Origin of the sequence: Mesorhizobium sp. B3-1-6 (genome assembly GCF_006439555.1) — a bacterium.
Lineage (GTDB): Bacteria > Pseudomonadota > Alphaproteobacteria > Rhizobiales > Rhizobiaceae > Mesorhizobium.
This window is the reverse complement of record NZ_VFTM01000011.1, coordinates 55831-111540: the sequence shown is the minus strand read 5'-3', so window position 1 is coordinate 111540 and position 55710 is coordinate 55831. Positions and strand designations below refer to the sequence as shown.

Genomic DNA, 55710 nt, shown 5'->3' with positions numbered 1-55710 from the left:
GATCACCGAGGACAGCGCCAGCACTGGCGGCAGGGCATTGGGCAGCACCTCGCGAAAGGCGATTTCGAGCGGATGCATGCCGATGACGCGGGCGCCGGCGACATAGTCGCGCTCGCGAATCGACAGGACTTCCGCGCGTGCCACCCGCGCCGGTCCGGTCCAGGCGCCGAGCGCGATCGCCGCGACGACGACGCCGAGCGAGGGGCCGACAATGCTGACGAAGGCGAGCGCCAGCAGGAAGCTCGGCACTGTCTGGAAGGCGTCGGTGACGCGCATCAGCATTTCGTCGACGAGCCCTCCGGCAAAGCCGGCCAAAGTGCCGATCACCGCGCCGATCAGGAGCGCCGCGGCGGCCGCCGCCAGGCCGACCGCCAGCGAGGTGCGGGCGCCATGGAACAGCTCGGCCAGCACGTCGCGACCGAGCCGGTCGGTGCCGAGCGGCAGCGACCAGTCCTGGAACGGCGGCAGCAGTCCCGGCCCGGCGATCGCCTGCGGGTCGCCGGGAAACAGCAGCGGCGCCGCCAACGCCATCACGATGAGCAGGGCCAGGATGATTGCGCCGGCGAATGCTTCCGGCGTGCGCAAGAAACGACGCAGGCGGTTCATGCGCCGGCCTCGCCGGCGCCGACGCGCGGATCGAGGAAAGCGTAGGCGAGGTCGACCAGGAGATTGATGACGACGACGAGGACGGCGCTGACCAAGATGATACCAAGCAGCAGCGGCGTGTCGCGCCCGGCGACGGCTTCCTGCGCCAGGCGGCCGAGGCCCGGCACGGCAAAGACGCTTTCGATGACGACGCTGCCGCCGAGCATCTGTGCCGATTGCAGGCCGAGCATGGTGACCACGGGCAGCAATGCGTTGCGGGCGACATGGGCAAGCACAATGCGGCGGCGCGACAGGCCTCGCGCACGAGCGGCAAGCACGAAATCCTGCCGCCAGGCCTCGGCCATGCCGGCGCGCATCATGCGCAGATAGAGCGCCAGATAGATGAAGCCGAGCGCTGACACCGGCAGCACGAGATGGGTGGCGATGTCGGAGGCCCGCGCCAGCCCGGTCTTGCCGGAGGCGATGGTCTCGATGCCGCCGATCGGCAACCAGCGCAGGTCGACGGCAAAGACGACGATGAGCACAAGGCCGAGCCAGAAGCCGGGCACGGCATAGAGCGCCAGCGAGCCGATCGACAGGAAGCGGTCGCGAAAGCTGCCGGGTCGGGCACCGGCATAGATGCCAAGCGCCGAGCCCAGGCCGAAGGAAAGCGCGGTGGCGCTGCCCATCAGGACCAGCGTGGTCGGCAGGCGCTCGAAGATGACATCGCGGATCGGCCGCGAGAAGGTGACCGACTGGCCGAGATCGAAATGCAGCAGCGCCCAGAGGTAGTTGGCTAGCCGCGTCAGTTCCGACTGGTCCAGGCCCCAGCGGTGCCGCAGCAATTCGATCATGCCGGCATCGCCACCGGTCGAGACGATATAGGCGTCGACCGCGTCGCCGGGGGCGGCTTCGAGCAGCAGGAAGCTGCCGATGACGACGATCAGCAGCACGAAGACGCTGCCGACGAGACGGCGGCGGAGAAGCGTGAGAGCGCGCGTCATGCGCGCCTCGAAGGTTTGGAGAAAGGCTCGCTATAAGAAATGCCGAGCCCAGGCACCCCCCTCTGTCCTGCCGGACATCTCCCCCGCAAGGGGGGAGATTGGCTGTCATCGACGGCTTCGCCAATCTCCAACTTTGCAGAACTGGCGGGACGGACAAGCTGCTGATCTCCCCCCTTGCGGGGGAGATGTCCGGCAGGACAGAGGGGGGTTGGCGGGAACTCGGTCTTTGCCCAAGTTCCCATTCTCTCGCGAATTCTCATCCGCGCGAGTGTGTCACGATTCCAAATAAGTGTCCGCCCAGTTCGACACCGCCCAGCGCGGGTTGTTGGCGATGTTGCCGACCGTATCGCGCGCGACGGAGATGAAGCTCCATTCGGCGACGTTGATCAGCGGCAGATCGGCCGCCACCTTCTTCTGGAACTCCTTGTAGAGCTCGGTGCGGGCCGCTGTATCCAGCGTCTCCGATGCTTTCGCGATCAGCGCGTCGAGGTCGGCATTCTTGTAGCCGCCCTGGTTGGAGAAGGGCACGCCGTCCGGAATGCCGCTCTGCACCAGGATGGTGGTGGAAATCGCCGGGTCGCCGCGGAACACCGGCGGACCGACGGCAAGGTCGAAGGCATGGTCGGTATAGACCGCCTTGATATGGGCCGCCGAGTCGTTGTTGACGATCTCGGCGTCGATGCCGATTGCCGCGAGCGCCTGACGCAGATAGTCGCCGAACTGCTTCGTCTCGTTGAAGTAGGGCGCCGGCAGCAGCTTCAGCGCAAAGCGCTTGCCGTCGTCGGCGCGCCTGTAGCCGGCCTCGTCCAGCAGCGCATTGGCCTTGGCGACGTCGAAAGCATAGGTCTGCACGTCGGCGGTGTAGAATTGCGGATCGTTTTTCGGCACCGGGCCGGTGGCGGTCGCGGCGTAGCCGAGGAAGATCGTCTTGACGACGAAATCCTTGTCGATGGCATGCGCGATCGCCTGCCGCACTTTCAGGTCGGCCAGTTCCTTGCGGCGGTGGTTGATCTCGACGACGAGCTGGTAGGTCAGCCCCTCATAGCCCTTGGTGATGACCTTGAGACCCGGCACCTTGGAAATGCGGTCGAGGTCGGCGAGCGGCACGGCGGAGAAGGCGGCAAGCTGGATCTCTTCCGCCTCGAGCGCAGCGGCGGCCGAGGTGCGATCGGGGAGCACCTGGTAGACGATCTCGTCGAGATAGGGTTCGTCCTTGCCCCAATAGGCGTCGTTCCTGGCCAGACGGTAATATTGCCCGGCCTTGTATTCGGCGAACTTGAACGGGCCGGTGCCGACCGGCGCGTTGTTGGCCGGATTGTCCTCGATCTTGCCCACCTCATAAAGGTGCTTTGGCACGACGCTCGACAGCGCCGGCAGCGCGTTACGGATCAGCTGGAACGGCGTCGGCTTGGCGAATTTGAAGACCGCCGTCAGCGCGTCCGGCGTGTCGACGGCCTCCAGGTCCTTGAACAGCGTGCGGCCGAGATTTTGCAGCGGCTTCCAGATCTGCAGCGCCGAGAAGGCGACGTCGGCGGAGGTGAACGGCTTGCCGTCATGCCATTTGACGCCATCGCGCAACTTGAAGGTCACCGACAGGCCGTCGGCCGCACCTTCCCAGGAAAGCGCCAGGCGCGGTTCGAGCCCGTCCTTGCCGTCGAAGGAGGCTTCGGCCAGGGTCTCGACGATCTTGCTCGAGATGAAGAAGACACCGTTGGAGGCGACGATCGCGGGATTGAGGTTGCGCGGCTCGGAATCGGCGGCGAGGATCAGCCGGCCGCCCTTCTTTGGCGTCTGCGCGAAGCCGATCGTCGGCAATGCGGTCGAGGCCAGAAGCAGCGCCGAGCCGGCCAGCAGGCCGCGGCGTGAAATCGTCAATTCGGACATCGCTCAAACTCCCCTCTTCGCGCCGTGGCAGGCGCGGCAATCCGGTGATTATGGCCCTTGGCAAAGGTTTCGCCAGAGACGGATTTGGCGCATCATGGCTTGGCTTTGAAATTTCCGTCCGCTGGACCAGCCGGCCGAAAGAGGCTCTCATCCCTATCTGGTAGGACCACATTATAGAGAAGGAGGATCAAGATTCGGGCAGAAACCGCCCTTGGCGCTAAAGTGATCAATTCTGGCTGGACCAGAGTGGTCAAAATGATGCAGATTTGGCCGACAGCCATAAATCATGACGTTCGGCGCTCCTGCGGCCGATGAAAAACAGGGAGAGGCAGATGAACATCGCTCCGGGCAAAACCGAGGTCAGCAGCGTTCCGTTCGACCAGGCGCGGGTGGACCGGCTGATGGACGAGGCCGGCATCGACGTGCTCTTCGCCACCTCCAAGCACAACACCCAATATCTGCTCGGCGGCTACAAGTTCATCTTCTTCGCGGCGATGGATGCGATCGGCCACAGCCGCTATTTGCCGATCGTCCTTTACGAGAAGGGCGGGCCGGAACATGCGGCCTATATCGGCAACAAGATGGAAGGCGGCGAGCACCAGAACCATCCGTTCTGGACGCCGACCTTGCACGCGGCCTGCTGGGGCACGCTCGATGCTGCCAATCTGGCGGTGGAGCATCTGCGCCAGATCGGCAGGTCGGCGGTCCGCATCGGCATCGAACCGGGTTTCCTGCCCTCCGACGCCTATATGCTGATCCGCAAGGCGTTGCCGGATGCCAAGCTGGTCGATGCGACCGACATGCTGGAACGCATGCGCGCCATCAAGACCGAGGCGGAGCTGGAGCAACTTCGCATCGCCTCCGAGCTGATCACCGATTCCATGCTGGCGACGATTGCCTGGGCGCGGGAAGGCACGAGCAAGACCGACATCATCGAGCAGCTCAGGCGCGAGGAAACCAATCGCGGCGCGCATTTCGAATATTGCCTGCTGACGCTGGGCTCCAGCCACAACCGCGCCGCGTCCAGCCAAGCGTGGAAGAAGGGTGAGGTGATGTCGATCGATTCCGGCGGCAACTATCACGGCTATATCGGCGACCTGTGCCGCATGGGCGTGCTCGGCGAGCCGGATGCCGAGCTGGAGGATCTTCTGGCCGAAGTCGAAGCGGTGCAGCAGGCGGCCTTTTTCAAGGTCAAGGCGGGTATACTGGGCGGCGACATGATCGCGCATGCGGAGAGCGTGCTGAAGGCCTCCAAGGTCGCGGCCTACACGGATTTCTTCGCCCACGGCATGGGGCTGATCACGCATGAGGCGCCGTTCCTGATGACCAATCACCCGGTCGCTTATGAAGGCACCTATGCGGCGAAGCCGCTGGAAAGGAACATGGTGCTGTCGGTCGAGACCACCATGCTCCATCCGTCGCGGGGCTTCATCAAGCTGGAGGATACGGTTGCGGTGACCGACGCCGGCTATGTGATGTTCGGCGACCGCGGGCGCGGATGGAACCGGGGCGGGGCTTCGTAGCCAAAGATCGGCGCTGCCCCTCATCCGCCCTTCGGGCACCTTCTCCCCGTGGAACGGGGAGAAGGAAAGTTCGTCACTCCCCCGCCGGCAGCAGCCTGAAATCAGGCAGGTCGCGCAGCGCCAGCTCAGGCCCCGCGGGCGAATAGACGACGAAGAGCTGCATCGGCTGGTCGCCGGTGTTGAGTGTCGAGTGGAAGCGGCTTTCCGGCACGTAGATGGTGCAGCCGGGGCCGACCTTGGCCACCACCGGATTGCCGTTCTCGTCCTCGACCATCTGCTCGCCATTGCCGGAGATGACGAAGATGATTTCTTCGGCGCCTGGATGGTTGTGGCGGGTGTGACCCTTGCCCGGCGGCAGGTCGACGACGCCGCCGGAAAAGCGGGCGGCGCCGTTCACTTCCGGCGCCACGGTCAGCGACAGCTTGCCCCAGTCGAAGCCGAAGGCGCTGACATCCTTCGGGTAGACGAACACCTTGCTCTTGTCGGCCATTGCCTCATCCCTTCCTTTTCGTTTTTGTCGGGGCATCGGATTTCCCCAAAACCGGCTTCCACTTTTGGGTCCGATGCCCCAGCGCGACCGCCTTGAAGTCCGCCGTCTGCCTGGCGATTGCTGCCTCGGCCGGCAGCCGCTCCATCGAGCTCGCGCCATAGAAGCCGTGCAGCCCCTCGCAGCGCTCGAGGATATAGCGCGCGTCGTCGGGCATCGAGATCGGCCCGCCATGGCAAAGCAGGATGACGTCCTCGCGCACCGAGCGCGCGGCGTCGGCGATGGCGTCGATCTCCTTGACGCAGGCGTCGAGCGTTTTCGCCGAGGTGGCGCCGATCGAGCCGCCGGTCGTGACGCCCATATGGGCGACGACGATGTCGGCGCCGGCTCGCGTCATGGCGCGCGCTTCGTCCGGATTGAAGACGTAGGGCGTGGTCAGGAGATCGAGCTTGTGCGCCTCGGCGATCATGTCGACCTCGAGGCCGAAGCCCATGCCGGTCTCCTCGAAGCTTTGGCGCATGGTGCCGTCGAACAGGCCTACGGTCGGAAAATTCTGCACGCCGGAAAAACCCATCGTCTTCAGTTCGGCCAAAAGCAGCGGCATGATGACGAAGGGGTCGGTGCCGTTGACTCCGGCCAGCACCGGCGTCTTCTTCACCACCGGCAGCACTTCATAGGCCATCTCCTTGACGATCTCGTTGGCGTTGCCATAGGCGAGCAGGCCGGCGGCCGAGCCGCGCCCGGCCATGCGGTAGCGACCGGAATTGTAGATGATGATGAGGTCGATGCCGCCGGCTTCCTCGGCCTTGGCCGACAGGCCGGTGCCGGCGCCGCCTCCGACGATCGGCACGCCGTCGGCGATCATGTTGCGGAATTTTTCCAGGATCGTTTTGCGGGGAATGGCGGCCATGCTTGTCGTCTCTCAGTTTTGAGCTATGTCGAGGAACGCCTCGGCGGCGGCCTTGGCGAATGCGGGGTCATTGATGTGCAGCGGCAGGCGTGTCACGGTGCGGTCCGTGGTCGGTCGGATCGTATGCTCGATGGCGTCGAACAGTGCCGCGTCGGCGTCCGGATCGAAGAAGGCGCCGCCTTCTATATCCAGCGCCGACACGCCCTTTTCCGGGATCAGGAAACGGACCGGGCCGTCGCACCGGGCGAGGCGGCCGCCGATCCATTCACCGATCCTGCGGCATTCCTCGGCCGTGGTGCGCATCAGCGTGACGTTGGGGTTGTGCTCGTAGAACAAGCGTCCGCGATAACGATCGGGGATCGTGGCCGGCGCCCAGAAATTCACCATGTCGAGGGCGCCGACCGAGCCGACATAGGGCAGCTTCGCGCGGGCAATCGCGCCGAAGCGATCCTCGGTTGCGGGCAGCACGCCGCCGAACAGGAAGTCGCAGACTTCGGTCGTGGTGATGTCGAGGACGCCGGCCAGCAGACCGCTGTCGGCGAGCTTTTCCATCGAGCGGCCGCCGGTGCCGGTAGCGTGGAAGACCATGCAGTCATAGTCGGCGCGCAATCGGTCGACGATCGCGGTCACGCAGGGCGTGGTGACGCCGAACATGGTGAGCCCCAGCGCCGGCTTGCCGGCGGCAGCCGGGGCGGGCTTCGCGGCCATGCCGGCGATAGCCTGGGCGGCATTGTGCAGTACCGTGCGGGAGAGCCTGTTCAGTCCCGCCATGTCGGTCACCGACGGCATCATGACGATGTCGGAGACGTCGACGTAAGGGGCGGTATCGCCGGAGGCCAGCGTCGAAACCATGAGCTTCGGCAGGCCGAGCGGCAGCGCGCGCATGCCGGCGGTGACGATCGACGTGCCGCCGCCGCCGCCGATGCCGATGATGCCGGCTATGTCGTTGCGCGACCGGATGAAATTGACGAAGGCGGCGCCCATGCCGGCGACCGCGGCGCCGCGGTCATCGAGGCCGAGAACCGCGCCGGCTCCCTTGGCATGATGCGCGGCGACCTCGCTTGCGGGGATGTCGACCGGGACAGTCGCGCCGCGCGTGCCGATATCGACACGCATGACCGCGCCGCCGGCCTTGGCGACGGCATCGGCCAGGAAGGCGAGTTCCTCACCCTTGGTGTCGGCGGTGCCGACCACATAGATGCGCCCCATCGGTGGTTCCCCGTCATCCGGCATGTCCGGCATCGCCGTCCGCCTTTTTTTGCCCCACCCTTAAGCTCCTCGGCACAAGCCTCGTCGCTGGTGGGACCCCATTATCGCCTGGCGTTGCCATTGCAAATTTTTGAGACGCGCGTATCGTATTGATATGGATGTCTCACGTCAACAAGCCGCCGCCAACGATGATGCCGCCCAGGCGCCGGCCATCGAGAAGGGGCCGCGCGCCCGCACAAGGCGACTGATGCTGGAGACGGCGACGAGGCTGATGCAGTCCGGCATGACCCCGTCGGTCAGCGAGGTCGCGGAGGCGGCGGAGGTGTCGCGCGCGACCGCCTACCGTTATTTCCCGAGCCAGGCGGCGCTGGTGCAGGCCGTGGTCGACGAAGGGCTCGGCCCGATCCTGACCTGGAAGTCGGCGTCCGACGATGCCGAGCGGCGCGTGGCGGATCTCTTCGCCACCGCGATGCCGCGCATCGAAGCCTTCGAGGCGACCTTCAAGGCGGCGCTGAAACTGTCCCTCGATCAATGGGCGCGGCGCGAGGCGGGGACGCTCGGATCGGAACCGGCCTTAAAGCGCGGCCATCGCGTCGACTTGCTGAAGGATGCGATCGCGCCGCTCAAGGGGCGCTTGAAGCCGCGCCAGCTCAAGCGCCTTGCCCAGGCGCTGTCGCTGGTGTTCGGCGTCGAGGTGGTCACGGTGTTGAAGGATATATGGGGGCTGGACAGCGCCGAGATGATGTCGGTCGCGCAATGGGCGGCGGGCGCGCTGGTGCGTGCCGCGATGGCGGAATCGGAGGCGGAATCGGCGATGTCCAAGGCAACAACGGCCTAAATCTGGTTCGACCAGATTAAGGGGACAGTTTGGAATGTTAATTGTGATGGGCAGCCTGTGGCAAGGGCCCTGCATATCAAGGAGTAGGAAAAGCAAAGGAAAACAGGCGGATATCGTAATGTTTCGCTTTTTCGGCTACTGCTGGCCGCTCAAGAAAGCGCTTGACGCCAAGCCGGAATTGGTAATACCAGATCAAGACAGATAAAGCGGATCAAAAGTGAAGGCTGCGATCCATTTCCGGCAGGGCGACGAGGCCTGGAACCGGAGAGGCGCCATCACAGGAGGAACTACCAGGGCCGGCTTTCGCTGCCAGCCCGCATGAGACGGTAGAATGCGCACAAGGGAGGAAAACTATGCGCAAGTTAGTGACCAGCGTGCTTGCTGGTGTCGGCCTGGCGCTTGCCTGCGGGACATCCGTGCACGCGCAGGAAAAGTCGCTCACCATCTTCTGGGCGGAATGGGATCCGGCCAACTACCTGCAGGAACTCGGCAACGAGTATGAGAAGGAAACCGGCGTCAAGATCACGGTTGAAACCACGCCGTGGTCCGACTTCCAGACCAAGGCATTCACCGAGTTCAACGCCCATGGCGACGCCTATGACCTCGTGGTGGGCGACTCGCAGTGGCTCGGCGCGGGCTCGACCGGCGGCCACTATGTCGACCTGACCGACTTCTTCAACAAGTACAACCTCAAAGAAGTCATGGCGCCGGCGACGGTCAAATACTACGCTGAATATCCCGGCAACAGCGGCAAGTACTGGGCAATCCCGCTCGAGGGCGACGCCGTCGGCTGGTCCTATCGCAAGGACTGGTTCGAGGACCCGAAGGAAAAGGAAGCCTTCAAGGCCAAGTATGGCTACGACCTCGACGTGCCGAAGGATTTCAAGGCGCTGCGCGACATCGCTGAATTCTTCTACCGGCCGGACCAGAAGAAATACGGCATCGCCATCTACACCGACAATTCCTATGACGCGATGGCGATGGGCTTCGAGAACGCCCTGTTCTCCTACGGCGGCGAGCTCGGCGACTACTCCACGTACAAGGTCGACGGTATCGTCAACTCCGACAAGGCCGTCGCGGCACTGGACGCCTACAAGGAACTCTACAAGTTCACGCCTCCGGGCTGGGCCAAGTCGTTCTTCGTCGAGGACAACCAGGCGATCACCGAGAACCTCGCGGCGATGAGCATGAACTACTTCGCCTTCTTCCCCTCGCTGATCAACGAGTCGTCAAACCCGAACGCCAAGAACACCGGTTTCTTCGCCAATCCTCCGGGACCGAATGGCGACCAGTTCGCGGCTCTCGGCGGCCAGGGCATCTCCATCGTCTCCTATTCGCAGAAGCAGGACGAGGCGATGAAGTTCCTGGAATGGTTCATCAAGGACGACACCCAGAAGAAATGGGCGGCTCTCGGCGGCTATACCTGCAGCGCCGCTGTGCTGAAATCGCCGGAATTCCAGAGTGCAACGCCGTACAACAAGGCCTTCTATGAGACCATGTTCAAGGTGAAGGACTTCTGGGCTGTGCCGGAATATGCCGAACTGCTGCAGCAGCTCAACCAGCGCGTCTATCCCTACATGATCGGCGGCTCGGGCACCGCCAAGGAAACGCTGGACGCGCTTGCCGCCGACTGGAACGCGACCTTCAAGAAATACGGCCGCGTGAAGTAACCGACATGCCTCACGGAGGAGGCTTCTCATGCCTCCTCCGTTTGCTTTTTTGAGAATCCGGAGCAGGGTTTTGGCGAGCACGATGATCACTACGCTGGACAGGTCCTCGCGGGCCGCAGCGCGCGGCCTCAGCGACATTTCGATCCGCAATCTCTTCATTATCCCGACGATCCTGTTCCTGATCGTCTTCAACATCTTTCCGTTGATCTATTCGCTCGGCTATTCCTTCACCGATTTCCGCGCGTCGACCAACGCGCCGGCTAATTTCGTCGGATTGCAGAACTATCGCGATCTGCTCAACGACCCCTATGTCTGGTCGAACTTCGCCATCACCGCGAAATACGTGATTGTCTCGGTCGTCGGACAACTGCTTGTCGGCTTTGGCGTGGCGATGCTGCTCAACCGGGATATTCCGCTCAAGGGCCTTATCACTACGCTGCTGTTACTGCCGATGATGCTGTCGATGGCCGTCGTCGGCCTGTTCTGGAAACTGCTTTACGACCCTTCATGGGGCGTCATCAACTATGCGCTCGGGCTCGGCAATTTCGAGTGGCTGGCAGACCCGAAGATGGCACTCTATGCAGTCGCCTTGACCGATATTTGGATGTGGTCGCCCTTCGTCATGCTGCTGTCGCTGGCCGGCCTCTCGGCGGTGCCGAAACATCTCTACGAGGCCGCGGCGATCGACCGCGCCGGCCCGTTCTACACCTTCTTCCGCATCACCCTGCCGCTGGTCGCGCCGATCCTGATGATCGCGGTCATTTTCCGCACCATGGAAGCGTTCAAGACCTTCGATCTCGCCTACATCCTGACCAGCCAGCCGACGGCCGAACTCATCTCGATCCGGCTCTACAAGATGGCTTTCCAGGAATGGCAGACGGGGCGCTCCTGCGCCATGGCCTACATCGTGCTGATCATGGTGCTGGCGATCACCAACATCTACGTCAAATACCTCAACAAAGTGAAGGAGCGCTGACAGATGGCCGCCGTCCGCACTTCTTCAGAAATCACCTTCAACCGCATCGCCATCGTCATCGTTCTGCTGGTGACGATCATTTTCCTGGCGCCAATCTACTGGATCGCCTCGACGGCATTCAAGCCGCGCGCCCTCGCCACCACCATCCCGCCGACGGTCATCTTCCAGCCGGAGATATCGCCGTTCGTGAAGCTGTTCACCAAGCGATCCCAGATGCGCAATCCGCCGACGCCGGAAGAATATGCGGCCGCCCCATGGTGGGAGCGCGTCGTCTTCGACGGCGGCGAAAAGATCGTGCGCGACGGCAAGGGTGAGGTGCAGTGGTCGGGCTATCCGAGCCGCTTCCTGAACTCGCTGATCGTGGCGATCACCTCGACTGTGCTTGCAGTCGGCATGGGCACGTTCACAGCCTACGGCTTCTCGCGCTTCAAGGTGAAGGGAGAGGCGGACCTGCTCTTCTTCATCTTGTCGACGCGCATGCTGCCGCCGGTGGTGGTCGCGATCCCGATGTTCCTGATGTACCGGGCCGTGGGGCTGAACGATTCCCATCTCGGCCTGATCATCCTCTACACCGCCTTCAACCTTTCCTTCTCGGTCTGGTTGATGAAAGGGTTCATCGACGAGATCCCGAAGGAATATGAGGAGGCGGCACTCGTCGACGGCTACACGCGCATGGAAGCCTTCTTCAAGATCGTGCTGCCGGAGGCCGCCACCGGCATCGCCGCCACCGCCGTGTTCTGCTTCATCACGGCGTGGAACGAATATGCCTTCGCGCTGATCATGACCAACCGCCGCGCCCAGACCGCGCCGCCCTTCATCCCGAGCCAGGTCGGCTCCGGCCTGCCCGACTGGACGGTGATCGCCGCCGGCACGTTCCTGTTCCTGCTGCCGGTCGCGATCTTCACCTTCCTGCTCCGCAACCATCTGTTGCGCGGCATGTCCTTCGGAGCGATCCGCAAATGAGCTTTCGCGCGATCAACGAGAAGTATCTGGAGCCTGGATCGCAGATCCTGATGGTGCTGGGCATCGTCGCGCTCTGCCAGCCCTGGAACATGCCGCTCCACACTTACGGCGTGACGATCATCCTGATCGGCCTTATAGGCTTCAACGTCACCTCCAAGATCCCGCGCGAGGAGCAGGCCGGCACCGGACACGGAGCCGACCAGCAGGCGCGCAACGCGGGGGCACAGCATTGACCCAGATCGAGCTTCGCGGCGTCCAGAAATTCTTCGGCGCCGTCCAGGTCATCAAGGACCTGAACCTCAAGATCGACGACAACGAGTTCATCGTGCTGCTCGGACAGTCGGGCTGCGGCAAGACGACGACGCTGCGCGCCATTGCCGGGCTGGAGACCATCGACCAGGGCGACATATTGATCGACGGCAAACCGGTGCAGCACCTCAAAGCTGCCGACCGCGACATCGCCATGGTGTTCCAGTCGTTCTCGCTCTATCCGCATATGAACGTCTACGAGAACATCGCCTTTCCGCTGCGCGCGACGCGCAAGAGCAGGAGCGAGATCGACACCGAGGTGCGCTCGGTGGCCAAGACGCTGCAGATCAGCGATCTTCTCAACAAGAAGCCCTCGGCGCTGTCGGGCGGCGACATGCAGCGCGTGGCCATCGGCCGGGCGCTGGTGCGGCGCCCGAAGGCGATGCTGATGGACGAGCCGATCGGCGCGCTCGATGCCAAGCTGCGCGAGGAAATGCGCGCCGAGATCAAGCGGCTGCATATCAAGCAAGGCTCGACCAGCATCTATGTCACGCACGACCAGATCGAGGCGATGAGCCTCGCCGACCGCATCGTTATCATGCATGAGGGCGTGCTGCAGCAGGTCGGCACGCCGGACGAGGTCTATTCGCATCCGGCCAATCTGTTCGTCGCGCAGTTCGTCGGCAGCCCGGTGATGAATGTGGCTGAGGCGACGGTCGCCGAGAATGCGTCGGCTGCTTCCGTCTCCGTCGGCGGCGCGGCCACCGGCTTCGAATTTCCGCGCGCGCTGCTTTCCAAGCTCAACGGCCATGCCGGCGGCCAGCTGACGCTCGGCATCCGGCCGGAAGGCGTGCTGGTGCGCCGCGAGGCGACGGACGGCTTCCTGCCAGTCGAAACGCAGATCGTCGAGCCGCTGGGATCCTTCGATATCGTCGATCTCAAGGTCGGCTCCAAGATGCTGCGCGCCCGCACCAAGAGCGGCTTCATCGGCGGTGCGGGCGAAAAGGTCTATGCGCGGATCGATCCTTCGCAGGCGCATTTCTTCGACGCCGCGAGCGGCAAGTCGCTCGGAGTGAGATTGTAATGGCCCATATCCAGTTGAAGAACATCTCCAAGACGTTCGGCACCCACACGGCTCTGTCCAATCTCGATCTCGACATCGCCGACGGCGAATTCTTCGTGCTGCTCGGCGAGACGGGCGCCGGCAAGACGACGACGCTGAGGATGGTCGCGGGCCTTGAGAAGCCGACCGAGGGCCAGGTCTTCATCGACGGCGTCGACGTCGCCGACTGGGGCGCCGCCGAACGCGACGTGGCGCTGGTGCTGCAGCAATATTCGCTCTATCCGCGCTACACGGTGCGGCAGAACCTCGAATTTCCGCTAAAGCCGAAGATCCGCCGGCTGCCGGATGCCGAGATCAAGGACCGCGTGGCGCGCGCGGCCCGCACGCTCAGGATCGAGCATCTTCTCGACCGCAAGACGGACCGGCTTTCCGGCGGCGAGATGCAGCGCGTGTCGATCGGCCGGGCGATCGTGCGCAAGCCGCGCGTGTTCCTGATGGACGAGCCGCTGTCGGCGCTCGACGCCAAGCTGCGCGAGGCGCTGCGCACGGAATTGAAGAACCTGCAAATGCAGCTCGGCGCCACATTCCTGTTCGTCACGCATGACCAGATCGAAGCCATGTCGATGGGCGACAAGGTCGGCGTGCTCAACCATGGCCGCATCGTCCAGACGGGCACGCCGCATGAGATCTACAACAATCCGCGCGACACCTATGTCGCGAGCTTCGTCGGTTCGCCGCCGATGAACCTCATCGACGGCAGACTGGTCAACGACCGCGCGGTGATGGCGCCGATGAATTTCGAGCTGCCGCTGACGGTTGGGGCCAAGACTTTTGGCGGGGGCAGGACGAGTGGCGCGACCGACGGTCGGCCACTCGTCTTCGGCATCCGTCCGGAGGACGTCTACCTGGAGAGCGGCGCGCCGGTCGAGGCGCACGTCCACGACGTCGAGAACCACGGTGTGGAGAAGATCCTGACGCTCAGGGTCGGCGAAACGATGCTGCGGGCAACCGTGCCGGCCAGGACCGATGTCGCGATCGAACAGCCGGTGCGCTTTGCCTGGAACCCGGACAAGGTGGTGCTGTTCGACAAGGGCAGCGGCGTCAGCCTGCGGCACGCCGGATAGCGGTCAGCAGGATCACGCGTTCGGTGTCCGACAGGCAGGCATCGTCATGCATTTCGTCGGCCTTCTGGGGTCCAGTAGGAGCCGGCGGCAACTCGACCCTGTTGGCTTCGCCGCCCTGCATCTGCCAATGCGCCCAGAGGCCCTTGATGACCACGGCGCGGTAATCGGCGGTGTGGGCATGGACGGGCGCGCTCCAGTTGCGGGGAACCTTCAGCCGCGTGCCGGCCGGGCCTTTCGTTCGTTCGCCCCATAGCGGGCCAAGGCGCTGTGGCTGGCCCGGCGCTTCGACGGCAGGTAGCTGTCCTCGAGCGCGAAAGCCGGGCTTGGCAGGATGGCGAGCGCGGCAAGCGCAAGCGCAAGCGATGCAAGATGATTGGGCATGCTGTTTCCTCCGTCAGCCAGCTTATGCCGCCTCGGCCGGCGGGAATGACGCGGTGTCCAAAGGACTTGGCAATTCCTCCAGCCTGGCAACCGGCTGCTTGTGATCAGGATTGTTCGTCGGCGCCGGTGTGACGGAAATGACTCGGCGCCACGCCCATCACCCGCTTGAAGGCGCGGCTGAAGGAGGCTTCCGAATCGTAACCCAGCCTCGATGCCGCCACCGAAACCCGCATGCCGTCGCGGGTGAGCCATTGCCGGGCCTGGTGCATGCGCACACGCAGCACATATTTGGCCGGCGTCTCACCGACCACGGTGGCGAAGCGCTGCGCAAAGGCGGAGCGTGAGGCGCCCATCATCCTGGCCAGCGCCTCGACCGTCCAGTCGCGCTCCGGCTGCAGGTGGATAGCGGCGAGCACCTTGCCGACATCCGGGTTGCGCACGGCGGCGATCCATCCGGTGGCGTCGCCGCAGCCATTCTCCACCCAGGAGCGGATGATGGTGGCCGCGAGCACGTCGGCCAGGCGGGCGAGGATGCCGCCGGAGCCGACGCGGTCCATCGTCACCTCGCCCGCCATCGCGTCGAGCAGATGCTGGATGCCGGGCGCGTTGGCCATCAGCTTATGCGCCTGCATCAGGTCGGGCATCATCTCCAGCAGCGGATGCGAGCCGTCGAGGTTGAAATGCATGCTGCCGCAAAACAGCAAGGTCTTGCAGCCGTCGCAGCCGTTCGAGACGTCGTAGATGTTCTCGCACACTGGCTCGATCGTGTAGCGGCCGATCGGCACCGGCGGCACGCCGGGCGCGCTCGCCAGCACATGCTCGTCGCCGCGCGGAATCAGCAGCGCGTCGCCCACCGAGAGCTTTATCCATTCCTTGGCCGGCGAGAACAGCCAGCAGCCTCGCTGTCCGATGAAATGGAAGCGCGCCGCCTTCTGCGCGGGGAAGGAAACGGCCCACGGCTCGCCAAGCACGCAGCGGCCGTAATCGACGCCGTCAAGGCGCAGGCCGCGCAACATGTCGGTCAGCGGGTCGCCGGAAGCCTGCAGAATGGTTTTGGACGAATTGTAATTCATTTCGGCGTTTCTAGCATGGAAACTCCAGCCGGTCACTCCCTATGTTGCGCTGCAGCCAAATGTTGCGCCGCAACCAAATCGAACTGACAGAGCCGCCCGCCGGCATGTAACGGGCGAAGTCCGATCTGGTCATCTCTTGCGTAGCGCCGCAAACAGATCGGAGATTTTGCCATGACCGAACCCGCAACGGGCGCCGTCGACGCCACTATTCTCGACGCAAGCGAGCCGGACGAACGAACCGAACCGGCCTGGGCGGCGGTGGTCTCGCTGGCGCTCGGCGTTTTCGGCCTGGTGACCGCCGAATTCCTGCCCGCCAGCCTGTTGACGCGGCTGGCGCAGGACCTCGGCGTCAGCGAAGGCGCCGCCGGCCAGGCGGTGACGGCGACGGCCGTCGTCGGCGCGATCGCGGCGCCGACCATGGCGATCGTCACCAGGCGGCTCGACCGCCGGCTGGTCATGTGGATCCTCTCCGTCCTTTTGATCGTCTCCAACCTCGTCGCCGCCTTCGCGTCCTCGCTCACCATGCTGCTTCTTGCCCGCGTCGTGCTGGGCGTTGCGCTTGGCGGTTTCTGGTCGATGTCGGCGGCCATGGCGCTGCGGCTTGTCCCGATGCGGCTGATGCCGCGCGCCATGTCGATCATCCTGACCGGCGTCTCGGTCGCCACGGTTACGGCGGCTCCTGTCGGCGCCTATGTCGGCGATATCTGGGGCTGGCGCACCGCCTTCATGATCGCGGCGGTCGTCGGCGGGCTGGCGCTGCTGGTGCAGCTCGCCACCCTGCCAAGCCTGCCGCCGACCGCGGTCGCGAGCTTCCGCACGCTGGCCGAGGTGCTGAAGCGACCGATGATCCGCATCGCGCTGCTGGTGGTGCTGCTGGTCGCGTCCGGGCAGTTTGCCGGCTTCACCTATGTGCGGCCGTTCCTGGAGACGGTGCCGGCGATGCCGATCGAAACCATCTCGCTGGTGCTGCTCGCCTATGGCATCGGCGGCTTCTTCGGCAATTTCGCCGGCGCCTTCCTGGCCGAGCGCAACCTGAAGATGGCGGTTGGCCTGGCGCCGCTGCTGATCGCCTTGTCGGCGGCGGCGCTGCTCGTGCTCGGCGCCTCGCTGATAACGGCGGCGGTCGCGGTCACCGCCTGGGGCTTTGCCTTCGGCGCCGTTCCGGTCGGCCTGCAGACCTGGCTGGTGCGCGCCGCGCCTGACCAGGCCGAGAGCGCCGGCGGCCTGATGGTCGCGACCTTCCAGGTGGCGATCGCGCTTGGCGCCGTCGTCGGCGGCCTTCTGGTCGATCATGCCGGTGTCGCCACCGCCTTCGCCTATAGCGGCGTGGCGACCTTGCTCGCGGCGCTGGTGGCCTTCCTGATGGGACCGAAGCAGGCTGCCGAGTAGCTAAGACTGCTTGCCTCCCAGGCATCGGCCCGGCGGCTCTCACGAGCGCCGGGCCGATGATTTTTAGCTTCAGGCCGCGCCGCCGTCGAACTCGAAGACTTCGATGGTCGCCAGGTCGACGTCTTCCAGGCAGTTGATGTTGACATAGGCGGATCGTTCGTTGCCCTCGCTTACATCCTCGGCGAAAGGGTGCATGCCGCAGGTGCGGCAGAAACGATGCGCGATCGCGCCCTTGCCGAATGTGTAGCGGCCGAGGTCGTCGCCCCAGGCGACCAGATTGAGCTTCTCATGCGGCACGGCCCACAACAGCGCGCCCTTGCGCCGGCAGATCGAGCAATTGCAGCGCACGGCCATGCCAAGCTCGCCCTCGACCTTGAACGCCACCTTGCCGCAGTGGCAGCTGCCTTTGTACAGCATCAGCATCTTCCCATCGCTGGCAGGGTGCAAAGGCACGCTTGCCGGGTTATCTCTTGGCTGGCCCAACATCAGGCCGTGCCTAAAAGACGTTGCAACTTTGCAGGGCCCGACATCGAAAATGCAATCCGTTCGCGACCGTCTTGAAATCATCCTGTCACGTCTTGCCAATCGCGCGGCCGACGAGAAGGTCTATACGAAGCTCTACGCCGAGGCGGCGCGCGCAGCCGCCGATGCGGCCGATGCCCGCCGCAAGGCCGGTGTGAGCCTCGGACCGCTCGACGGGCGCATCGTCTCGATCAAGGACCTGTTCGATGTCGCCGGGGAGCCGACGATGGCCGGGTCGCTGATTCGCGCCGGCGCCGCGCCGGCGACGCAGGACGCGGCGATCGTGCGGAGGCTGCGCCAGGCGGGAGCCGTCATCCTCGGCAAGACCAACATGACCGAGTTCGCCTTCACCGCGATCGGCGACAATCCGCATTACGGCACGCCGGGCAATGCCGCCGATGCAAGCCTGATCCCGGGCGGGTCGTCATCGGGGGCGGGCGTTGCGGTCGGCGAGGGCACGAGCGACATCTCGATCGGTTCGGACACCGGCGGCTCGGTGCGCATCCCGGCCTCGCTCAATGGCGTTGTCGGCTTCAAGCCGACGGCGGGGCGCGTGCCATTGACCGGCGCCTTTCCGCTGTCGATGACGCTCGATTCGATTGGGCCGCTTGGCGGCAACGTCGCCGATTGCGCGATCGCCGATGCGATCATGGCGGGAACTGAGCCAACGGCGCCTCGGCCGATCCCACTCGCCGGCCTGCGCGTCGGCATCCCGCGCGGCGTCTTGTTCGGCGGGACACAAGCGGAGGTCGCCGCGGCCTTCGAGGCTTGCATCGACAGGATCGGTCAGGCCGGTGCCCGCGCTGCCGATTTGTCCATCGACGATCTCATTGCCGAGATGCGCGCCGCCACCAAACGCGGGACCATCGCGTCCATGGAAGGCGCGGAAGTGCATGCCGATTGGCTGGCGGCCGGCACCTCGGTACCGGCCGATCCGCATGTCACCGGGCCATTGTCGCGCGCGCTCGCCGTTCCCGCTTCCGCCTATATCCGCACGATCCGCCGTCGCGGCGAGCTTGCGGCGGCCATAGCGGAACGGCTGGAGACGATCGATGTGCTGGCCTTGCCGACAGTGCCGATGGTCGCGCCTTCCATTGCCGCCATGGCTGGCGACGAAGCGTTGCGCGACAAGACGGAAGGGCTGCTCCTGCGCAACACGCAGGTCGCCAACCAGTTCGACCTCTGCGCGATCTCGCTGCCCATGCCCGGCATGAAGCTGCCGGCTGGTGTGATGCTGGTGGGCAAGCACGGGCACGACAGTCATCTGCTGCGTATTGCCGCCGCGGTCGAGACTTTGCTTGGCCGTTGATAGGGCGCGGCGAACCGACGCAAATTCGGCGCCCGGGAATTCGCTGTCCCGCTGTCATCTCTGGCTGCATCGTCGCGATGGTAGCCGGGAACTAACCGTCGGCCGGAAAGCGCCGCCGGTAGTGCTCGACGACTTCCGGATTGCGCAGATTGACCGGCAATTTGCCGGCGAGCACCAGCAACGCCTCGCCGGCGGCGCCGACCCCCATGCGCATCATCGATTCCTCGGTGATGCCGGCCATATGCGGGGTGACGATGACATTGTCGAAGCCGAAATAAGGATGGTTGGGCGGCAGCGGCTGCGTGGAAAAAACGTCCAGCGCGGCGCCGCCGATGCGGCCCGCTCGCAACGCTTCGATCAGCGCCTCGTCGTCGACCACCGGGCCGCGCGAGACATTGATCAGCAGCGCGTTGGGCTTCATGCGGGCGATGCGCTCGCGGCTGATCAGGCCGCGCGTCTCCTCCGTCAGCGGGCAGCAGAGCACGATGATATCGCTCTGCTCGACCAGCGCGTCGATCGACAGGAAGCCGACACGTTCGGGCGCCGGACGCAGGCTTCGCGTGGTCGCCACGACATTGAGGTCGAAGCCATGCGCGGCGATATGGCCGACGGCCTGGCCGACCGCGCCGAGGCCGACGATGCCGATGGTCTTGCCGGCAAGCTCGCTGGTCGAATTGGCATGTTCGCGCCCAGCAAGCCAGCCCTTGGCGCGCAGGTCGCGGTCCATCGTTCGGAAGCGCCGCAGCAGCGCAAGGGCCACGAACATCACATGCTCGGCGACCGAGCGGGCATTGACGGCGGGCACATTCGCCACCAGCACGCCGGCGGCGGTCGCGGCCTCGACGGGGATCATGTCCAGCCCGGCGCCGTGGCGGATCGCGGCGCGCAGGTTCGAAGCACCCGCAAACAGCTCCGGCGGCAGCGGCGCGCGCACGATGACGATGTCGGCGTCGCTCGCTTCGGCGGTCAGAGTCTTGGGATCGAGCGCGGAAGCGACGGCCAGCCGCCCGGCGCCCGCCAGCATGGCCGTGGCGCGCGGATGCAGCGGATGCGTCGACAGGATCTTGCGCATGAGGTTTTGTTTTTCTCCGCATTTCTGCGACGCCAAGCGATAACGCTTGGCTGCAAAATGCTCTAGGCCTTTTCGAGCGCCGGGCTTTTCGGCTCCATTCCGCGGCCTTCGATGATCCCCTTCCAGTAGCTCTCGGCGCCCTGCAAATGGGCGTTCATCAAGGCCTGGGCGAGGTTGCCGTCGCGGCGCAACAGCGCCTCGTAGATCTGGATATGCTCGGCATGTGAGCGCACGCTGCGTTCGGGATCGTTGAAATAGATCGGCAGGCGCTGCTCGCCCATCAGGTAATAGACGCTGCAGATGTTGTGAAAGACGCTGTTCTTGGTCGCGCGCACGATCTCGAGGTGGAACTCGCGGTCCTCTTTGGCGAGGCCCTCGCCGGCGGCGATGCGCTCTTCCGAGGCCTTCAGGATCTCGCGCAGGCGTTCGAAGTTTTCTTCCGTGGCGCGAGAGCAGGCAAGCTCGGCCGCCTTGATCTCGTGGATCTTGCGCAACTCGACCGTCTCGTAGATCTGCACCGGATCGAGCGGCAGGCCGGCGCGGGCGAAAAGCGCCAGCGCTTCCACGCTCGCCTGCTTGGTGTCGATATAGATGCCGGACTTGGCGCGTCGCTCGACGATGCGCATGGCTTCCAGGATGGCCAGCGCTTCGCGGATCTGGCCGCGGCTGACGCCGAAATGCTCCGCCAGCTCGCGCTCCGAGGGCGTGCGGCCGGACTCCTTGTCCGAGTTGGCGAAGAGGTAGGCGGCAAGTTCCGCGAGAAGGTTCTTTTCTTTCATCGTCAAATACGTTGCGCGTGCGCCTCCAGGAATCGCTCGGAGATGGTGAAACCCAATCCAGGCTTTTCAGGGATCGCTATCATACCGTCCTTCGCTTCGACAGTCTCCTCGACAAGGTCGTGGATCATCGGGTTGGCGCCGAGCGAATATTCGATGATGAAGCTGGCGGGCGAGGCGGCACAGACATGCAGCCCGGCAAAGAAGCAGGGCGCGCCGGCCCACAGGTGCGGCGCGAAGCGCAGGTTGAAGGCGCTGGCGATGGTGCCGATCTTCATCGCCTCGCTGATGCCGCCGCAAAACGCCGGATCCGGCTGGAAGATGTCGGCCGATTTCAGCACCGCCAGATCGCGGAAGGCGTAGCGCGTCGCCTCGCTTTCGCCTGTCGCGATCGGCATCGCGCCCGAGGCGCGCACTTCGGCCATGCCCGGCTTATCGTCGGCGATCACCGGTTCCTCGAACCAGGCAAGGTCGAGATCGGCGGTTAGCTTGATGAAGCGCTTGGCCTCGGCGACGGTGTAGGTGCCATGCGCATCGACCATCAGATCGACATCCGGCCCGATCGCCTGCCTTGCGGCGCGCACGCGCGCGGCCGAGACATGCGGGGCGCCGTCCATGGCGCCGACGCGCATCTTCAGCGCCTTGAAGCCGCCCTTGGCGATATAGGATTTCAACTGCTCGCCGATGGCGTCGGCAGCGGCCCAGCCGCCCGAGGCATAGGCCTGCATCCGCTCGACCTTGCGACCGCCAAGCAGCCGCCATACCGGCTGCCCCAGCGATTTGCCGAGAATGTCCCAGAGCGCGATGTCGACGGCGCTGATCGCCGCGACGCTCATGCCGCGCCGCGCCAGCTGCGGCATGGCATGGCCGGCATGCGCCGCTGTCTCGTACCGCACACCGTTGTAGAGCATTTCCCAGATGATGCCGATGTCGGCCGGATCGCGGCCGATGAGCTGCGGGCCGATCTCGTGGTTGAGCATATGGACGAGCGCGCCATAGCTGCCGGCGCTGCCGGCGGCGTTCTTGCCCTCGCCCCAGCCGACCAGGCCGTCATCGGTCTCGATGCGCAAAATGGCGGCGTCGAACGTCGTCACCTGACCGAAGTCGCTGCGATGCTGCTTCGCGACTTCGATCGGGATACGAACCCACCAGGCCTGGACGCGTTTGATGCGCATGTTTTCCCTTCGGCCCCTCCGCCCGCCGGGTGGAAGGGATAGGTTTCAATCGGAGGCCTACTTGATCAGCGGCAGCAGCGTTTCGGCGGTGATGCGCATCTGGTCGGTGTAGAATTTTTCCGTGAGCACGCTGGAGCCGTGGTCCTGGATGAACTTGAGCTGCTCGGGCGAGATGTCGACCGGATTGCGCTCGACCATCTCCGGATAGGGCGCCGCCGGCGTGCGGTCGACGGGCGCGACGAACTCGTTGGTCAGCGCGCCGTCATAGCCGACTTCCTTCAGCGTGCGCACGATCTTCGGCCAGTCGATCTGGCCAAGGCCGGCGGCGAAGCGGTTGTTGTCGGCGACATGGAAATCGAACAGGCGCTTGCCGACCTGGCGGATCGCGTCATAGACGTTAAATTCCTCCATATGGATATGGTAGGCGTCGAGGCAGACGCCGCATTCGGGACTCACCGCATCGGCGAGCGCCAGCGCTTGGGCGCCGCGGTTGAAGAGATAGGTCTCGAAGCGGTTGAGCGGCTCGACGGCGATCCTGACGCCGACCTTCTTGGCATGGGTGAAACACTCGCGCGTGGCGTCGACCACCCAGCCCCATTCCTCCGCCTCGGTGCCGTCCGGCACGACCTTGCCAACGGTCGCGGGGACCAGCGTGATGATCTCGCCGTCGAGCTCGCTCACCATGGTGAGCACGTCCTTGACGTACTGGACCGAGCGCTCGCGCTGGCCCTGGTCCTTGGCGGCGAGGTTGCGCTCGCCCAGCATCAGTGTCACCGAACCCCAGCAGCGGATGCCGTGCTCCTTGAGCAGCGCACGCGTCTCCTTGGTCTTGTACTGCTCGGGCTCGCCGGAAATCTCGATCGATTCGTAGCCGAATTTCTTGATGCGCTTGAGCGTCACCTCCAGCGGCTCCGCCCGCATCCAATTGTGCGTCGAAAGATGCATGGTCTATCCTTCCCAGAATTCGCCTGTCACGTTTTACCCCGCGACGGCTCCGATAGAAGCGGTCGCGCGTTTCCTCCCCAAGGCGTTGCCAGTATTTTCCTTGAAACTGGTTCGACCAATTGGGCCTTCCATGACCTCTACAGCAAATTTTCATGCACGGCAAGAAGTGGACTACGGAAGCCGTGCAGGTTAAGCAATAGGCTGATTTCATAAGGTAATTTGGCTCGCTTGTTTCAAAACCCGGCCCATCTTCGCGGTTTTCGACCGCTTGACCGAATTACGGGATTTGGTAATACCAGAATGGCGCAACGCATAGACGCCGACAGTATTGACCAAACAGGCTGGCCCTCACTTCAATCGGCGCTATGCTTGGTCGCGAAAACAATGAGGGAGGATGCCGATGCCGACGACGATGAAGGGCCCCGGCCTGTTTCTGGCGCAGTTCGCGGGCGATGCCGCGCCGTTCAATTCGCTGGCTTCGATCACCAAATGGGCGGCCGGGCTCGGCTACAAGGGCGTGCAGATCCCGACCTGGGACGGGCGCCTGTTCGACCTCAAGAAGGCGGCGTCGTCGAAGGCCTATTGTGACGAGGTGAAAGGCATCTGCGCCGATGCCGGCGTCGAGATCACGGAATTGTCGACGCATCTGCAGGGCCAACTGGTCGCCGTTCATCCAGCCTATGACGCGCAGTTCGACGGCTTCGCGCCGGCCGAGGTGCACAACAACCCCAAGGCGCGCCAAAAATGGGCGGTCGAGCAGATGAAGTTCGGCGCCAAGGCATCGAGGAATCTCGGGCTGAATGCTTCGGTGTCGTTCACCGGCTCGCTGGCTTTCCCCTACCTTTATCCGTTCCCGCAGCGGCCGGCCGGGCTGATCGAGGAGGCCTTCTCCGAACTCGGCCAGCGCTGGAAGCCGATCCTCGATGTCTACGAGGACAATGGCGTCGATGTCGGTTATGAGATCCACCCTTCCGAGGACGTGTTCGACGGCGCCACCTTCGAGATGTTCCTCGACGCGGTCGGCGGCCACAAGCGCTGCAACATCAACTACGACCCGTCGCATTTCCTGCTGCAGCAGCTCGATTATCTCGAGTTCATCGACATCTACCACGAGCGGATCAAGGCGTTCCACGTCAAGGATGCCGAGTTCAATCCGACCGGGCGACAAGGCGTCTATTCCGGCTACCAGGGCTGGGTGAACCGGGCGGGCCGCTTCCGTTCGCTGGGCGACGGGCAGGTCGATTTCAGCGGCATCTTCTCCAAGCTCACCCAGTACAACTACGATTCCTGGGCGGTGCTGGAGTGGGAATGCTGCCTGAAACATCCCGAGGACGGGGCGGCCGAAGGTGCGCCCTTCATCCAGCATCACATCATCCGGGTGACCGAGAGGGCCTTCGACGATTTCGCCGGCGGCACCAGCGACAAGAAGCTGTTGCGGGCGATGATGGGGATTTGACCTACGAACTCTGCTTGAGGAGGTTCGGCCACAAGTCCGGATGGGTTGAATCCCAAGTCGCAGCGGACTCTATACCCCGACGCTGCGCGTCGACCCTTCCCGCAAGGGGGAGGGTGAGGAGCTAAAGAGAGGACAAGAAATGGTCGGCGCATCGAAGTCGGAAGCGGGAGGCGGCCCGATCCGCTATGGCATGGTTGGCGGCGGGCAGGGTGCCTTCATCGGCGCGGTGCATCGCATCGCGGCGCGCATGGACAACGACTTCGTACTGGTGGCCGGCGCGCTGTCGTCGGATCCGGCGCGGGCGAAGGCATCGGCCGAAGAACTCGGACTCGATCCCGCGCGCAGCTACAGCTCCTATGCCGAGATGGCGAAGGCCGAGGCCAAGCGCCCCGACGGCATCGAGGCGGTGGCGATCGTGACGCCCAACAATGTGCATGTGCCGGCTGCCAAGGCCTTCCTTGAGGCCGGCATCCATGTCATCTGCGACAAGCCGCTGGCGACTTCGCTGGCCGAGGCGAAGAAGCTCGCGGCCCTTGTCGAGAAGACCGGCAAGGTGTTCGTGCTGACGCACAACTACACCGCCTACCCGATGATCCGGCAGGCGCGCGAGATGGTGGCCAAGGGCCAACTCGGCGACATCCGCATCGTGCAGTCGGAATATCCGCAGGACTGGCTGACCGAGGACCTCGCCGCCACCGGCCAGAAGCAGGCCTCGTGGCGCTCCGACCCCAAGCAGGCAGGCGCCGGCGGCGCGCTGGGCGACATCGGCACGCATGCCTACAATCTCGCCCGCTTCGTGTCCGGGCTGGAGCTAGATTCACTTTCGGCCGATCTCAATGCGTTCGTGCCGGGGCGCCAGCTCGACGACAATGTCAACGTCATGCTGCGCTTCAAGCCGGTCGGCAACAAGCATCCGGCCAAGGGCATGATCTGGGCAAGCCAGGTGGCGCCCGGCCACGAGAATGGGCTGAAGCTGCGCATCTATGGCTCCAAGGGTGGGCTGGAATGGGTGCAGGCCGACCCGAACTATCTCTGGTACACGCCGTTCGGCCAGCCGAAGCAGTTGCTCACCCGGGCCGGCGCCGGCGCGATGCCGGTCGCGGCCCGCGTCAGCCGTGTGCCGTCTGGCCATCCGGAGGGCTATCTCGAAGGTTTTGCCAATATCTACCAGGAGGCCGCAAGGGCCATCCGCGCGGCGCGCCGGAAGGGCGGCAAGCCCGGCAAGGACGTCGTCTTCCCGACGATCGCGGACGGCGTCGAAGGCATGGCCTTCATCGAGGCCTGCGTGAAGTCGTCGAAGAAGAATGGGGCGTGGACGAAACTGTAGGACGGCTGCGTCGTCCAAGGGAGTCCCCCCCTTACCCGGATTGCCAGCCGAATTGCGAAGAGCAATTCGGGGCAATCCGACCTCTCCCCGAGGGGAGAGGAGACAAGCGACGCCGGCGCCGACCTCTTCTCCCCTCGGGGAGAAGGTGGCCGCGAAGCGGCCGGATGAGGGGGAGTGTGGCCGGCCAACGCAAAGGGTTGGCCGCAAGCGGGGAGGGGGCGTCGATGAAAATCGGCATGTGCATGTTCTTGTGGACGACCAGCGTCTCGAAGAAGCACGAGGCGCTGCTGAAGGACATCAAGGCGACCGGCTTCGACGGCGTCGAGATACCGGTCTTCGTCGGGGCGCCCGACGACTACAAAAAGCTCGGCGAAATGCTCGACCGCATCGGCCTTGAGCGCACCGCGGTCTCGGCGATGGGCGATCCGGCGATGAACTTGATCTCGCCGGATGCCGCCACCCGCAAGGCCGGCATCGACTACATGAAATGGGCGGTCGACTGCAGCGCCGCGCTCGGCGCGGACACCCTCAGCGGGCCGCTGCATTCGACGCTGGGCGCCTTTTCCGGCAGCGGGCCGACGGCGGCCGAGAAGAAGCGATCGGTCGCCTCGCAACGCGCCATCGGCGACCATGCCGGCAAGAAGGGCGTGACCATCGGGCTCGAAGCGCTCAACCGCTTCGAATGCTACCTCGTCAACACCATGGCCGACCTGTCGGAGCATATCGACGCGATCGACCGGCCGCACATTAAGGCGATGTACGACACCTTCCACGCCAATATCGAGGAGGCCGACCCGATCGGCGCCTATACGAAGCATCGCCGAAACGTCGTCCATATCCACATTTCTGAGAATGACCGCGGCGTGCCGGGGCGCGGCAACATCCCCTGGAAGGAGACTTTCGCGGCGATCCGCCGGACCGGTTACGACGATTGGCTGACGATCGAGGCGTTCGGACGCTCGCTGAAGGACCTGGCTGCGGCGACGAAGGTGTGGCGCGATTTCGCGGAGAGCCCGGAGGCGGTTTATCGCGAGGGGTATCGTCATATCAGGGACGGGTGGAAGAAGGCGGCTTAGGGTGCACCGTCCGGCGGGCGTCGCGATCCTTCGCGCCCCCCTCTGTCCTGCCGGACATCTCCCCCACAAGGGGGGAGATTGGCGGCTTCGGCGTTCCGCTCAATCCTGTTGGGCGATTGGCGAAAGCCGCGATGACGGCTGATCTCCCCCCAAGTGGGGGAGATGCCCGGTAGGGCAGAGGGGGCGCTGTCCCGCCGACCTCTCCTTAGAAGCAGCAGTCCAACTACCCCCGCTCGGCCTGCAGCCTGTTGTAATCATGCAGCGTGCGGCTCAGCCTTCGGCGCAGGAAATTCGAGATGTTGTCGAAGATGAAGACGACGAGCAGCGTCAGCAGCACCATGTAGAAGACGTTGGCCCAGTTCGAGTTGGTGCGCATCGCTTCCCATAGTTTCAGACCGATGCCGCCAGCGCCGACGGCGCCGATGATGGTCGCGCCGCGGGTGTTGGATTCCCACTGGTAGAGCGTCTGGCTGATGAAGACCGGCACCACTTCCGGCATCACGCCGTAGCGCTGCACGAGCAGGCCGTTGGCGCCGGTCGAGAGCACGCCTTCGCGCGGCTTGTCGTCGATGTTCTCAAGCGCTTCGGAATAGGTTTTGCCCAATGTGCCGATCTCGGTGAAGAAGATCGCGGCACTGCCGGCCAGCGGTCCGGGGCCGAAGGCGCGGGTGAAGAACAGTGCCCAGATCAGCATGTCGACCGAGCGCATGAAGTCGAAGAAGCGTTTCAGCACCTGGCTGAGCAGGCCGCTCGGCGTGATGTTGCGGGCGGCGAAGAAGGCGAGCGGGAAGGCGACGATACCGCCGAGCAGCGTGCCGAGGAACGCCATGACGATGGTCTGCAGGAGTTTCGTCCAGACATCGCCGTGCTGCCACTGCGCGTTGTTCCAGATGTTGTCGGCGGCCAAGGCGAGGTTCGACGTGCCGGGCTGAAGCTCAGGCCCGGAGACGATCAGCGAGATGACCTCGCCGGCCGATTTGCCGAAGAAGGGCGAGCGCGTGTCGAAGACGAAATTGGCCCAGCCGAGGAAGCGCTTGCGAACCTTGACGCGGTCGACGGTGACGCGCACCTCGCCGGCGAAGCCCATCTTGGCGACGATCTCGTCGTCATGGACGGTCACCCAGTCGGGCACCGCGCCTGTGACCACCGGCTTGCCGCCGGTCAGCGCTATCGGCACGGTCACGCCATTGGCCGTGATCGTCGCCCTGGTCTTGTCGAAGGTGACGGATTTCGCATCGCCGTCGATCCGGACCGTGAAGGTGCCGTCGGGGTTCCTGACCACCCAATCGGGATTGGGGTTCTCGCCGAGCGCCGAAAAACGCGGATATTTGGGCGTGATCTCGGGCTGGTCGAGACGGAATTCCGGCTGCAAATCATAGCTGATCCATTGCGACAGGAAGAGCGGCAGGCGTTCCCAATGCGACTCGCGCAGCACCTGCGGCAGGCTGAAGAACCAGAGGGCGTAGGCAAGATAGAATACCGTGCCCGCGATCAGCAGCAACGGCCAGAAACGCTTGTAGGCCGGACGATGGAACACCTGCGGGTAGCGGCTTTCGATGGCGCTTAGTTCGTCGGCGGTCATAGCCATATCAAGCGCTCATCAGGAAAGCCTGCTCGCCGACAAGCTTGCGGCGCAGCCAGGCGGAGAACTGGTCGACGAGGAAGATGGTGATGAAGAGCAGGAGCACCAGCGCCAGCGTCTTGGCGCCGAAGCCGCGCGAGATGGAAAGCTTCAGCTCTTCGCCGATACCGCCGCCGCCGACCGCGCCCATGATGGTCGAGATGCGCACGTTGATCTCGATTCGGAGCAGCGTGTAGGACATGAAGTTGGGCAGAACCTGAGGCAGGTCGGCGAAGCGCACGCGCTCGAACCAGTTGGCGCCGACGGCGCGCAGGCCCTCCTCCGGGCGCATGTCGATGTTCTCGTTGATCTCGTAGAACAGCTTGCCCAGTGCGCCGATCGAATGCAGGCCGATGGCGATGATGGCCGCGACAGGGCCGATCGAGACGATGGCCGCGAACAGGCCGGCAATGACGATCTCGGGGAAGGCACGCAGCAGTTCCATGAAGCGCTTGACGACGAGCCGCAGGATCGGGTTCGGCGTCAGGTTGCGCGCGGCGATGAAGGAGAAGGGCACGGCGAAGACGAAACCGATGAAGGTCGAGACCAGCGCCACGTTCACCGTGGTCAGCATCAGCTCGAAATATTCAGGGATGTAGAAACCGCCCCAGACATAGACGCGGCCGAGCGGGAAGTTGAATTCCTGCGTGCCCTTGTCGTTGGGCGAGGCGATGTCGAACAACGCCCGCCAGACGTCGTTCCAGTCCTTCGGGACCAGCCAGCTCAGGAAATCGAGGATATGCGGCAGCCGGTCGAAGAAGTGGCCGGCATTGGCCTCGTCGGCGAACCACATGGTGGCGCACATGGCGACAAGCAGCAGCCCCACGCCAAGCGCGGTGTAGAAGCGGCGCAACGAGGTCTGGCGCCGCCAGGCGTCGGCCTGCTGGCGGGTGGCGTCGGAATGGAGTGTCGCTGATGTCATGATCGGGACATGCAAAAAGGGCGGTGCTGGAGGCACACCGCCCTTTCTGATCTTGCCATTAGCCGCCGATGGCGGCTTTGCGGGCTTCGACGATGACGTTGTAGAATTCCGGCTTTACAGGCACGTAGCCGGTGAAGTCGCCACCCTCGACGCCTTCGAAGCAAGCCTTGTCCTTGGCCGGCAGGGCGGTGAAGAAAGCGGTAAGCTTGGCGGTCATGTCGTCGCCCAGCGCGGTGCGCACGACCAGCGGACCGTTCGGGATCAGACCCGAGCGCCACACTTCGACGAAGTCGTTCGGGTCGACGGCGCCCTTGGAGACTTCCTTGTGGAAGGTGCCGGAGGTGTAGCCGTTCTTGAAGTCGCCGATACCCGAGGAATCGTCCACCGCCACGTCGACCTTGCCATCGCGCACGGCCAGCACGTTGTTCTCGTGGCCGCCGTTGAACTGGGTCGAGGCGAAATAGGTCTCGTTGGAGGCGCCGGTGTCCTTCGGAATCTGGGTCAGCGGGATCAGGTAGCCCGAGGTCGAATCCGGATCGGCGTAGCCGAGCTTCTTGCCCTTTGCCGACTTGATGTCGGTGATGCCGGAAGTCTTGAGCGCCAGGCCGATCGAATAATAGCCGGTGGACCCGTCGGTCTGCTTGGTCGTGAGGATCGGGGTGACAGCCTTCGGATCCTTGAGATAGACGCTGGCATAACCGGACGCGCCGAGTTCGGCGAAGTCGAGCGTGCCGCCGAGCAGGCCCTGGATGACGCCGTCATAGTCGGCGGCGGGGAACAGCGAGACCTTCTCGAAGCCGAATTCCGACTTCAGGTGGTCGGCCAGGCATTGGTAATTGCGCAGGCGGTCGGTCTCGTTCTCGCCGCCGAGGATGCCGACGCGGAATTCCTTGATATCAGCGGCATGCGCGGCGCTTGCCGCCATGGCAAGCAGCGAAACCGCCCCAAAAACCATCTTCCTGAACATTTCGATCTCTCTCCTGTTGTTCCGGCTGCGCCGGCTGCGTTCTGATTTTTCAAGTCTTGCCTTTGACGCTGGCGGGCGATCCGGGTTGCTCTGCTGAAATCCACGATTTGCCCGCACCGGCTGGGCCCGGGACGGTGGACTCAGTAGCCAGGGAAGGCTGGTTCGAGCGGTCCGGCGGATGCGGTCATCTTCGGCTTGATGGTCACGCTGGTCGACGTGATGGCTTCGGAGATCTCGGCGCCGCTGGCGTCGGCGCCATAGACCATGCGCACGGCGTCGCGGTCCAGGTCTTCCGGGGCGCCGTCGAAGACGACCTTGCCGGCGGCCATGCCGATGATGCGGGTGCAATAGGCGCGCGCGGTGTCCAGCGTGTGCAGGTTGGTGACGACGGTGATGCCTTCGCGCAGATTGATGTCGCGCAGCGAGTCCATCACCACCTTGGCGTTGAGCGGATCGAGCGAGGCGATCGGCTCGTCGGCCAGAAGCACTTTCGGCTGCTGCATCATGGCGCGGGCGATCGCGACACGCTGCTGCTGACCGCCGGACAGCGTGCCGGCCGGCTGCAGCGCGGTGCGGGCGATGTCGAGGCGCTCGAGCGCGGCGACCGCCTCGGCGCATTCGGTGCGCGTGAACATGCCCAGCAGATTGGAAACCGTCGAGCGATGGTTGAGGCGGCCGAGCAGCACATTGGTCAAGACGTCGAGGCGCGGCACGAGGTTGAACTGCTGGAAGATCATGGCGCAGTCGCGCTGCCAGCGGCGCAACGGCGGACCCTGCAGGCTGGAGACCTCGGCGCCGTCAAAAAAAATCGACCCCCGGCTGGGATCGATGAGACGGTTGATCATGCGCAAAAGCGTCGACTTGCCGGCGCCCGAACGGCCGATGATGCCAACCATCTGGCCGCGCGGGATCGAGATGTTGATGTCGCTGACGGCGGTGTTCTTGCCAAATCGTCGGGTTACGCCGCGGATTTCAAGCGTGGCCGATGATGCTGACATACCAAAACTCCAGTCCGTCGCGCTTTTGCAGGTCTGTTAACCTTCGCTAGCGCAGGCCGATGAAGCTGGGGTGTCGGATTGATGTCAGTTTTGTTACGTCCCACAGGCTTGGAGATTCAACCAAGCACCAGCAATTCCTCGAAATGCTTCATGTCCTTGAAGCTGCAGAAGGCCGGGGGCCTGAGCTCGATCACCGGAGCCTCGCGCTCGAGGAATGACAGGCAGTCATCGAACAGGTGCTGCCAGGCAGCGGCCCGCTCGTCGGCGAGGCGGCGGATCTGGTAGGCGAAGGTGATGTGGAAGGCATAAGTCTCGTGGTCCGGATGGCGGTAGCCGAACGGCACTGAAAGGGCATCGCGCCACGCTTTCAGGACGCGGCGGTCTTCCTCGGTGGCGCCGGCGACGGTGAGGCCGGTCGGCACGACTTCGACAATCTTGACCTTGAAGGGGCCGTGGCCCTCGAAGCCTTGCAGGCGACCGAGATAGAGCCGGGTCATGTCGTCGATGCCGGTGTCGAGCGCCACGTCCGATGGCCAGTAGGGAAGGCGGCGCCGGTATTCGATGATGCCCTGAAAGAGCGTCATGTGAAGGCTGGAGATCGGCGTGAAGGCGAGCCGATCGGCGTCGGGCATGGCCAGCATGCGCTCGCGGACCTCGATGATTGCAGCTTCGGAAGTAGAGCCGCCGACGAGGTGACTGACGACCGTGTTGCCGGGCTCGAGGAGGAAGTTGCCCGACGTGTCGTAACGAGTGCCGAGATGCACTGGCGCTATCGGATTGGTACCTTCGAAAAATCCGGCGAGCGAAGGTCTGACTGTGGCGAGCATCGCGATCTCCTTGGGGGAGATGGCGTCCTGTCCGAGTCATGTGTCAACGGTGTGAATGGTGAAGAGGATTTCCCTGGCCGGGGACCTTGTCTTCCGCCATTCGCCATTCACCGCACCTAGCCGCCATATTTCTCCAGGAACGCCTCGGCCTCCAGCTCGCGAAAATCGTCGAGGGCGGCGCGCAGCTTCGCGTGGTCCCAATCCCACCAGGCTAAAGCCTGGTAGCGCTCCGCGGTGCGGCGGTCGAAGCGCTCGCGGATCGGCTTTGCCGGCACGCCGCCGACGATGGTGTAGGGCGCGACGTCCTTCGACACCACCGCGCCCGCTCCAACCGCCGCGCCGTCGCCGACCGTCACGCCCGGCAGGACGGTCGAGCCATGGCCGAGCCAGGTATCGTGGCCGATGGTGACGCGTCTGGCGCGGCGCTCGGCGAAGAATGCGCTCTCATGCTCGGCGTCGTCCCAATAGTCGGACGCCCGATAGGTGAAGTGATGCAGCGTCGGCCGCCATGTCGGATGATTGGTGGCGTTGAGGCGGACGCTCGCCGCGATGTTGGAGAATTTGCCGATGGTCGCGCACCACACGGCACAGTCCTGCATCATGTAGGAATAGTCGCCGAGCTCGCATTCGGCGACGCGGCTGCGCTCGGCGATCTCGGTCCAGCGGCCGAGCGTCGAGTTTTCGACCTGCGCTGTCGGGTGGATCAGCGGCGTCTCCGAAAGCTTCATGCGGCGATCTTTCCGGCGGCGAAAGCGGTGACGTCGATGACGCGATCGGCCACCGCGTCGCGCACGTCGAGGTCGTGGAAGATGCCGAGCAGGGCAACGCCCGCCGCCTTCTTGGCGGCGATGAGCTCGACCACGACATCGCGGTTCTTCGCGTCGAGCGAGGCGGTGGGCTCGTCGAGCAGCAGGATCGGATGCTCGGTGATGAAGCCGCGCGCGATGTTGACGCGCTGCTGCTCGCCGCCGGAGAAGGTCGCCGGCGGCAGTGCCCAGAGCTTTTCCGGCAGGTTGAGCTGCGCCAACAGGGCGCGCGCTCTCGTCCGCGCGCTTTCCCTATCCTCGCCGCGCTCGACCAGCGGTTCGGCGACGACATCGAGCGCGGAGACGCGCGGCACGGTGCGCAGGAACTGGCTGACATAACCTATGGTGTGGCGGCGCACGGAAAGCACGGTGCGCGGGCTGGCGGAGGCGAGGTCGATCAAGCCGCCGCCATGCTGGACGATGATCTGGCCTTCATCCACGGCGTAGTTGCCATAGAGCATCTTCAGGATCGAGCTTTTTCCCGCGCCGGACGGGCCGCCGAGCACGGCGCATTCGCCGGCGCGGATCGAGAAGGAGACGCCCGCCACCACCGGCAGCGTGACGCCGTCGCGCAGATGCATGGTGAAGCTTTTGGCGACATCGGAAATGACGAGAGGAGTGGGCATATCAGAGTCCTTCGTTTTTCCGCATGATCTGATCCGAAAACCGGCTTCCACTTTTCGGGATCATGCGGTCACACCTGCAGGATGGAAGAAACGAGAAGCTGGGTATACGGCGCGCGCGGGTCGTCGAGCACGCGGTCGGTGAGGCCGCTTTCGACCACGCGCCCGTCCTTCATCACCATCATGCGTTGCGACAGCAATCGCGCCACGGCGAGGTCGTGGGTGACGACGATCGCGGCAAGCCCAAGATCGGTGACCAGCCCGCGCAATAGGTCGAGCAGGCGGGCCTGCACCGAAACGTCGAGGCCGCCGGTCGGCTCGTCCATGAAGACGAGCCGCGGGCCCGTCACCAGGTTGCGGGCGATCTGCAGGCGCTGGCGCATGCCGCCGGAAAAGGCGCGCGGCTCATCGTCGATGCGGTCCTCGTCGATCTCGACGCGCGACAGCCAGTCGACGGCGGTGGCGCGGATCTTGCCGTAGTGGCGGTCGCCGACCGCCATCAGCCTTTCGCCGACATTGGCGCCCGCCGACACGGTCATGCGCAGCCCATCGGCCGGGTTCTGATGGACGAAACCCCAGTCGGTGCGCATCAGGAAGCGGCGCTCGGCCTCGCTCATGCGGTAGAGCTCGCGCCACTGGCCGTCGCGCATGCGGTAGCTCGCGGTGCCGGAAGAGGGCAGTAGCCTGGTCGACAGGCAGTTGAGCAGCGTCGTCTTGCCGGAGCCGGACTCGCCGACCACCGCCAGGACCTCGCCCGGCCAGAGGTCGAAGGTGACGTTCTCGCAGCCGACGCGCGAGCCGTAGAATTTGGACAGCGCGGAAACGCGCAGCAGCGGTTCGTCGGTCATTCGGCCGGCTCCTTTGTTTCAAGGGCGAGATGGGTTTCCGGCGCGAGGTGGCCGTGATGACCATCGGCGCGGCGCTTCTCGCAGTGGTCAGTGTCCGAGCAGACGAACATGTGGCCGCCATGGTCATCGAGGATGACTTCGTCGAGATAGACATTCTCGGCGCCGCAGAGCGCGCAGGGCTGGTCGAAGGTCTGCACCTCGAAGGGATGGTCCTCGAAGTCCAGGCTGACGACGTCGGTGAAGGGCGGCACCGCATAAATGCGCTTTTCGCGGCCGGCGCCGAACAACTGCAGGGCTGGCGAGCGGTGCATCTTCGGATTGTCGAATTTGGGCGTCGGCGAAGGGTCCATCACATAACGGCCCTCGACCTTGACCGGGTACGCATAGGTGGTGGCGATGCGGCCGTGCTTGGCGATGTCCTCGTAGAGCTTCACATGCATGAGGCCGTATTCCTCCAGCGCATGCATTTTTCGCGTTTCGGTCTCGCGCGGCTCGAGGAAGCGCAGCGGCTCGGGGATCGGCACCTGGAAGACCAGCACCTGGCCCGCGTTGAGCGGATGCTCGGGAATGCGGTGGCGGGTCTGGATGATGCTCGCCTTGGCCGTCTCGGTGGTGACGGCGACCTTGGCGACCTTCTTGAAGAAGGCGCGGATCGAAACGGCGTTGGTGGTGTCGTCGGCGCCCTGGTCGATGACCTTCAACACGTCGTCCGGGCCGATGATCGAGGCGGTGACCTGCACGCCGCCGGTGCCCCAGCCATAAGGCATCGGCATCTCGCGCGAGGCGAAGGGCACTTGGTAACCGGGAATGGCGATGCCCTTCAAAATGGCGCGGCGGATCATCCGCTTGGTCTGCTCGTCGAGATAGGCGAAGTTGTAGGTGGCGATGTCGGTCATGGCGATCACGTCCGCTTCGTGCTATGGATTTGACGCTCAAGACGCGGAAGCAGATCCACATGGACTCTACCGGTTGGATGCATCTTGGCGTGCTGTTGCTGGTCTTCGCCGGCGTTGCGGCTTTTGCGCTCCGGAAGATGTTTCTCCCCGCGCCAAAGGAGCCCCCGCACGGCGAGACCGTTGGCGGCGCCAGTGGCTTTACTGGCCCTTGGTTTGGTGGCGGCGGCGGACATTCCGGTAGCGGGCACTGAACTCATTCCGCCGCCTCCCGCTTTTCCTCGGCGGCCTTGTCCTCGTTTTCCCGCGCCTCGTATTCGGCGCGCATGCGGCGAACCAGGCCGAGCTCGGCCTGGAAGTCGACATAATGCGGCAGCTTCAGGTGCTCGACGAAGCCTGTGGCCTGGACATTGTCGGAATGTGAGATGACGAATTCCTCGTCCTGCGCGGCGGCGACGACGTCCTCGCCAAGCTCGCCGGCGCGCAGCGCCCGGTCGCACAGCGCCATGGCCATCGCCTTGCGCTCGCTCTGGCCGAAGACCAGGCCGTAGCCGCGGGTGAACTGCGGCGGCGCCTTGGCCGAGCCCTTGAACTGGTTGACCATCTGGCATTCGGTGACGCGGATGGAGCCGACCGGCACGGCGAAGGGCAGTTCCGGCACGTCGAGTTCAAGCTCGACCTCGCCGATGCGCACCTCGCCCACGAAGGGATGGTTGCGGGCGTAGCCGCGCTGCGTCGAATAGCCGAGCGCCAGGAGAAAACCCTCGTCGCCCCGTGACAGTGCCTGCAAGCGGATGTCGCGCGCCATCGGGAATTGCAGCGGCTCGCGCGTGATATCGCCAGGCACGTGGTCAAGCGGCATGTCGCCATCGGCCTCGATCAGGCCTTCATGGGCGAGGATCGCCGAAACGCGCGGCATGGCCTCTGGCTCGACCGGACGCTGCGCCGGCGTCTCGACCTCGGCGCCGGCGGCAAGCTCGGGATCGAGCAGGCGGTGGGTGTAGTCGAAAGTCGGACCAAGCACCTGGCCGCCGGGCAGGTCCTTGTAGGTTGCCGACACGCGCCGCTCGAGCTGCATCGTGCCGGTATCGACGGGGTTGGTGTAGCCGAAGCGCGGCAGCGTGGTGCGATAGGCGCGCACCAGGAAGATCGCCTCGATCATATCGCCGCGCGCCTGGACGACGGCGAGAGCCGCCAGCTCGCGATCATAGAGCGAGCCTTCGCTCATCACCCGGTCGACGCCGAGCGCCAGCTGCTCGACGATCTGGTCGAGGCGCAGCGCCGGCACCGAGCGGTCACCGCGGCGGCGGTCGGCCAGCAGCCGATGGGCGTTGGCAATTGCGGCCTCGCCGCCTTTCACCGCGACATACATGTCATGCCTCCATCGACTTGATGCGGGTGGTGCGCGGCAGGCAGGCGAGGCTGCCGGGCGCCGCCAGGATGATGTCGACGCCGCGCGGGAAACGCTGGTTGTTCTGCTTCCACTGCTCGACGAAATGGCGCGGCATGCCCGGAGGCGCGATCATCGACGTCTTTTCGATCCCAGGACCGTCGAGCAGCAGCGACGGGCCCGAAGCGAGATCATCGACTAGGAGGATCAGCGTCGTCGAGCGATCGGGATATTCTTGCGTGCCCTGCGCAAAACCGTCGAGCGCCGCCATCTCTTTCGGATTGGCGATCAGGGCGAAATGCGCGTCGGCGGGCGTGTTGGCCAAAGGCGCGCCGGTGTGAAAGCCGAGCCATGCCTTGACCGAGGCGTCCGCCTGCAGCGGCGGATCGAGCCAGACTGGCGTGTCGTTGTCGCAGAGCGCCAGCGCGACCGCGCCTGCCGTCGCCGACAATGGCGCTGGCGGGCGGGCGAGTTGCGGCAGGTCCTGGACGGTGCCGGGGCGCGCCATCGCGTCCATGATGGCGCGGAAGACGGTCTGCGCGTCGAAAACCGGCTCGGTGAAGCCGCCGTCGATCGATTGCGTGGCGATGTCCATCAGTCCTCTCCGCGCACCATGGTGAAGAAATCCACTTTCGTTGCCGCCGTCTCGACGCGCCGCATCTCGCGCGCCGCATCGAGCGCCGCGCGCAAGGGCGCGACCAGCTTCGTCTCGACCGCCTCGCGATGCGCCGGGTCCTGCCAGAGCGCGTCGGCGATCGCCGCGAGCTTTGCCTTGCCCTTGTCGCGGCCGAGCGCATAGGAGTGGCCGACCTTGCCGGATGGCAGCCGCACCGTGGCGCGGGTGACTGTCGCCTCGCCGACATTGAACGGCGCGCCGCCGCCGCCGATCCGCCCGCGCACCGTCACCAATCCGGTCTCCGGGCCGCGCAAAAGCTCTGCCTCGGACGGCAGGCCCGCTTCGTTCCACAGACGGGAGATCTCATCGGCTGCGGCATGCGCCAGCGTCGCCATCAAGGCCTTCCGCCCGGCCTGCTCGCGCGCTTCCTGTCCTCGCATGGCATCGCTCCTCACATGCATAAATTTGTCTATTGATATAGACAACTATACAAATTATACTCATCTCGTAACGGGAGTCCATGACGGGTGGATGACAACCGGCAAAAATGCTTGGGGGCGATGGGTGACCGGACTGGCGGCTAGTATCGAAAGGCGTAACGGCGTGTCGCTGTGGCGGCAGATCGCCGATCGGATCCTGCAGGCGATCGCCAATGGCGATTTCGCGGAGAACGCGGCGCTGCCGCCCGAAGTCGCGCTGGCGGAACGTTACGGCGTCAACCGCCACACAGTGCGCAGCGCCATTGCCGCACTTGTGCAGGAAGGCGTGCTGAAGGCCGAGCAGGGACGCGGCACCTTCGTCTTGTCGCGCAAACGGCTGTCCTATCCGATCGGCGCGCGCACGCGCTTCTCGACCGGACTGCAAGGGCAGACGAGCGAGCGGCATATCGCGCTGTTGTCGTCATCGACGGAGCCGGCCAGCCGGCGCATCGCCGAGGCGCTGGGCCTTGCCAAGGGTGCTGCCGTTATCCGCCTGGAGACGCGCGGCGAGGCCGACGGTCATCCGGTGTCGCGCGCGACGACCTGGTTCGACGCCAAGCGCTTCGCCGGCATCGAGGCAGCTATGGCGGAAACGGGGTCGATCACTGCCTCGCTGAAGCGTTTCGGCATCCACGATTATCTGCGCCACTCGACAGTGCTGTCGGCACGTCATGCCGACGCCGACGACCTTGCAGCACTCGATTTGCAGCCCGGCGCCATCGTGCTGGTCACTGTCGCGGTGAACGTCACGCTCGATGGCCAGCCGATCCAGTTCGCGGAATCGCGCTTTCCGGCGGAGCGGGTGGAGCTGAGGCTGTCGGCGTCGTAGGAGATGCTGGCCTTGTCTCAGACCCGTGATTGATCTGCCTCACGCTGATGTCAGCCCAGCTCGGCCGCTTAATTGTCAGAGTCTTCGCGTTTGAGGAGCGCCTTCCCTCACTCCGTCGCCGCTTCGCGGCGCCACCTCTCCCCCCTCCGGAGGGAGAGGAAGGGAGCCAGCCGGCATAAGCTCGCACCTTTCCTCTTCCCCCGTCGATCGGGGGAGAGGTGTCGAGCGAAGCTCGACGGAGCGGGGGTCGACCTACACGGCGGCGTCAATTCGGGTCAGGTTCACCGGCTGCCGTTTATGACCCGACCTCGATGACCGCCTTGATCAGCCCTGATTTCTCATGCGTCCATCGCGCCAGATCGCGCGGCGTTGCGGCAAGCGTGGTGCGATGGGTGACGAGCTTGTTCAGCGGCACCGCGCCGTTGCGGATCGAGGCCGCAACATGGTCGAAATCGGCCTTCAGCGCATTGCGGCTGCCGATCAGCGTCATCTCGCGCTTGTGGAATTCGGGATCGGAGAAGGCGATGTCGTCCTTGACGACGCTGACCAGCACCAGCGTGCCGCCATGCGCCACATGGGCGAAGGCGGACTGCACCGACGGCGTGTTGCCGGTCGCGTCGAACACGAGGTCGAAACCCTCGCCGGAGGTTGCTTGCCGGACCAGTTCGGCAGCCGTCTCCTTCGAGCCGTCCAGCGGGGTAAAGCCGAGTTCCTTTTCGGCGAAGCCGAGACGTTCGGCGCTCATGTCGAGCAAGCTGACATCCAGCCCGGCGATGCGCGCGAAGATCGCCGTGCCGAGACCGATCGGCCCAGCGCCGATGACGAGCGTGCGCGCGCCGGGAGGCCCGAGCGAACGGCGCACCGCATGCGCGCCGATGGCCAGGAATTCCACCGCCGCGGCGTCGGCCAGCGACAGGCCGTTTGCCGGGTAGAGGTTCTCAACCGGCACCAGGATCTCGTCGCACATGGCGCCGTCGCGGTGGACGCCGAGCACTTCGATCTTCACGCAGCAATTCGGTTTGCCGTGCCGGCAGGCGATGCATTTGCCACATGAAAGATAGGGGTTGATGACGACCGGCTCGCCGACGGCGAGATCGACGCCTTCGCCCTTCTCGACGATGGTGCCGGAGACCTCATGGCCCATGATGCGCGGATAGGCCAGAAACGGGTGCTTGCCTTCGAAGATGTGGTAGTCGGTGCCGCAGATGCCGACATGGCTGACGGCAACCCGCGCCCAACCGGGCGGGGGCGCGCCAGGGTCGGCGCGGTCTTCGAGGACAAGCTCGCCGGGTGAGCGGCAGACAACGGCTTTCATTTCGCAAATCCAATATTCAAAAAAGAACGCCGGCCTCGTACGAACGAGGTCGGCGGAAGTCAGGGAGGATTCATTTGCCGCGACGGCGCAGGCCGTCGAAGTAGACGATGACGATGATCAGCACGCCGGTGATGATGCGCTGCCAGAACGAGTTGACGTTGAGCAGATTGGCGCCGTTGTTGATGGTGGCGAGGATGAAGGCGCCAAGCAGCGGTCCGTGCACCGAGCCGACGGCCCCGAATAGCGAGGTGCCGCCGATGACGGAAGAGGCGATCGCCTGCAGTTCCCAGCCTTCGGCCTGGGTCGGATTGCCGATGCCGATGCGGGCGGCAAGCAGCACGCCGACGAAGGCCGCGCACAGGCCGGACAGCGTGTAGGCCATGTAGATGGTGCGCTGGACGTTGACGCCGGACAGGCGCGAGGCCTCGGCATTGGAGCCGACGGAGAAGAGGTAGCGGCCCCAGCGGCTGTGGTGCAGGAAGATGTAGGCGGGCACGCCGACAAGGATCACCATCCAGAACAGGTTGGGAATGCCGATAAAGGAATTTCTGGAGAAGGCGGTGAAGCTGTCGCTGTTGATGTTGATCGAATTGCCGTTGGTCATCAGCAGGCCGATGCCGCGCAGCGAGGTCAGCGTCGCCAGCGTGATGATGAAGGGCGGCAGGCCCATCCTCACGATGCCGAAGCCATGAAACATGCCGATGGCGACACCGACCAGCAAGGTGGCCAGAATGGCCAGCCAGATCGGGACGCCGGCGTTGATCAGCATGGCGACGACCACTGTGCCGAAGCCGACCACGGCGCCAACGGAAAGGTCGATGCCGCCGGTGATGATGACGAAGGTCTGGCCGACCGCCATGATGGCGATCATGGAACCCTGGCGCAGCAGATTGGCGATGTTGTTGCCCGAAGCGAAGCTCGGCGTCGCCACTGACAGGACGATCCAGAGCAGCACCAGCAGCGCCAGCAGCGTCAGGCCGAACAGGACATTGTAGTTGCGCTTCGGCTTTTCGGCGGAGATCGCCTCGGTGCTCATTTTTGTCCTCCCAATTTCTCTTGTTTCTCGGCGAGCGCCTGGGTGAGAATGTCCTCGTGATCGGCGGTGCGGAAACCATGCGTGGCGACCAGCTTGCCGCGCCGGAACACATGCAGCGTGTCGGCCAGCTCGTAGACCTCAGGCAGGTAGGACGAGATCAGGATGATGCCCGCGCCCTTGGACAGCAGCTCGCCGAACAGGCGGTAGATCTCGGCCTTGGTGCCGACATCGACACCGACGGTCGGCTCGTCGAAGATGAACAGCTTGGCGCCGTGCGCCAGCCATTTGCCGATGACGATCTTCTGCTGATTGCCGCCCGACAGGCTGGAGGCTAGCGCGCCGCGCGTCGGCGTCTTGATCCTGAGACCGGCGATCTGGCGATCGGCCTCGGCCTTCTCCTTGGCGCCGGAAATCAAAAGGTTGCTGGAGATGCGTTTGTAGATCGGCAGGTTGAGGTTCATGCCGACCGGCAAATTGAGGCAGAGGCCCTGATCGCGGCGGCTTTCCGGCGCCAGCGCCATGCCGAGCCGGATCGCGTCGTGCTCGGAATTGACCTGGACCTCCTTGCCCTCCCACAGGATCTGGCCGGCCGACTTCCTGTGGCGGCCGTACAGCGTGGTGACGAACTCGCTGCGGCCGGCGCCGATCAGGCCGTAGAGGCCGACGATCTCGCCGGCGCGTACGGTCATCGAGATATTCTCGAAGCCCTTGCCGGACAGGTTCCGTGCTTCGACGATGGTCGCGCCCGGCGTGAAATGCTCCTTGTGATAAACCTGCTCAATCGAGCGATTGATCATCATCTTGACCAGTTCGGCGTCGTTGGTCTCGGCGATGTTGCGGGTGCCGACCAGCGTGCCGTCGCGCAGCACCGAGACGCGGTCGGCGAGCTCGAACACTTCCTCCATGCGATGGCTGATGTAGATGATGGTGACGCCTTCGCCCTTCAGCCGTCGGATCAGCGTGAACAACTGGTCGGCTTCCTTGCGGGTGAGGTAGGCGGTGGGTTCGTCGAAGATCAGGAATTTGGTGCCGCGCACGGTGGCGCGGGCGGCGGCGATCAATTGCTGCTGACCAATGGTGAGGTCGCCGAGCACGACATGCGCCGGCAGGTCGAAGCCGAGATCGTCGATGATCTTCTGCGCTTCCCTGACCATGGCGCGCTGCTGGAGGATGCCGAAGCGCGAATCCTCTTCGCCAAGGAACATGTTGGCGGCGACCGTCAGGTGACGGCAAAGCACGACCTCCTGGTGAACGGCGTTGATGCCGAGCGCCATCGCCTCATGAGGGGTCGCCAGGGCTGCCGGTTTGCCTTCCCAGATGACATCGCCCGCGGTGCGCGGCATGACGCCGGTGAGAAGCTTTATGAGGGTCGACTTGCCGGCGCCGTTCTCACCGACGATGGCGTGGATCTCGCCCGCCTTGAACGCGAGATGCACGGGCTTCAGCGCATGCGTGCCGGGATAGCGCTTCTCCAAGCCGTGGAGCTCGAGGATCGTCCGGCCCGGCGCCAGCGTGGGGGCGGGGTGCAGGTCCTGCGCCGTCGACGTCATGACAATCCTCCCAGATTGATCCTAACCGTTGGATACACAGCGATGCGTCTGGCGCGCATCTTGAGGACTGAGCCTAAAGCAAGCCGGCGAATTGCCAAGCCGCTGTGACGGCTGTTTCCGGGGCGCCGAGGCCCCGGAAACGACTGCAAGCAACGTTGCTCAGTTGAGCTTCGGGTTGAGCAGCGCGTCGATCTTGGGATCCTTCATGTTGGCCTTGGTCACCAGATTGGCGCCGGTGTCGACATTGGCCTCGACCTTGTCGCCCTTGGAAGCGGCCAAAGCGGTCTTGATGCCGTCATAGCCCATCCGGTACGGATCCTGGACGACCAGCGCGGAAATGACGCCGTCATTGAGGAACTTGATCAGCTTCTCGTCGCTGTCGAAGCCGACCAACGCCAGCTTGCCGCCAAGGTTGTTCTCGGCGACAGCCTGACCGACGCCCTGCGCCATTATCAGGTTGGACGCGAAGATGCCCTTGAGGTTCGGATTGGCGGTTATCAGGTCGGTGGCGATGTTGAGGCCGGTGGTGGCCTGGCCGTCGGCGTATTTGTCGGCGACCAGCTTCAGGCCCGGATATTTTGCCTTCAGCTGTTCGGTGAAGCCCTGTTTGCGCTGTTCGAGCGAGCCGGCGCCGGGGGCGTTGGTGATCAGCGCGACGTCGCCTTCGATCTTGCCGCCATTGGCGGCGGCGATGGCGGCGGCGAGGCCGTCCGCGGCGACGCGGCCGCCCTGGACGTTGTCGGTGGTCAGGAAGGAGGTGAAGGCCTTGGAGTCGGCGCCCGAGTCGATGCCGATGACCTTGACCTTGGAGGCCGCTTCATCGATCGGCTTGCCAAGCGCCTTGAATTCGGTCGGGGCGATCACGATTGCCGCCGGATTGCTGGCGACGGCGTTCTCGAGGATCGAGACCTGGCCGTTGACGTCGGTTTCAGCCTGGGCGCCGAGCTCGGGCACGTTGATGCCGAGGTCCTTGCCGGCCTTGCGCGCGCCGGCCAGCACGATCTGCCAGTAGAAGGAGGTGGTATCCTTGACGATGATCGGAATGGTCGCGTCGGCAGCCGAAGCGGGCGCGGAATGCATCGCGCCGGCAAGCATCGACGCGGCGGCCAAGGCCACGAAAGCACGGCGGTTGAGAAGGTTGGTTACGAATTTCATTAGGTTCCTCCCTAAAGTCGCCTGGTGAAGGTTGCGGAAGCTCCGTCTGGATAGGCGCGGCCCGAACAGAACTTTATCAATAAAAAACAGATGCCTGTTTTTGATAATGCATCGCCATGGTCGATGCAAGCGGTGTCTGGTGCCGTTTGTGTGATGCCGGATGAGCTTTGTCCGGCCCCTCCTGGCAGCACATGGGCGCTTCCGTTCCTCCTTGTCGATATGGAACGATAATTTCACGGTACTGTCAACGTGGAATATTCATTCCATCGTGAGGTCGCGCGATTGTGAAGGCCGACTTCCTTGCTGGCGGCGCTTCCTCCACGACAATGGCCTGCGACTAAAGCGTCGCGCCGAGATGCCAGGGCACGAACTTGTTGTCGCCGTAGCCGAACGCCTCGCTCTTGGTCTTGCGGCCGGACGCCGTCTCGATGATCATCTCGAAGATCTCGCGGCCCATGCCGGCGATTGTCTTCTCGCCCGAGGCGATGACGCCGCAATTGACGTCCATGTCCTCTTCCATCTGGTGATACATGGTCGAATTGGTGGCGACCTTGATCGACGGCGTCGGCCGGCAGCCGAAGCAGGAGCCGCGGCCGGTGGTGAAGACGATGACATTGGCGCCGCCCGCGACCTGGCCGGTGGCCGAGACAGGGTCGTAGCCGGGCGTGTCCATGAACACCAGGCCGCTGCCCGAAACCTTCTCGGCATAGCCGAAGACGCCGTTGAGCGGTGTCTGGCCGCCCTTGGCGACGGCGCCCAGAGATTTCTCGAGGATCGTGGTCAAGCCGCCGCGCTTGTTGCCGGGGGAGGGGTTGTTGTCGATCGAGGCGCCGTGCTTGGCGGTATGGTCCTCCCACCATTTCACATAGCCGTCGAGCTTGGCGGCGATCTCGGGCGAGGCGGCGCGATAGGCAAGCAGATGCTCGGCGCCGTAGATTTCGGTCGTCTCCGACAGGATGCCGATGCCGCCGCAACCGGCCAGGATATCGACGGCGGCGCCCAGCGCTGGATTTGCCGTGATGCCGGACATGCCGTCCGAGCCGCCGCATTGCAGGCCGACGACGATCTCCGAGACCGGGATCGGCTCGCGCTGCAAGTGGCCGATCTCATCGGCGATCTCGGCCAGCACGCCCATCGCCCTTTCGACCGATTTACGGGAACCGCCGGCTTCCTGGATGTTGAAATGGCGCTTTCCGGCGGCCACGCCCTTCTGGCCGTAAAGCGTGAGCTGGTTGACCTCGCAGCCCAGCCCCACCATCAGGATGCCGCCGAAATTCGGGTGGCGCGCATAGCCGGCCAAAGTGCGGTGCAGGACCATCATGCCGTCGCCGGTAGCGCTCATGCCGCAGCCCTGGCCGTGGACGATCGGCACGAAGCCGTCGATGCCGGGATATTTCGGCAGAAGCGTGCGATTGGCCTCGTCGGCGATGGCGTGGCAGACGGTCGACGAGCAATTGACGCTGGCGATGATGCCGATGAAGTTGCGCGTGCCGGCTCGCCCGTCGGCGCGGCGGTAGCCCATGAAGGTGCGCTTACGGTCGGCCTCGGTGGCGTGCTCGGCCTCGCTCGGCGGCACCACCGGCAAGCGGCCGCTCTCGAAGACCAGATTGTGCGAGTGGACATGCTCGCCAGCCGCGATGGCTTGCGTGGCGCGGCCGATCGCCTGCGCGTATTTCACCACCGCTTCGCCCGCGGCGATCGGCTTGATCGCCACCTTGTGGCCGGGCTCGATCACGGCGGTCGCGGCGGCGCCGCCCGGCAATGGCGTTCCGATTTCGATGCGTCCGTTGGCGACGGCGACATTATCGGAGGGCGAGAGAAGGATGGTGTTTGCAATGGTCACGTGCGGCTGTCCTGGGTGATCCTGGGAATGCGGGCGGATTGACTTGCGCCCGTTTAAAGGTAATGTCTTTTATCGGGAAAAAACAATTCTGCGTCAATTGTTTTCTCACCCTGGGTGGCGCGCGTCTTTTGGACGCCCGCGCCACCCGTTTGGCAAGCCGGCGAAAAACGTTCCGCTTTTCGGAGGCTTGCGCTAGAGCCGGATGGTTTCAGGTCCGTTTGATCTGAAATCTGAATCCGGCTCTAAATCAAAGAGATAGAGCATGATGTCGCCCGAAAACCGCTTCACACTTTTCGGCATCATGCTCTAGAGCAGTTCCAGGAAAAGTGCGTAGCGGTTTTCCGTCCGGAATTGCGCAGAAACAAGGATTTAGAGCAGTTCGGCGATTCCGGGAACGCTGAACTGCTCTAGGAACACCGATCATATCGCGCTTCCGGCAGGCCGCGGCAAGCGTTGGGGGATACGGGGCATGTCGAAGAGCAACAATGTCTACAAGGACGCCTTCAACCGCTGCCTCAGGCTACTCGACGAGACCAAGAGCCTGCCGTCGGAGCCTGAGCTCGGCACGCTGCTCGGCGTCAGCCGCACCACGGTGCGCAGCATTCTTGCGCGCATGGAAGAAACTGGGCTGATCGCCTGGAACAAACGCAACAAGACGGTGCTCAGGGCGCCGCGGCCGGAGGATTTCTTCCCCGAGGAAGAGACCGATTCGCTCGCCGAGATCATCGAGCGCTCCTTCATGCGGCGTCTGCTTGCGGAAGGCGCGGAAGCCGGCATGCAGATCAACGAATTGGAGCTGGCGCGCGAGATCGGCGTCGGCACCACCAGCGTGCGCGAATTCCTGATCCGCTTCTCGCGCTTCGGGCTGATCGAGAAGCGGCGCAACAGCCATTGGGTGCTCAAGGGTTTCACGCGCGCCTTTGCGCTGGAGCTGACCGAGATCCGCGAGATGTTCGAGCTGCGTTCGGCGGCGGCTTTCGCCGCGCTGCCAGAGGATAGCGCGGTCTGGGCCGATCTCGATCGGCTGGAGGTCGAGCATCGCCAGCTCGCCAGCGAGATCGCCACGCGCTTCAACGAATTCTCCGAGCTCGACGAGCGCTTCCACCGGCTGATCCACCGCGCGTCGCACAACCGCTTCATCGTCGACTTCTACGATGTCATCGCGATGATCTTCCACTACCACTATCAGTGGAACAAGGCCGAGGAGCGCCAGCGCAACGAGGTCGCGGTCCAGGAGCATCTTGCCTATATCGCGGCGCTGAAATCGCGCGATCCCGGCAAGGTGGATGCCGCCTGCCGCAAGCACCTGAAGTCGGCGCGCCAGACGCTGCTGAGCTCGATTCCCGAAGGACGCCAGGCGCAGCCCGCCTAGGGTCTGTCGATATTCAGGTGATGCCGGCCTGACCTGGAATCTCAACAGACCCTAATGCATGTCGCCCAGAAGCGCGCAGCGGTTTGGGACAACGACAATGCATAAAAACAAGCGCGTCGCGCCGCGTTGCCGCAGCGCGGTTTTGCCGATTTTCCAGCCGCATCCTCCGTGTTATTTCCTTATTGGTCGCAATCCCGGACGGAAAACCGTTTCACACTTTTCCTGGAATTGCTCTAGTGTCGATCAAGTTTCCGGGAGAGGCTTTCCGTTGGATATCCGGCTGAGACGATGGAGCATGCCGGCCGCGTTCGTCGCGGCGCTGCTCCTGTTGCTTCAGTCCTCTCTCGGCGCTTTCGCGTTCGGCGCGCCTTCGCAGCTCGACGTCTTCGGCAACGTCATCTGCACGCATGAAGGCGCGGTAAAGCTCCCCGGCGGCGATCCGCACCAGCAGAATATGCCGGCCTGCTGCTCGCTCGGCTGCAGCATGGTTTCGCCGGTGCATCTGCCGCCGCCGGGAGCAGGCGCGCTTCACAGAGCGACGGCGTTCGAGACGGTCGCTTTTGCGGTTCCGGCCTTCCAGCATCTCGACTTTGCCCGCGATCGCTCGCCGGCCAATCCACGCGCGCCGCCGGCAATGGTCTGATCCGCGGAAACTTTTCGCGGGCCTATTCATCCAATGATCAGACTGTTCGCGGCCGCAAAGCGGCGCGATCCTCACATTCATGGAGCAACCATGTCCAATCTTCTTCCCAGGGCTCGGACCTATGCCCTTCGCGGCGCGCCGCCGTTCCACCTCCAGCAGCGCGTTGGCCTTGCCGTGCTCAGCCTTCTTGTTCTCTTGGCCTGCATTCCCGCCGCCATCGCGCATGAATTCAAGGTCGGCGATCTCGAGATCGAGCACCCCTGGTCGCGGGCGACGCCGCCCGGCGCCAAGGTGGCCGGCGGCTACTTCACCGTGATCAACAAGGGCAGCGCGCCGGACCGGCTGCTGTCGATTTCCTCCGACATCTCCGACAAGGCCGAACTGCATGAGATGGGCGTCAAGGACGGCGTCATGACCATGCGGCCGGTCGAGGGCGGGCTGGAGATCCCGGCCGGCGGCAAGGTCGCGTTGAAGCCGGGCGCCTACCACCTGATGTTCACCGGGCTGAAGCGGCAGCCGAAGCAGGGCGAGAAATTCCCGGCGACGCTGACCTTTGAGAAGGCCGGCAGCGTGAAAGTCGAGTTTGCCGTCGAAGGCATGGGCGAGACGGGCAGTGGCGATATGGACATGGATCACGCCGATTAATCCGCCAATTCGAAATCAGAGGGACAATTCATGAAGACATATCTTTTTGCCGGCGCGCTGTTCGCGCTCGGGACCAATGCCGCGCTCGCCCACATCACGCTCGAAACGCAGGAAGCGGCTGTCGGCTCCACCTACAAGGCGGTCTTTCGGGTGCCGCATGGCTGCGAGGGCAAGGCGACGACCGCCGTGCGCGTGCAGATCCCCGAAGGCGTCATTGCGGTGAAGCCGATGCCCAAGCCCGGCTGGACGCTGCAGACCAAGAAGGGCAAGTACGAGAAATCCTACCAGCTCTATGGCGAGACGCTGACCACCGGCGTCAAGGAAGTGGACTGGAGCGGCGGCAATTTGCCAGACGAGTTCTATGACGAGTTCGTTTTCCGCGCCTCGCTGGCGGCCGATCTGCCGGCCGGCCAGATGCTCTATTTCCCGGTGCTGCAGGAATGCGGCGACGCCACCGACCGCTGGATCGAGATCCCCGCGGCGGGCCAGGATGAGGACGCCTTGGAAACTCCGGCGCCCGGCATCAAACTGCTGCCGAAGAAATGATCTCTGTCGGCGCGCTCCATCGGGCGCGCCGCCATTTCCTGTCATGATCGCATGAACGCAGCACAGCCTTCGTCGACGAACCGGACCGCGGGCCGACATATCGGCCTGCTTGCCTGGCTGTTCGTTTCGCTCGTGGCTATATCGGTGTTGGCGCTGCCCAGTCGTGCCTTCGCGCATGCGGCGTTGGTCGCGACCGATCCGTCCGACGGCGCCGTGCTGACGCAAAGCCCCGCGCAATTTTCGCTGAGCTTCAGCGAGCCCGTCTCGCCACTGGTTCTGACGCTTGTGCGGCCGGACGGCTCGCAGCTTGCGCTGACATCCTTCCGTCTCAACGACCAGACGGTCGAGATCGACAATCCCGAAACGCTCAAACCCGGCACGCATGTGCTGAGTTGGCGGGTGGTGTCGGTCGACGGTCATCCTGTCGGTGGCTCGGCGCTGTTTTCCATAGGCGCGCCAAGCGCCGCGCCGGTGGCGGGCGAAGCCGTCGACTGGACGCTGCGCGCGGCGATCTGGGCGGCCAGGCTGTTAGTCTATGCCGGCCTCTTCCTCGGCGTCGGCGGCGCGTTCGCGCTCGCCTGGCTGGCCGAGGACCGGCGCCGCGGCCAACGCTTTGTCGCCTTGGCACTGCTTTTCGGCCTGGTCGGCGCGCCGTTGTCGCTCGGCCTGCAGGGATTGGATGGGCTTGGCGCCCCGCTCGCCCGGTTTGCGACACCAGCCGTCTGGAAGACCGCGCTGGGGACGAGCTTCGTCTGGACGGTGCTGATCGGCTTGATCGCGCTTGGTCTCGCGCTGCTTTCGCTTTCCGGACCTTCGGCTCTTCGCAAGCTGTCGGCAGGCGCGGCGCTGCTCTGCGTCGGCGGCGCCCTTGCCGCGAGCGGCCACGCAAGCGCGGCCGAACCGCAATGGCTGACGCGGCCACTGGTGTTCCTGCACGGCGCGGCAATCGCGTTCTGGGCCGGTTCGCTGACGCCGCTCGGCCTGGCATTGCGGCGGCAGCCGGCGGAAGCGAAAGTCTTTCTGCGCCGCTTCTCCCGCGCGATCCTGCCGGTCGTCATCCTGCTTGCCGCAAGCGGCATCGTGCTGGCGATCATCCAGGTGCAGCAGCCGGCAGCATTGATCGACACGTCCTATGGCCGGCTGCTGCTCTTGAAGCTAGCTCTGCTGCTCTTCCTGTTCACGCTTGCAGCGGTCAATCGCTGGACGCTGACGGCGCCCGCCGAGGCCGGCGACACCGAGGTGCAGCGGCGGCTGGCGCGCTCCATCCGCATCGAGGTGGTCATCGTGCTTGCCATCTTCGGCGTCGCCGCCGGCTGGCGCTTCACCCCGCCGCCGCGCGCGCTGGCAATCGCGGCGGCGCAGCCGGTGTCGATCCACATCCACACGCTGAAGGCGATGGCCGATCTCAGCATCACGCCGGGGCATGCCGGCGAGGTCGCCGCTTCGATGATGATCATGACCGGCGATCTCGGACCGCTGGACGCCAAGGCGGTGACGCTGGTGCTGTCGAAGCCGGATTCCGGTATCGAGCCGATCAAGCGGCCGGCGACCAAGCCGGGCGACGGAACATGGCGCGTCGACAACCTCGTCATCCCGCTGCCCGGCCGCTGGAATGCGCGGCTCGACATCCTGGTCTCGGACTTCGAGGTGGTGAAGATCGAGGCTCCCATAGAGATCAGGGCGCAATAACCAACCCGCCGACACAATTCGGCGAGACGGTTGACGCCGCCGCCAAGGCCCGTCATTCATCTGGGAAAGGCGTTCTCCAGGACGCAGCCTTCAACAAGCATCCGAACGCAGGGAAGAAACGATGGAAAAAGCCGAAATCGGCCTGATCGGCCTTGGCACGATGGGCTCCAACCTGGCGCTCAACATCGCCGAGCACGGGCACCGCATCGCCGTCTTCAACCGCACGCCGTCGCGCACCGACGCCTTTATCGAGAGCGCCGGTTCGCTGAAGGATATGGTCGTTCCCTGCTACAGCCTGGAGGAACTCGCCGCGGCGATCCGGCCGCCGCGGCCGATCATCATCATGGTGCTGGCCGGCAAGCCGGTCGACGAGCAGATCGCGGCGCTGCGCGGCGTGCTGTCGGCCAACGACATCGTGATCGATGCCGGCAACGCCAATTTCCGCGACACGATGCGCCGCTTCTCGGAATTGTCCGGCTCGGGCCTGACCTTCATCGGCATGGGCGTTTCGGGCGGCGAGGAGGGCGCGCGGCATGGACCGTCGATCATGGTCGGCGGCACCGAGGAGTCCTGGAAACGCGTCGAGAAGGTGCTGACCGCGATCTCGGCCAAGTTCAAGGATGAGCCTTGCGCCGCCTGGCTCGGCACCGACGGCGCCGGCCATTTCGTGAAAACCATCCACAACGGCATCGAGTATGCCGACATGCAGATGATCGCCGAGATCTACGGCATCCTGCGCGACGGCCTGGGCATGGCACCAAAGGAGATCGGCAAGGTCTTCGACGGCTGGAACAAGGGTCGGCTCAACTCCTACCTGATCGAGATCACCGCCAAGGTGCTGGCCGCCGACGACCCCAAGACCGGCAAGCCGGTGGTCGATATCATCCTCGATCGCGCCGGACAGAAGGGCACCGGCAAATGGTCGGTCATCGAAGCGCAGCAACTCGGCATTCCGGCGACGGCGATCGAGGCGGCGGTCGCGGCGCGCGTTCTGTCGTCGATCAAGGACGAGCGGCAGGCAGCCGAGAAGGCCTACGGCAATATCGGTGTCGAGAAGATTGCCGGCGACAGGGCGGCGCTGCTCAAGGATCTCGAACTGGCATTGTTCGCCGGCAAGATCGCGGCTTACGCGCAAGGCTTCGCCGTGATGAGCGGCGCCTCGAAGGAATTCAACTGGAACCTGCCGATGCCGACCATCGCCAAGATCTGGCGCGCCGGCTGCATCATCCGCTCGCAGATGCTGGATACGATGGCCGAGGCGTTCGGTTCAGGCAGCGCTTCCACCAACCTGCTGATGGCGCCGGCCTTCATCGCCTTGATGAAGGAGGCGCATCCGTCGCTCAGGCGCATCGTGGCGCGTGCCTCCGAGGCCGGGTCGCCGGTGCCGGCGCTGTCGTCGGCGCTTGCCTATTTCGACAGCTACCGGCAGGGGCGCGGCACGTCGAACCTGATCCAGGCGCAGCGCGATTTCTTCGGCGCGCACGGCTTCGAGCGTATCGGCGAGCAGGGGGCGTTTCATGGCCCGTGGGGCAGCGGCGCGGGGCATTAACCCCGATAGGGCAGAACCTCGCTCGGGGTACTGAGTGACTGCAACGAGCCGGGGTCGGCGCCGCCGATCCAGCCGAGCACCGCGCGGGCGAGCTCGGAGCCGGCCAGCCGGAAGTTTTCGTTGACGACCAGCAGTTCGTGCCGGAACAGATGCAGCAGCTCCGACGACTGTTTCGACACCACGTCGACGTCGCGGCCGAGTTTCAGCCCGGCGTCCTCGATGCCGGCCACGATGGCGAGCGTCGCTGCGGCGGCGCTGCTGACGAAGCCGTCCGGCCGGTCCTTGCGCCGCATCAACTGCGCAGTTCGCATCCTGATCTGTTCGATCGACTGGTCGATGGAGACGGTGTTGAACGGCACCTCGCTAACGCCCACCTCGCTCAGCGCATCGGCAAAGCCGTTCACCGTATGGCCGTAATAGGTGAGGCCGACCGGCGGCGTCACAAGGGCAAGCCGGTTGCGGCCCCGGCCGGCGAGATAGCGCACGGCTTCGCCGGCAAAAGCGTAATTGTCGAAGTCGTGATAGGGATGCACCAGCCCCATATCGGTTCGGCCATGCGTGGCGAAGGGAATGCCGCGCTCCAGCATGTAGCGCGCCCGCGGATCGTTGGGCTGGGTGCGCGAGATGATGACGCCGTCGGCAGAGCCCGTCTCGACCAGATAGCGCACCGGATCCAGCGGATCCTGCGAGCGCGAATAGGGCGTGACGATCAGGTGGTAGGGCGTGTCGGCGATCACCTCGGTGACGCCGTAGATGATGTCGGAGACGAAGCTCATCAGCTCGTGCTCGGTGTTCAGCACAAGCGAGATGACGTTGGTCTTGCCTGTTCTCAGCCTGACGCCGGCGCGGTTCGGGCGGTAGCCGATCTGCTTGGCGACGAGTTGGACGCGACGCCTGGTCTCGGCGCCGATCTCGGGTGCATCCTTCAGCGCGCGCGAGACCGTCGTGACGCCGAGCCCGGTCATGAAGGCAAGCGTCTTCAGCGTCGGCCGTTCCTTGCCCGACGCGGCGTCGTCGCCCTTCTTCGTTATCCGTCTATCCATTCGTCCCGCCCGTCAGGCGCATAGCAGCCGCAGGGCCGACCGGCAATCGTGCGGCGGTGACATTTGCGCGACCTTCAGCTTGTGGCTCGGTTCAATATACTGAAACGTTACAGATTGCCAATCTTCGTGATCGACCGGCAAGGTCGTGCCCCTTTGCGTCGCGGGTGCGGCGATGAACCGGAAGTCGCTGGAATCACAAAGAGATATCGATCCAGGCCTACTTTTGGCACCAATCGACTGTTCCGGCGGCGGCATTGCCGCTTCGGAAGAAAGATTTTGTTCGTGCCTCGAAAAAATCCTGATTGGCTTCAAGGCGAGGGGTTGCCTATGCGGACCATTTGCCGTATCGAAAATCTGTAACGTTTCAGATTCTGGGAGGAAGCCGAAATGCGATACAAATTCCTGACTGCCGCCTTTGCCGCGACGGTTGCGCTCAACTTTGCCGGTCCGGCGGCCGCGACCGACCTGGAAGTCACCCATTGGTGGACTTCCGGCGGCGAGGCGGCGGCGGTGGCCGAGCTTGCCAAGGCATTCGACGCGACAGGCAATCACTGGGTCGATGGCGCCATTGCAGGCTCCGGCGGCACGGCCCGGCCGATCATGATCAGCCGTATCACCGGCGGCGACCCGATGGGCGCCACCCAGTTCAACCACGGCCGGCAGGCGGAAGAGCTGGTGCAGGCCGGGCTGATGCGCGACCTCACCGATATCGCCACCAAGGACAAGTGGACGGAAATCGTGCGGCCGAAGAGCCTGCTCGATAGCTGCACCATCGACGGCAAGATCTATTGCGTGCCGGTCAACATCCATTCCTGGCAGTGGCTGTGGCTGTCCAACGAGGCCTTCCAGAAGGCCGGCCTGCCGCTGCCGAAGGACTGGAATGAATTCGTGGCGGATGCGCCGGCGCTGGAAAAGGCCGGCATCATTCCGCTCGCGGTCGGCGGACAGGCCTGGCAGGCCTCCGGCGCCTTCGACGTGCTGATGGCCGCGGTCGGCGGCACCGATACGTTCCTCAAGGTCTACAAGGACAAGGACGCCAGCTTCGCGGCCGGCCCGGAGATCGCCAAGGTGTTCAAGGCGGCGGACGACGCCCGCAAGATGGCCAAGAACACCAATGTGCAGGATTGGAACCAGGCGACCAATCTGGTCATCACCGGCAAGGCCGGCGGCCAGATCATGGGCGACTGGGCGCAGGGCGAGTTCCAGGTCGCCGGCAAGACCGCCGGCAAGGACTATACCTGCCTGCCTGGCCTCGGCCTGAACGAAGTCATCGCCACCGGCGGCGACGCCTTCTACTTCCCGCTGCTCAAGGACGAGGCGAAGGCGAAGGCGCAGGTGGTGCTTGCCGAGACCTTGCTCGATCCGAAAACCCAGGTCGCCTTCAACCTCAAGAAGGGTTCGCTGCCGGTGCGCGGCGACGTCGACCTCAATACGGCGAACGACTGCATGAAGAAGGGCCTCGCCATTCTCGCCAAGGGCGCCGTCATGCCCTGGACGGACCAGCTGCTTTCGCAGGACACCCAGAAGCAGAAGGAAGACCTGTTCTCCGAATTCTTCGCCAAGCCCGACATGACAATCGAAGAGGCACAGAAGCGCTTCGCCGAGATCATCGGTTCGGCGGACTGACGACCGGCGCCCCCGCCGGCTTCCGACCCCAGCCTATCGGGGTCGGGAGCTCGATGTCCTCATTGCCCGGCCGGCCGAGATGAGCAGCAGCGAACGCCCGAGTAAGCTTTTCCGCAACCTGAACGCCAAGGTCGCATCGATCCCGATGGTGCTCACCGCGCTGGTGGTGTTCGTCGGCGGCACGGCGTGGACGGTGCTCTACTCTTTCACCAATTCGAAGCTGTTGCCGCGGCTCAATTTCGTCGGGCTCGACCAGTATCACCGGCTGTGGTCGACATCGCGTTGGCTGGTGTCGATCGAGAACCTTTTGATCTACGGCGTGATCTCGCTGGTGTTCTCGCTGGTCATCGGCTTCCTGCTTGCCGCCCTTCTCGACCAGAAGATCCGTTTCGAGGACACATTCCGCACCATCTTCCTCTATCCCTTCGCGCTGTCCTTCATCGTCACCGGGCTGGTCTGGCAGTGGCTGCTCAATCCGGACTTCGGCGTCCAGCGCGTCGTGCGCGACCTCGGCTGGACGAGCTTCAGCTTCGATCCGCTCTACAATTCCAGCATCGTCATCTACGGCATTTCGATCGCGGCGCTCTGGCAAGGCACGGGCTTGATCATGTGCCTGATGCTCGCCGGACTGCGCGGCATCGACGAGGACATCTGGAAGGCGGCGAGGGTGGACGGCATTCCGGCCTGGAAGACCTATCTCTTCATCGTCATCCCGATGATGCGGCCGGTCTTCATCACCACGCTGGTGATCATCGCCGCCGGCATCGTCAAGGTCTATGACCTGGTCGTGGCGCAGACCAGCGGCGGCCCCGGCATCGCCTCCGAAGTGCCGGCGAAATATGTCTACGACTACATGTTCTTCGCCCAGAATCTCGGCCAGGGTTTCGCCGCTT

At 64.4% G+C, this 55710-nt stretch carries 54 protein-coding genes (2 of these 54 cut by a window edge); 22 read left to right on the top strand and 32 right to left on the bottom strand.

The window, feature by feature from the left end; all coding sequences use genetic code 11:
* The 3 genes from FJ414_RS12300 to FJ414_RS12285 form a co-directional block, all read right to left on the bottom strand.
* Window positions 1–606, bottom strand: the 5' portion of a protein-coding gene (locus tag FJ414_RS12300; RefSeq protein WP_140644652.1) for an ABC transporter permease. 225 nt of this gene lie to the left of the window's left edge; the window shows 606 of its 831 coding nt (coding positions 1–606); its start codon is at window positions 604–606; its stop codon lies off the left edge, out of view.
* Entirely contained in the window at window positions 603–1589 is a 987-nt protein-coding gene (locus tag FJ414_RS12295) for an ABC transporter permease (RefSeq protein ID WP_140644651.1), read from the bottom strand. Before FJ414_RS12295 ends, FJ414_RS12300 begins: the two co-directional genes overlap by 4 nt.
* 273 nt (window positions 1590–1862) lie before the next feature.
* A complete protein-coding gene (locus FJ414_RS12285; RefSeq protein ID WP_140644650.1) occupies window positions 1863–3473 on the bottom strand; it encodes an ABC transporter substrate-binding protein in 1611 nt (536 codons plus the stop codon).
* Between the two features lie 332 nt (window positions 3474–3805).
* Between FJ414_RS12285 and FJ414_RS12280 the strand changes: the two genes are divergently transcribed.
* The gene (locus tag FJ414_RS12280; protein WP_140644649.1) at window positions 3806–4996 is read left to right on the top strand and encodes a Xaa-Pro peptidase family protein; all 1191 of its coding nucleotides are present in this window, start codon (window positions 3806–3808) and stop codon (window positions 4994–4996) included.
* A 73-nt stretch (window positions 4997–5069) separates the two neighbouring features.
* Here FJ414_RS12280 and FJ414_RS12275 read toward each other — a convergent pair whose 3' ends face one another.
* The 3 genes from FJ414_RS12275 to FJ414_RS12265 are packed head-to-tail and all read right to left on the bottom strand — an operon-like array spanning window position 5070 to window position 7602.
* Window positions 5070–5486 (bottom strand): cupin domain-containing protein, encoded by a 417-nt coding sequence (locus FJ414_RS12275; protein ID WP_140644648.1) that lies wholly within the window; start codon window positions 5484–5486, stop codon window positions 5070–5072.
* Window positions 5487–5490: 4 nt separating this feature from the next.
* Window positions 5491–6393 carry a phosphoenolpyruvate hydrolase family protein gene (locus FJ414_RS12270; protein ID WP_226892119.1) on the bottom strand — a complete coding sequence of 301 codons (903 nt, stop codon included), beginning with the start codon at window positions 6391–6393 and terminating at the stop codon, window positions 5491–5493.
* Window positions 6394–6405: 12 nt separating this feature from the next.
* Window positions 6406–7602, bottom strand: a complete 1197-nt coding sequence (locus tag FJ414_RS12265) for a Tm-1-like ATP-binding domain-containing protein (RefSeq protein ID WP_140644647.1) — start codon at window positions 7600–7602, stop codon at window positions 6406–6408.
* A 154-nt stretch (window positions 7603–7756) separates the two neighbouring features.
* Here FJ414_RS12265 and FJ414_RS12260 point away from each other — a divergent pair, with 154 nt between their 5' ends.
* The 7 genes from FJ414_RS12260 to FJ414_RS12230 all read left to right on the top strand — a co-directional run bounded on the left by FJ414_RS12260 (window position 7757) and on the right by FJ414_RS12230 (window position 14485).
* A complete protein-coding gene (locus FJ414_RS12260; RefSeq protein ID WP_140644646.1) occupies window positions 7757–8440 on the top strand; it encodes a TetR/AcrR family transcriptional regulator in 684 nt (227 codons plus the stop codon).
* Window positions 8441–8793: 353 nt separating this feature from the next.
* The gene (locus FJ414_RS12255) at window positions 8794–10110 is read left to right on the top strand and encodes an ABC transporter substrate-binding protein (protein ID WP_140644645.1); all 1317 of its coding nucleotides are present in this window, start codon (window positions 8794–8796) and stop codon (window positions 10108–10110) included.
* A gap of 70 nt (window positions 10111–10180) precedes the next feature.
* Window positions 10181–11086, top strand: coding sequence for a sugar ABC transporter permease (locus FJ414_RS12250; RefSeq protein WP_140644644.1), 906 nt, complete (start codon window positions 10181–10183; stop codon window positions 11084–11086).
* A 3-nt stretch (window positions 11087–11089) separates the two neighbouring features.
* Window positions 11090–12049 (top strand): carbohydrate ABC transporter permease, encoded by a 960-nt coding sequence (locus FJ414_RS12245; protein ID WP_140644643.1) that lies wholly within the window; start codon window positions 11090–11092, stop codon window positions 12047–12049.
* On the top strand, window positions 12046–12282 hold the full coding sequence (locus FJ414_RS12240) for a hypothetical protein (RefSeq protein WP_140644642.1): 237 nt from the start codon (window positions 12046–12048) through the stop codon (window positions 12280–12282). The genes FJ414_RS12245 and FJ414_RS12240 overlap by 4 nt, the downstream gene beginning before the upstream one ends.
* The gene (locus FJ414_RS12235; protein ID WP_140644641.1) at window positions 12279–13382 is read left to right on the top strand and encodes an ABC transporter ATP-binding protein; all 1104 of its coding nucleotides are present in this window, start codon (window positions 12279–12281) and stop codon (window positions 13380–13382) included. Before FJ414_RS12240 ends, FJ414_RS12235 begins: the two co-directional genes overlap by 4 nt.
* Complete coding sequence (locus tag FJ414_RS12230) at window positions 13382–14485, top strand: ABC transporter ATP-binding protein (RefSeq protein ID WP_140644640.1); 1104 nt, start codon at window positions 13382–13384, stop codon at window positions 14483–14485. The genes FJ414_RS12235 and FJ414_RS12230 overlap by 1 nt, the downstream gene beginning before the upstream one ends.
* Here the strand turns inward: FJ414_RS12230 and FJ414_RS32090 are convergent.
* From FJ414_RS32090 to FJ414_RS12220, 3 genes are all read right to left on the bottom strand, one after another.
* A complete protein-coding gene (locus tag FJ414_RS32090) occupies window positions 14463–14639 on the bottom strand; it encodes a hypothetical protein (RefSeq protein WP_348640000.1) in 177 nt (58 codons plus the stop codon). The genes FJ414_RS12230 and FJ414_RS32090 overlap by 23 nt on opposite strands.
* Before the next feature lie 56 nt (window positions 14640–14695).
* Window positions 14696–14866 (bottom strand): hypothetical protein, encoded by a 171-nt coding sequence (locus tag FJ414_RS32085; RefSeq protein ID WP_348639999.1) that lies wholly within the window; start codon window positions 14864–14866, stop codon window positions 14696–14698.
* A gap of 104 nt (window positions 14867–14970) precedes the next feature.
* On the bottom strand, window positions 14971–15939 hold the full coding sequence (locus FJ414_RS12220) for an AraC family transcriptional regulator (protein WP_140644639.1): 969 nt from the start codon (window positions 15937–15939) through the stop codon (window positions 14971–14973).
* A gap of 171 nt (window positions 15940–16110) precedes the next feature.
* On the opposite strand from FJ414_RS12220, the gene FJ414_RS12215 reads away from it, so the two are divergent.
* Entirely contained in the window at window positions 16111–17328 is a 1218-nt protein-coding gene (locus FJ414_RS12215; RefSeq protein WP_140644638.1) for an MFS transporter, read from the top strand.
* A gap of 69 nt (window positions 17329–17397) precedes the next feature.
* On the opposite strand, the gene FJ414_RS12210 is transcribed toward FJ414_RS12215, so the two are convergent.
* Complete coding sequence (locus tag FJ414_RS12210; RefSeq protein WP_140644637.1) at window positions 17398–17745, bottom strand: GFA family protein; 348 nt, start codon at window positions 17743–17745, stop codon at window positions 17398–17400.
* A 118-nt stretch (window positions 17746–17863) separates the two neighbouring features.
* On the opposite strand from FJ414_RS12210, the gene FJ414_RS12205 reads away from it, so the two are divergent.
* Complete coding sequence (locus FJ414_RS12205; RefSeq protein WP_140644636.1) at window positions 17864–19159, top strand: amidase; 1296 nt, start codon at window positions 17864–17866, stop codon at window positions 19157–19159.
* A gap of 91 nt (window positions 19160–19250) precedes the next feature.
* On the opposite strand, the gene FJ414_RS12200 is transcribed toward FJ414_RS12205, so the two are convergent.
* The 4 genes from FJ414_RS12200 to FJ414_RS12185 form a co-directional block, all read right to left on the bottom strand.
* Complete coding sequence (locus FJ414_RS12200; RefSeq protein ID WP_140644635.1) at window positions 19251–20231, bottom strand: hydroxyacid dehydrogenase; 981 nt, start codon at window positions 20229–20231, stop codon at window positions 19251–19253.
* Between the two features lie 62 nt (window positions 20232–20293).
* Window positions 20294–21010 carry a FadR/GntR family transcriptional regulator gene (locus tag FJ414_RS12195; protein WP_140644634.1) on the bottom strand — a complete coding sequence of 239 codons (717 nt, stop codon included), beginning with the start codon at window positions 21008–21010 and terminating at the stop codon, window positions 20294–20296.
* A 2-nt stretch (window positions 21011–21012) separates the two neighbouring features.
* Complete coding sequence (locus FJ414_RS12190; RefSeq protein WP_140644633.1) at window positions 21013–22182, bottom strand: mandelate racemase/muconate lactonizing enzyme family protein; 1170 nt, start codon at window positions 22180–22182, stop codon at window positions 21013–21015.
* A gap of 57 nt (window positions 22183–22239) precedes the next feature.
* Window positions 22240–23127, bottom strand: a complete 888-nt coding sequence (locus tag FJ414_RS12185) for a sugar phosphate isomerase/epimerase (protein WP_140644632.1) — start codon at window positions 23125–23127, stop codon at window positions 22240–22242.
* Between the two features lie 400 nt (window positions 23128–23527).
* On the opposite strand from FJ414_RS12185, the gene FJ414_RS12180 reads away from it, so the two are divergent.
* The 3 genes from FJ414_RS12180 to FJ414_RS12170 all read left to right on the top strand — a co-directional run bounded on the left by FJ414_RS12180 (window position 23528) and on the right by FJ414_RS12170 (window position 26986).
* The gene (locus FJ414_RS12180) at window positions 23528–24583 is read left to right on the top strand and encodes a sugar phosphate isomerase/epimerase (protein WP_140644631.1); all 1056 of its coding nucleotides are present in this window, start codon (window positions 23528–23530) and stop codon (window positions 24581–24583) included.
* A gap of 139 nt (window positions 24584–24722) precedes the next feature.
* The gene (locus tag FJ414_RS12175; RefSeq protein WP_140644630.1) at window positions 24723–25910 is read left to right on the top strand and encodes a Gfo/Idh/MocA family oxidoreductase; all 1188 of its coding nucleotides are present in this window, start codon (window positions 24723–24725) and stop codon (window positions 25908–25910) included.
* Between the two features lie 224 nt (window positions 25911–26134).
* Window positions 26135–26986 carry a sugar phosphate isomerase/epimerase gene (locus FJ414_RS12170; RefSeq protein ID WP_140644629.1) on the top strand — a complete coding sequence of 284 codons (852 nt, stop codon included), beginning with the start codon at window positions 26135–26137 and terminating at the stop codon, window positions 26984–26986.
* 223 nt (window positions 26987–27209) lie between these two features.
* Here FJ414_RS12170 and phnE (FJ414_RS12160) read toward each other — a convergent pair whose 3' ends face one another.
* The 12 genes from phnE (FJ414_RS12160) to phnG form a co-directional block, all read right to left on the bottom strand.
* Window positions 27210–28574, bottom strand: a complete 1365-nt coding sequence (gene phnE / locus FJ414_RS12160) for a phosphonate ABC transporter, permease protein PhnE (protein WP_140644628.1) — start codon at window positions 28572–28574, stop codon at window positions 27210–27212.
* 1 nt (window position 28575) lies between these two features.
* The gene (phnE, locus tag FJ414_RS12155; protein ID WP_140644627.1) at window positions 28576–29529 is read right to left on the bottom strand and encodes a phosphonate ABC transporter, permease protein PhnE; all 954 of its coding nucleotides are present in this window, start codon (window positions 29527–29529) and stop codon (window positions 28576–28578) included.
* A gap of 58 nt (window positions 29530–29587) precedes the next feature.
* Window positions 29588–30496, bottom strand: coding sequence for a phosphonate ABC transporter substrate-binding protein (phnD, locus tag FJ414_RS12150; RefSeq protein ID WP_140644626.1), 909 nt, complete (start codon window positions 30494–30496; stop codon window positions 29588–29590).
* Between the two features lie 140 nt (window positions 30497–30636).
* A complete protein-coding gene (phnC, locus tag FJ414_RS12145; protein WP_140644625.1) occupies window positions 30637–31494 on the bottom strand; it encodes a phosphonate ABC transporter ATP-binding protein in 858 nt (285 codons plus the stop codon).
* Between the two features lie 116 nt (window positions 31495–31610).
* Window positions 31611–32321, bottom strand: a complete 711-nt coding sequence (locus FJ414_RS12140; RefSeq protein ID WP_140644624.1) for a DUF1868 domain-containing protein — start codon at window positions 32319–32321, stop codon at window positions 31611–31613.
* Between the two features lie 116 nt (window positions 32322–32437).
* Window positions 32438–33049, bottom strand: coding sequence for a DapH/DapD/GlmU-related protein (locus FJ414_RS12135; RefSeq protein ID WP_140644623.1), 612 nt, complete (start codon window positions 33047–33049; stop codon window positions 32438–32440).
* Window positions 33046–33753, bottom strand: coding sequence for a phosphonate C-P lyase system protein PhnL (gene phnL, locus FJ414_RS12130; protein ID WP_140644622.1), 708 nt, complete (start codon window positions 33751–33753; stop codon window positions 33046–33048). Before phnL ends, FJ414_RS12135 begins: the two co-directional genes overlap by 4 nt.
* Before the next feature lie 68 nt (window positions 33754–33821).
* On the bottom strand, window positions 33822–34598 hold the full coding sequence (gene phnK / locus FJ414_RS12125) for a phosphonate C-P lyase system protein PhnK (protein ID WP_140544515.1): 777 nt from the start codon (window positions 34596–34598) through the stop codon (window positions 33822–33824).
* Window positions 34595–35494: an alpha-D-ribose 1-methylphosphonate 5-phosphate C-P-lyase PhnJ gene (locus tag FJ414_RS12120; protein WP_140644621.1), complete on the bottom strand. Its 900-nt coding sequence runs from the start codon at window positions 35492–35494 to the stop codon at window positions 34595–34597. The genes phnK and FJ414_RS12120 overlap by 4 nt, the downstream gene beginning before the upstream one ends.
* Window positions 35495–35747: 253 nt before the next feature.
* A complete protein-coding gene (locus FJ414_RS12115; protein ID WP_140644620.1) occupies window positions 35748–36863 on the bottom strand; it encodes a carbon-phosphorus lyase complex subunit PhnI in 1116 nt (371 codons plus the stop codon).
* A 1-nt stretch (window position 36864) separates the two neighbouring features.
* Complete coding sequence (phnH, locus tag FJ414_RS12110) at window positions 36865–37476, bottom strand: phosphonate C-P lyase system protein PhnH (protein ID WP_140644619.1); 612 nt, start codon at window positions 37474–37476, stop codon at window positions 36865–36867.
* Entirely contained in the window at window positions 37476–37937 is a 462-nt protein-coding gene (phnG, locus tag FJ414_RS12105) for a phosphonate C-P lyase system protein PhnG (protein WP_140644618.1), read from the bottom strand. The genes phnH and phnG overlap by 1 nt, the downstream gene beginning before the upstream one ends.
* A gap of 91 nt (window positions 37938–38028) precedes the next feature.
* Between phnG and phnF the strand changes: the two genes are divergently transcribed.
* On the top strand, window positions 38029–38805 hold the full coding sequence (phnF, locus tag FJ414_RS12100) for a phosphonate metabolism transcriptional regulator PhnF (protein WP_140644617.1): 777 nt from the start codon (window positions 38029–38031) through the stop codon (window positions 38803–38805).
* A gap of 295 nt (window positions 38806–39100) precedes the next feature.
* Here phnF and FJ414_RS12095 read toward each other — a convergent pair whose 3' ends face one another.
* The 5 genes from FJ414_RS12095 to FJ414_RS12075 form a co-directional block, all read right to left on the bottom strand.
* A complete protein-coding gene (locus FJ414_RS12095; RefSeq protein ID WP_140644616.1) occupies window positions 39101–40120 on the bottom strand; it encodes a zinc-binding alcohol dehydrogenase family protein in 1020 nt (339 codons plus the stop codon).
* A 70-nt stretch (window positions 40121–40190) separates the two neighbouring features.
* Window positions 40191–41156, bottom strand: a complete 966-nt coding sequence (locus FJ414_RS12090; protein WP_140644615.1) for an ABC transporter permease — start codon at window positions 41154–41156, stop codon at window positions 40191–40193.
* A complete protein-coding gene (locus tag FJ414_RS12085) occupies window positions 41153–42706 on the bottom strand; it encodes a sugar ABC transporter ATP-binding protein (RefSeq protein WP_140644614.1) in 1554 nt (517 codons plus the stop codon). The genes FJ414_RS12090 and FJ414_RS12085 overlap by 4 nt, the downstream gene beginning before the upstream one ends.
* Window positions 42707–42865: 159 nt before the next feature.
* Window positions 42866–43861: an ABC transporter substrate-binding protein gene (locus FJ414_RS12080; RefSeq protein ID WP_140644613.1), complete on the bottom strand. Its 996-nt coding sequence runs from the start codon at window positions 43859–43861 to the stop codon at window positions 42866–42868.
* A gap of 337 nt (window positions 43862–44198) precedes the next feature.
* Window positions 44199–45704 carry an altronate dehydratase family protein gene (locus tag FJ414_RS12075; RefSeq protein ID WP_140644612.1) on the bottom strand — a complete coding sequence of 502 codons (1506 nt, stop codon included), beginning with the start codon at window positions 45702–45704 and terminating at the stop codon, window positions 44199–44201.
* Between the two features lie 469 nt (window positions 45705–46173).
* Here FJ414_RS12075 and FJ414_RS12070 point away from each other — a divergent pair, with 469 nt between their 5' ends.
* The 6 genes from FJ414_RS12070 to gndA all read left to right on the top strand — a co-directional run bounded on the left by FJ414_RS12070 (window position 46174) and on the right by gndA (window position 52148).
* A complete protein-coding gene (locus tag FJ414_RS12070) occupies window positions 46174–47076 on the top strand; it encodes a GntR family transcriptional regulator (RefSeq protein ID WP_140644611.1) in 903 nt (300 codons plus the stop codon).
* Window positions 47077–47371: 295 nt separating this feature from the next.
* A complete protein-coding gene (locus tag FJ414_RS12065; RefSeq protein WP_140644610.1) occupies window positions 47372–47719 on the top strand; it encodes a hypothetical protein in 348 nt (115 codons plus the stop codon).
* A gap of 90 nt (window positions 47720–47809) precedes the next feature.
* Complete coding sequence (locus FJ414_RS12060; protein WP_140644609.1) at window positions 47810–48364, top strand: copper chaperone PCu(A)C; 555 nt, start codon at window positions 47810–47812, stop codon at window positions 48362–48364.
* Window positions 48365–48394: 30 nt separating this feature from the next.
* Window positions 48395–48910 carry a YcnI family protein gene (locus tag FJ414_RS12055; protein WP_140644608.1) on the top strand — a complete coding sequence of 172 codons (516 nt, stop codon included), beginning with the start codon at window positions 48395–48397 and terminating at the stop codon, window positions 48908–48910.
* A gap of 51 nt (window positions 48911–48961) precedes the next feature.
* On the top strand, window positions 48962–50599 hold the full coding sequence (locus FJ414_RS12050) for a copper resistance CopC/CopD family protein (RefSeq protein WP_140644607.1): 1638 nt from the start codon (window positions 48962–48964) through the stop codon (window positions 50597–50599).
* 58 nt (window positions 50600–50657) lie between these two features.
* Entirely contained in the window at window positions 50658–52148 is a 1491-nt protein-coding gene (gene gndA / locus FJ414_RS12045) for an NADP-dependent phosphogluconate dehydrogenase (protein WP_281405797.1), read from the top strand.
* Here gndA and FJ414_RS12040 read toward each other — a convergent pair.
* Entirely contained in the window at window positions 52145–53191 is a 1047-nt protein-coding gene (locus FJ414_RS12040) for a LacI family transcriptional regulator (protein ID WP_140644605.1), read from the bottom strand. The genes gndA and FJ414_RS12040 overlap by 4 nt on opposite strands.
* A gap of 387 nt (window positions 53192–53578) precedes the next feature.
* On the opposite strand from FJ414_RS12040, the gene FJ414_RS12035 reads away from it, so the two are divergent.
* Window positions 53579–54817 (top strand): ABC transporter substrate-binding protein, encoded by a 1239-nt coding sequence (locus FJ414_RS12035; RefSeq protein WP_140644604.1) that lies wholly within the window; start codon window positions 53579–53581, stop codon window positions 54815–54817.
* A gap of 79 nt (window positions 54818–54896) precedes the next feature.
* On the top strand, window positions 54897–55710 hold the 5' portion of the coding sequence (locus FJ414_RS12030; RefSeq protein ID WP_140644603.1) for a sugar ABC transporter permease. Its footprint extends 80 nt past the window's final position; 814 of the gene's 894 nt are visible here — the first part of the coding sequence; its start codon is at window positions 54897–54899; its stop codon lies off the right edge, out of view.

Coding starts and splice junctions, on each gene's coding strand:
- FJ414_RS12295 (WP_140644651.1), bottom strand. CDS start 1,589: ATGACGCGCGCTCTCACGCTTCTCCGCCGCCGTCTCGTCGGCAGCGTC.
- FJ414_RS12285 (WP_140644650.1), bottom strand. CDS start 3,473: ATGTCCGAATTGACGATTTCACGCCGCGGCCTGCTGGCCGGCTCGGCG.
- FJ414_RS12280 (WP_140644649.1), top strand. CDS start 3,806: ATGAACATCGCTCCGGGCAAAACCGAGGTCAGCAGCGTTCCGTTCGAC.
- FJ414_RS12275 (WP_140644648.1), bottom strand. CDS start 5,486: ATGGCCGACAAGAGCAAGGTGTTCGTCTACCCGAAGGATGTCAGCGCC.
- FJ414_RS12270 (WP_226892119.1), bottom strand. CDS start 6,393: ATGGCCGCCATTCCCCGCAAAACGATCCTGGAAAAATTCCGCAACATG.
- FJ414_RS12265 (WP_140644647.1), bottom strand. CDS start 7,602: ATGGGGCGCATCTATGTGGTCGGCACCGCCGACACCAAGGGTGAGGAA.
- FJ414_RS12260 (WP_140644646.1), top strand. CDS start 7,757: ATGGATGTCTCACGTCAACAAGCCGCCGCCAACGATGATGCCGCCCAG.
- FJ414_RS12255 (WP_140644645.1), top strand. CDS start 8,794: ATGCGCAAGTTAGTGACCAGCGTGCTTGCTGGTGTCGGCCTGGCGCTT.
- FJ414_RS12245 (WP_140644643.1), top strand. CDS start 11,090: ATGGCCGCCGTCCGCACTTCTTCAGAAATCACCTTCAACCGCATCGCC.
- FJ414_RS12240 (WP_140644642.1), top strand. CDS start 12,046: ATGAGCTTTCGCGCGATCAACGAGAAGTATCTGGAGCCTGGATCGCAG.
- FJ414_RS12230 (WP_140644640.1), top strand. CDS start 13,382: ATGGCCCATATCCAGTTGAAGAACATCTCCAAGACGTTCGGCACCCAC.
- FJ414_RS32085 (WP_348639999.1), bottom strand. CDS start 14,866: ATGCCCAATCATCTTGCATCGCTTGCGCTTGCGCTTGCCGCGCTCGCC.
- FJ414_RS12220 (WP_140644639.1), bottom strand. CDS start 15,939: ATGAATTACAATTCGTCCAAAACCATTCTGCAGGCTTCCGGCGACCCG.
- FJ414_RS12215 (WP_140644638.1), top strand. CDS start 16,111: ATGACCGAACCCGCAACGGGCGCCGTCGACGCCACTATTCTCGACGCA.
- FJ414_RS12210 (WP_140644637.1), bottom strand. CDS start 17,745: ATGCTGTACAAAGGCAGCTGCCACTGCGGCAAGGTGGCGTTCAAGGTC.
- FJ414_RS12205 (WP_140644636.1), top strand. CDS start 17,864: ATGCAATCCGTTCGCGACCGTCTTGAAATCATCCTGTCACGTCTTGCC.
- FJ414_RS12200 (WP_140644635.1), bottom strand. CDS start 20,231: ATGCGCAAGATCCTGTCGACGCATCCGCTGCATCCGCGCGCCACGGCC.
- FJ414_RS12195 (WP_140644634.1), bottom strand. CDS start 21,010: ATGAAAGAAAAGAACCTTCTCGCGGAACTTGCCGCCTACCTCTTCGCC.
- FJ414_RS12190 (WP_140644633.1), bottom strand. CDS start 22,182: ATGCGCATCAAACGCGTCCAGGCCTGGTGGGTTCGTATCCCGATCGAA.
- FJ414_RS12185 (WP_140644632.1), bottom strand. CDS start 23,127: ATGCATCTTTCGACGCACAATTGGATGCGGGCGGAGCCGCTGGAGGTG.
- FJ414_RS12180 (WP_140644631.1), top strand. CDS start 23,528: ATGCCGACGACGATGAAGGGCCCCGGCCTGTTTCTGGCGCAGTTCGCG.
- FJ414_RS12175 (WP_140644630.1), top strand. CDS start 24,723: ATGGTCGGCGCATCGAAGTCGGAAGCGGGAGGCGGCCCGATCCGCTAT.
- FJ414_RS12170 (WP_140644629.1), top strand. CDS start 26,135: ATGAAAATCGGCATGTGCATGTTCTTGTGGACGACCAGCGTCTCGAAG.
- phnE (WP_140644628.1), bottom strand. CDS start 28,574: ATGGCTATGACCGCCGACGAACTAAGCGCCATCGAAAGCCGCTACCCG.
- phnE (WP_140644627.1), bottom strand. CDS start 29,529: ATGACATCAGCGACACTCCATTCCGACGCCACCCGCCAGCAGGCCGAC.
- phnD (WP_140644626.1), bottom strand. CDS start 30,496: ATGTTCAGGAAGATGGTTTTTGGGGCGGTTTCGCTGCTTGCCATGGCG.
- phnC (WP_140644625.1), bottom strand. CDS start 31,494: ATGTCAGCATCATCGGCCACGCTTGAAATCCGCGGCGTAACCCGACGA.
- FJ414_RS12140 (WP_140644624.1), bottom strand. CDS start 32,321: ATGCTCGCCACAGTCAGACCTTCGCTCGCCGGATTTTTCGAAGGTACC.
- FJ414_RS12135 (WP_140644623.1), bottom strand. CDS start 33,049: ATGAAGCTTTCGGAGACGCCGCTGATCCACCCGACAGCGCAGGTCGAA.
- phnL (WP_140644622.1), bottom strand. CDS start 33,753: ATGCCCACTCCTCTCGTCATTTCCGATGTCGCCAAAAGCTTCACCATG.
- phnK (WP_140544515.1), bottom strand. CDS start 34,598: ATGACCGACGAACCGCTGCTGCGCGTTTCCGCGCTGTCCAAATTCTAC.
- FJ414_RS12120 (WP_140644621.1), bottom strand. CDS start 35,494: ATGACCGACATCGCCACCTACAACTTCGCCTATCTCGACGAGCAGACC.
- FJ414_RS12115 (WP_140644620.1), bottom strand. CDS start 36,863: ATGTATGTCGCGGTGAAAGGCGGCGAGGCCGCAATTGCCAACGCCCAT.
- phnH (WP_140644619.1), bottom strand. CDS start 37,476: ATGGACATCGCCACGCAATCGATCGACGGCGGCTTCACCGAGCCGGTT.
- phnG (WP_140644618.1), bottom strand. CDS start 37,937: ATGCGAGGACAGGAAGCGCGCGAGCAGGCCGGGCGGAAGGCCTTGATG.
- phnF (WP_140644617.1), top strand. CDS start 38,029: ATGACAACCGGCAAAAATGCTTGGGGGCGATGGGTGACCGGACTGGCG.
- FJ414_RS12095 (WP_140644616.1), bottom strand. CDS start 40,120: ATGAAAGCCGTTGTCTGCCGCTCACCCGGCGAGCTTGTCCTCGAAGAC.
- FJ414_RS12090 (WP_140644615.1), bottom strand. CDS start 41,156: ATGAGCACCGAGGCGATCTCCGCCGAAAAGCCGAAGCGCAACTACAAT.
- FJ414_RS12085 (WP_140644614.1), bottom strand. CDS start 42,706: ATGACGTCGACGGCGCAGGACCTGCACCCCGCCCCCACGCTGGCGCCG.
- FJ414_RS12080 (WP_140644613.1), bottom strand. CDS start 43,861: ATGAAATTCGTAACCAACCTTCTCAACCGCCGTGCTTTCGTGGCCTTG.
- FJ414_RS12070 (WP_140644611.1), top strand. CDS start 46,174: ATGTCGAAGAGCAACAATGTCTACAAGGACGCCTTCAACCGCTGCCTC.
- FJ414_RS12065 (WP_140644610.1), top strand. CDS start 47,372: ATGCCGGCCGCGTTCGTCGCGGCGCTGCTCCTGTTGCTTCAGTCCTCT.
- FJ414_RS12060 (WP_140644609.1), top strand. CDS start 47,810: ATGTCCAATCTTCTTCCCAGGGCTCGGACCTATGCCCTTCGCGGCGCG.
- FJ414_RS12055 (WP_140644608.1), top strand. CDS start 48,395: ATGAAGACATATCTTTTTGCCGGCGCGCTGTTCGCGCTCGGGACCAAT.
- FJ414_RS12050 (WP_140644607.1), top strand. CDS start 48,962: ATGAACGCAGCACAGCCTTCGTCGACGAACCGGACCGCGGGCCGACAT.
- FJ414_RS12040 (WP_140644605.1), bottom strand. CDS start 53,191: ATGGATAGACGGATAACGAAGAAGGGCGACGACGCCGCGTCGGGCAAG.
- FJ414_RS12035 (WP_140644604.1), top strand. CDS start 53,579: ATGCGATACAAATTCCTGACTGCCGCCTTTGCCGCGACGGTTGCGCTC.